Origin of the sequence: Vibrio sp. 1557 (assembly GCF_033340175.1) — a bacterium.
Classification (GTDB): Bacteria; Pseudomonadota; Gammaproteobacteria; order Enterobacterales; family Vibrionaceae; genus Vibrio; species Vibrio alginolyticus.
In genome coordinates this window covers 1-57,671 of the sequence record NZ_JAWOVZ010000023.1, presented here as the reverse complement: position 1 = coordinate 57,671, position 57,671 = coordinate 1, and the positions used below count along the sequence as shown (strand labels likewise).

50 protein-coding genes and 1 tRNA gene are annotated in these 57,671 nt (G+C 45.6%); 32 read left to right on the top strand and 19 right to left on the bottom strand.

Annotated features, from left to right (window positions below; translation table 11 throughout):
* Positions 1-80 precede the first annotated feature (80 nt).
* The 3 genes from R7070_RS20280 to epmA are packed head-to-tail and all read right to left on the bottom strand — an operon-like array spanning position 81 to position 2,093.
* Positions 81-716, bottom strand: a complete 636-nt coding sequence (locus tag R7070_RS20280) for a TetR/AcrR family transcriptional regulator (protein ID WP_005381480.1) — start codon at positions 714-716, stop codon at positions 81-83.
* A 21-nt stretch (positions 717-737) separates the two neighbouring features.
* Positions 738-1,112, bottom strand: coding sequence for a VanZ family protein (locus tag R7070_RS20275; protein WP_104975658.1), 375 nt, complete (start codon positions 1,110-1,112; stop codon positions 738-740).
* A 9-nt stretch (positions 1,113-1,121) separates the two neighbouring features.
* Positions 1,122-2,093, bottom strand: a complete 972-nt coding sequence (epmA, locus tag R7070_RS20270) for an elongation factor P--(R)-beta-lysine ligase (RefSeq protein WP_005381485.1) — start codon at positions 2,091-2,093, stop codon at positions 1,122-1,124.
* Positions 2,094-2,528: 435 nt separating this feature from the next.
* Between epmA and frdA the strand changes: the two genes are divergently transcribed.
* The 4 genes from frdA to frdD are packed head-to-tail and all read left to right on the top strand — an operon-like array spanning position 2,529 to position 5,861.
* Positions 2,529-4,328, top strand: coding sequence for a fumarate reductase (quinol) flavoprotein subunit (gene frdA, locus R7070_RS20265; RefSeq protein ID WP_005381487.1), 1,800 nt, complete (start codon positions 2,529-2,531; stop codon positions 4,326-4,328).
* The gene (locus R7070_RS20260) at positions 4,328-5,086 is read left to right on the top strand and encodes a succinate dehydrogenase/fumarate reductase iron-sulfur subunit (protein ID WP_005381489.1); all 759 of its coding nucleotides are present in this window, start codon (positions 4,328-4,330) and stop codon (positions 5,084-5,086) included. Before frdA ends, R7070_RS20260 begins: the two co-directional genes overlap by 1 nt.
* Before the next feature lie 2 nt (positions 5,087-5,088).
* On the top strand, positions 5,089-5,472 hold the full coding sequence (frdC, locus tag R7070_RS20255; RefSeq protein WP_005381491.1) for a fumarate reductase subunit FrdC: 384 nt from the start codon (positions 5,089-5,091) through the stop codon (positions 5,470-5,472).
* A gap of 11 nt (positions 5,473-5,483) precedes the next feature.
* Complete coding sequence (gene frdD, locus R7070_RS20250; protein WP_005381493.1) at positions 5,484-5,861, top strand: fumarate reductase subunit FrdD; 378 nt, start codon at positions 5,484-5,486, stop codon at positions 5,859-5,861.
* Between the two features lie 101 nt (positions 5,862-5,962).
* Here frdD and R7070_RS20245 read toward each other — a convergent pair whose 3' ends face one another.
* The gene (locus tag R7070_RS20245) at positions 5,963-7,366 is read right to left on the bottom strand and encodes an SPFH domain-containing protein (RefSeq protein ID WP_005386397.1); all 1,404 of its coding nucleotides are present in this window, start codon (positions 7,364-7,366) and stop codon (positions 5,963-5,965) included.
* Positions 7,367-7,632: 266 nt separating this feature from the next.
* Positions 7,633-8,199: an elongation factor P gene (gene efp, locus R7070_RS20240; RefSeq protein ID WP_005381500.1), complete on the bottom strand. Its 567-nt coding sequence runs from the start codon at positions 8,197-8,199 to the stop codon at positions 7,633-7,635.
* Positions 8,200-8,231: 32 nt separating this feature from the next.
* Between efp and epmB the strand changes: the two genes are divergently transcribed.
* Positions 8,232-9,254 carry an EF-P beta-lysylation protein EpmB gene (gene epmB / locus R7070_RS20235; protein WP_005381502.1) on the top strand — a complete coding sequence of 341 codons (1,023 nt, stop codon included), beginning with the start codon at positions 8,232-8,234 and terminating at the stop codon, positions 9,252-9,254.
* A gap of 95 nt (positions 9,255-9,349) precedes the next feature.
* Positions 9,350-9,847 (top strand): MgtC/SapB family protein, encoded by a 498-nt coding sequence (locus R7070_RS20230; protein WP_005381504.1) that lies wholly within the window; start codon positions 9,350-9,352, stop codon positions 9,845-9,847.
* Positions 9,848-9,947: 100 nt separating this feature from the next.
* On the opposite strand, the gene R7070_RS20225 is transcribed toward R7070_RS20230, so the two are convergent.
* The 3 genes from R7070_RS20225 to R7070_RS20215 form a co-directional block, all read right to left on the bottom strand.
* Complete coding sequence (locus tag R7070_RS20225; RefSeq protein WP_005381507.1) at positions 9,948-10,511, bottom strand: VC2662 family protein; 564 nt, start codon at positions 10,509-10,511, stop codon at positions 9,948-9,950.
* A 313-nt stretch (positions 10,512-10,824) separates the two neighbouring features.
* The gene (groL, locus tag R7070_RS20220; protein WP_005381509.1) at positions 10,825-12,471 is read right to left on the bottom strand and encodes a chaperonin GroEL; all 1,647 of its coding nucleotides are present in this window, start codon (positions 12,469-12,471) and stop codon (positions 10,825-10,827) included.
* A gap of 77 nt (positions 12,472-12,548) precedes the next feature.
* A complete protein-coding gene (locus tag R7070_RS20215) occupies positions 12,549-12,839 on the bottom strand; it encodes a co-chaperone GroES (protein ID WP_005381516.1) in 291 nt (96 codons plus the stop codon).
* Between the two features lie 240 nt (positions 12,840-13,079).
* On the opposite strand from R7070_RS20215, the gene R7070_RS20210 reads away from it, so the two are divergent.
* Complete coding sequence (locus R7070_RS20210; protein WP_017635565.1) at positions 13,080-14,462, top strand: MATE family efflux transporter; 1,383 nt, start codon at positions 13,080-13,082, stop codon at positions 14,460-14,462.
* Between the two features lie 90 nt (positions 14,463-14,552).
* Here the strand turns inward: R7070_RS20210 and pfkA are convergent, their stop codons facing one another.
* The 3 genes from pfkA to R7070_RS20195 all read right to left on the bottom strand — a co-directional run bounded on the left by pfkA (position 14,553) and on the right by R7070_RS20195 (position 17,331).
* Entirely contained in the window at positions 14,553-15,515 is a 963-nt protein-coding gene (pfkA, locus tag R7070_RS20205) for a 6-phosphofructokinase (RefSeq protein ID WP_005381521.1), read from the bottom strand.
* Between the two features lie 283 nt (positions 15,516-15,798).
* Complete coding sequence (fieF, locus tag R7070_RS20200) at positions 15,799-16,707, bottom strand: CDF family cation-efflux transporter FieF (RefSeq protein ID WP_256900680.1); 909 nt, start codon at positions 16,705-16,707, stop codon at positions 15,799-15,801.
* 111 nt (positions 16,708-16,818) lie between these two features.
* Positions 16,819-17,331, bottom strand: a complete 513-nt coding sequence (locus R7070_RS20195; protein ID WP_256900673.1) for a CpxP family protein — start codon at positions 17,329-17,331, stop codon at positions 16,819-16,821.
* Positions 17,332-17,521: 190 nt separating this feature from the next.
* Here R7070_RS20195 and R7070_RS20190 point away from each other — a divergent pair, with 190 nt between their 5' ends.
* The 4 genes from R7070_RS20190 to trmL all read left to right on the top strand — a co-directional run bounded on the left by R7070_RS20190 (position 17,522) and on the right by trmL (position 21,004).
* Positions 17,522-18,211, top strand: a complete 690-nt coding sequence (locus tag R7070_RS20190) for a response regulator (RefSeq protein WP_005382384.1) — start codon at positions 17,522-17,524, stop codon at positions 18,209-18,211.
* Positions 18,211-19,605, top strand: a complete 1,395-nt coding sequence (gene cpxA / locus R7070_RS20185; protein ID WP_256900674.1) for an envelope stress sensor histidine kinase CpxA — start codon at positions 18,211-18,213, stop codon at positions 19,603-19,605. Before R7070_RS20190 ends, cpxA begins: the two co-directional genes overlap by 1 nt.
* A 174-nt stretch (positions 19,606-19,779) precedes the next feature.
* Positions 19,780-20,388 carry a superoxide dismutase gene (locus R7070_RS20180; RefSeq protein ID WP_005382382.1) on the top strand — a complete coding sequence of 203 codons (609 nt, stop codon included), beginning with the start codon at positions 19,780-19,782 and terminating at the stop codon, positions 20,386-20,388.
* A gap of 136 nt (positions 20,389-20,524) precedes the next feature.
* Complete coding sequence (gene trmL / locus R7070_RS20175; RefSeq protein WP_005386384.1) at positions 20,525-21,004, top strand: tRNA (uridine(34)/cytosine(34)/5-carboxymethylaminomethyluridine(34)-2'-O)-methyltransferase TrmL; 480 nt, start codon at positions 20,525-20,527, stop codon at positions 21,002-21,004.
* 70 nt (positions 21,005-21,074) lie between these two features.
* Here trmL and R7070_RS20170 read toward each other — a convergent pair whose 3' ends face one another.
* The gene (locus tag R7070_RS20170) at positions 21,075-21,593 is read right to left on the bottom strand and encodes an FxsA family protein (RefSeq protein ID WP_005386383.1); all 519 of its coding nucleotides are present in this window, start codon (positions 21,591-21,593) and stop codon (positions 21,075-21,077) included.
* Positions 21,594-22,024: 431 nt separating this feature from the next.
* On the opposite strand from R7070_RS20170, the gene aspA reads away from it, so the two are divergent.
* From aspA to R7070_RS20150, 4 genes are all read left to right on the top strand, one after another.
* Positions 22,025-23,476: an aspartate ammonia-lyase gene (gene aspA / locus R7070_RS20165; protein ID WP_005382379.1), complete on the top strand. Its 1,452-nt coding sequence runs from the start codon at positions 22,025-22,027 to the stop codon at positions 23,474-23,476.
* A gap of 176 nt (positions 23,477-23,652) precedes the next feature.
* A complete protein-coding gene (locus tag R7070_RS20160; protein WP_005382378.1) occupies positions 23,653-24,960 on the top strand; it encodes an anaerobic C4-dicarboxylate transporter in 1,308 nt (435 codons plus the stop codon).
* 161 nt (positions 24,961-25,121) lie between these two features.
* A complete protein-coding gene (locus R7070_RS20155) occupies positions 25,122-26,954 on the top strand; it encodes a protein-disulfide reductase DsbD (protein WP_256900675.1) in 1,833 nt (610 codons plus the stop codon).
* 194 nt (positions 26,955-27,148) lie between these two features.
* Positions 27,149-27,778, top strand: coding sequence for a response regulator (locus tag R7070_RS20150; RefSeq protein WP_005382375.1), 630 nt, complete (start codon positions 27,149-27,151; stop codon positions 27,776-27,778).
* Here R7070_RS20150 and R7070_RS20145 read toward each other — a convergent pair.
* Complete coding sequence (locus R7070_RS20145) at positions 27,775-29,526, bottom strand: potassium/proton antiporter (RefSeq protein WP_017821771.1); 1,752 nt, start codon at positions 29,524-29,526, stop codon at positions 27,775-27,777. The two genes, R7070_RS20150 and R7070_RS20145, sit on opposite strands and share 4 nt — an antisense overlap.
* A gap of 519 nt (positions 29,527-30,045) precedes the next feature.
* Here R7070_RS20145 and R7070_RS20140 point away from each other — a divergent pair.
* From R7070_RS20140 to R7070_RS20120, 5 genes are all read left to right on the top strand, one after another.
* Positions 30,046-30,309, top strand: a complete 264-nt coding sequence (locus R7070_RS20140; RefSeq protein ID WP_005382373.1) for a DUF4212 domain-containing protein — start codon at positions 30,046-30,048, stop codon at positions 30,307-30,309.
* A 12-nt stretch (positions 30,310-30,321) separates the two neighbouring features.
* Entirely contained in the window at positions 30,322-32,049 is a 1,728-nt protein-coding gene (locus R7070_RS20135; RefSeq protein ID WP_005382372.1) for a sodium:solute symporter family protein, read from the top strand.
* Between the two features lie 108 nt (positions 32,050-32,157).
* Positions 32,158-32,640 (top strand): hypothetical protein, encoded by a 483-nt coding sequence (locus tag R7070_RS20130; protein ID WP_005382371.1) that lies wholly within the window; start codon positions 32,158-32,160, stop codon positions 32,638-32,640.
* A 199-nt stretch (positions 32,641-32,839) separates the two neighbouring features.
* Positions 32,840-33,217: a hypothetical protein gene (locus R7070_RS20125; protein ID WP_005382370.1), complete on the top strand. Its 378-nt coding sequence runs from the start codon at positions 32,840-32,842 to the stop codon at positions 33,215-33,217.
* A 17-nt stretch (positions 33,218-33,234) separates the two neighbouring features.
* Positions 33,235-34,620, top strand: a complete 1,386-nt coding sequence (locus R7070_RS20120) for a class II fumarate hydratase (RefSeq protein WP_025768815.1) — start codon at positions 33,235-33,237, stop codon at positions 34,618-34,620.
* 91 nt (positions 34,621-34,711) lie between these two features.
* Here the strand turns inward: R7070_RS20120 and R7070_RS20115 are convergent, their stop codons facing one another.
* Complete coding sequence (locus tag R7070_RS20115) at positions 34,712-38,143, bottom strand: PAS-domain containing protein (protein WP_085570088.1); 3,432 nt, start codon at positions 38,141-38,143, stop codon at positions 34,712-34,714.
* 135 nt (positions 38,144-38,278) lie between these two features.
* A complete protein-coding gene (locus R7070_RS20110) occupies positions 38,279-39,466 on the bottom strand; it encodes a 3-phenylpropionate MFS transporter (RefSeq protein WP_053307400.1) in 1,188 nt (395 codons plus the stop codon).
* A 233-nt stretch (positions 39,467-39,699) separates the two neighbouring features.
* On the opposite strand from R7070_RS20110, the gene R7070_RS20105 reads away from it, so the two are divergent.
* The 12 genes from R7070_RS20105 to R7070_RS20050 all read left to right on the top strand — a co-directional run bounded on the left by R7070_RS20105 (position 39,700) and on the right by R7070_RS20050 (position 52,172).
* On the top strand, positions 39,700-41,526 hold the full coding sequence (locus tag R7070_RS20105; protein WP_025768817.1) for a DUF294 nucleotidyltransferase-like domain-containing protein: 1,827 nt from the start codon (positions 39,700-39,702) through the stop codon (positions 41,524-41,526).
* 33 nt (positions 41,527-41,559) lie between these two features.
* The gene (locus R7070_RS20100) at positions 41,560-42,189 is read left to right on the top strand and encodes a 3'-5' exonuclease (RefSeq protein WP_025768818.1); all 630 of its coding nucleotides are present in this window, start codon (positions 41,560-41,562) and stop codon (positions 42,187-42,189) included.
* Between the two features lie 237 nt (positions 42,190-42,426).
* Positions 42,427-44,379, top strand: a complete 1,953-nt coding sequence (gene acs / locus R7070_RS20095) for an acetate--CoA ligase (protein ID WP_005386359.1) — start codon at positions 42,427-42,429, stop codon at positions 44,377-44,379.
* A 303-nt stretch (positions 44,380-44,682) separates the two neighbouring features.
* A complete protein-coding gene (gene aroQ, locus R7070_RS20090; RefSeq protein WP_005382360.1) occupies positions 44,683-45,132 on the top strand; it encodes a type II 3-dehydroquinate dehydratase in 450 nt (149 codons plus the stop codon).
* 61 nt (positions 45,133-45,193) lie between these two features.
* Positions 45,194-45,655, top strand: coding sequence for an acetyl-CoA carboxylase biotin carboxyl carrier protein (gene accB, locus R7070_RS20085; protein ID WP_025768820.1), 462 nt, complete (start codon positions 45,194-45,196; stop codon positions 45,653-45,655).
* Between the two features lie 14 nt (positions 45,656-45,669).
* Complete coding sequence (gene accC / locus R7070_RS20080) at positions 45,670-47,013, top strand: acetyl-CoA carboxylase biotin carboxylase subunit (protein ID WP_005382509.1); 1,344 nt, start codon at positions 45,670-45,672, stop codon at positions 47,011-47,013.
* A 165-nt stretch (positions 47,014-47,178) separates the two neighbouring features.
* A complete protein-coding gene (gene prmA, locus R7070_RS20075; protein ID WP_005382507.1) occupies positions 47,179-48,066 on the top strand; it encodes a 50S ribosomal protein L11 methyltransferase in 888 nt (295 codons plus the stop codon).
* 139 nt (positions 48,067-48,205) lie between these two features.
* The gene (dusB, locus tag R7070_RS20070) at positions 48,206-49,174 is read left to right on the top strand and encodes a tRNA dihydrouridine synthase DusB (protein ID WP_005382505.1); all 969 of its coding nucleotides are present in this window, start codon (positions 48,206-48,208) and stop codon (positions 49,172-49,174) included.
* A 23-nt stretch (positions 49,175-49,197) separates the two neighbouring features.
* A complete protein-coding gene (fis, locus tag R7070_RS20065) occupies positions 49,198-49,494 on the top strand; it encodes a DNA-binding transcriptional regulator Fis (RefSeq protein ID WP_000462885.1) in 297 nt (98 codons plus the stop codon).
* Between the two features lie 249 nt (positions 49,495-49,743).
* Positions 49,744-49,947: a helix-turn-helix transcriptional regulator gene (locus R7070_RS20060; RefSeq protein ID WP_074534750.1), complete on the top strand. Its 204-nt coding sequence runs from the start codon at positions 49,744-49,746 to the stop codon at positions 49,945-49,947.
* A gap of 201 nt (positions 49,948-50,148) precedes the next feature.
* Positions 50,149-50,721: an inovirus-type Gp2 protein gene (locus R7070_RS20055; protein ID WP_140064842.1), complete on the top strand. Its 573-nt coding sequence runs from the start codon at positions 50,149-50,151 to the stop codon at positions 50,719-50,721.
* A gap of 236 nt (positions 50,722-50,957) precedes the next feature.
* Positions 50,958-52,172, top strand: a complete 1,215-nt coding sequence (locus R7070_RS20050; RefSeq protein ID WP_140064841.1) for a hypothetical protein — start codon at positions 50,958-50,960, stop codon at positions 52,170-52,172.
* Between the two features lie 116 nt (positions 52,173-52,288).
* On the opposite strand, the gene R7070_RS20045 is transcribed toward R7070_RS20050, so the two are convergent.
* The 4 genes from R7070_RS20045 to R7070_RS20030 form a co-directional block, all read right to left on the bottom strand.
* Entirely contained in the window at positions 52,289-53,494 is a 1,206-nt protein-coding gene (locus R7070_RS20045) for a tyrosine-type recombinase/integrase (RefSeq protein ID WP_140064840.1), read from the bottom strand.
* 285 nt (positions 53,495-53,779) lie between these two features.
* Positions 53,780-54,937, bottom strand: coding sequence for an MFS transporter (locus R7070_RS20040; protein ID WP_017635555.1), 1,158 nt, complete (start codon positions 54,935-54,937; stop codon positions 53,780-53,782).
* Entirely contained in the window at positions 54,934-56,505 is a 1,572-nt protein-coding gene (locus R7070_RS20035) for an ABC-F family ATP-binding cassette domain-containing protein (protein WP_256900679.1), read from the bottom strand. The genes R7070_RS20040 and R7070_RS20035 overlap by 4 nt, the downstream gene beginning before the upstream one ends.
* Before the next feature lie 939 nt (positions 56,506-57,444).
* Positions 57,445-57,521, bottom strand: a tRNA-Asp gene (locus R7070_RS20030).
* Positions 57,522-57,671 lie beyond the last annotated feature (150 nt).

The following is a 57,671-nucleotide window of genomic DNA, read 5'->3' as shown; positions in this document are numbered from 1 at the left end:
TGCGTGGCATATTTGACAAGTCAACTCGAGCCACGACTCGAAAATGAGAGTGACTCTCGAAATATTAAGCAGTTTGACGTTTAACTGTGTAGATTGCTAACCGCATCTTCTAATAACAGTAGCTGCTCTAAGCCCTGCTCAGTTGCTAATGGCTTAACGACATTAAGCATCTGCAACATCCCTTGCTTCACCATTTGCTCGGTAATGTTGGTTTTTGAAGCCATCGCGGATTGATACGCCAACCAACTACACGCAATCAAGTGCAATGTACATACCAATGACTTCAACTGTTGTTGATCGACATTCAACAGCTTCATCGTTACGAACTCTTGCATAATAGCAATGAGGTTCGCTTGCAGCTTCTCTTGCACATCGATGTACTGTTCGTGTAGCTGTTCATCTCGTGACAAGATTTCTGGTAAGTTTGCGTAGAAAAAGCGGTATTTCCACATCAAGGTAAAAATAGAGTCTAGGTAGCTCTTCAGCATAGTCAGGCTCTCTTGCGAACCTTGAATAGGGGTAAATCTTTCTAAAAGTTCTGCTGAATAAAGCGCAAAGATCTCACGAACGATTTCTTGCTTATTGCGGAAGTGGTAATACAGATTACCAGGGCTAATTTCGATGTGATCGGCAATGTGATTGGTGGTGATGTTGCGCTCACCATGTTGGTTGAACAACTCCAGTGCCGCGTAGACGATTTTGTCGCGCGTTTTCATTGTTATCGTGTTCCCTCTTCATTAACGAATCGAGTATAGCGACTTCACCAACCTAGGTCGATAGAGGCTCCAAATCCGGTAACATAACAGACCAGTTAAGATACCAGTTGAGTTGGCGACAAGGTCTAACCAAGAAGTTTGTCGCCCTACATACCCTTGCAACCACTCAATAACGGCGCTGAATAGCAAAATACTAATCGCCACCGCCCAACGTTGACGCCAACACCACACGCAAAAACAACCTAAAAACGCAAAGCCGCTGTACGCCATAGCGTGCTGCATTTTGTCGAGATACGCGATATTGCCCCAGTCTTGCAGTTCACCTGAACTCAGAGATAAAAAAGCGATCAGTATGGCGTAGCTAAAGATGACGAAACGTGCAGCCGTCAGGTTCATTGGACGTCCTTATGCAATTGGAAATGGAAAGGCCGTCACTTGATCAATGTGGTCACAGCCTAGCGCCAGCATGATCAAACGATCGATACCCAACGCGACCCCTGCACAATCTGGCAACCCTGCTTCCAGTGCAGAGATCAGATGATAATCGATCGGCTGTGGTTTTAAACCCATTTCGATACGCTTTGCGTTATCTTGTTCAAAGCGCGCTAATTGCTCTTTCGGGTTATCCAGTTCATGAAATCCGTTCGCCAGCTCTATCCCCTTAAAGTACACTTCAAAACGATCCGCGACGCGATGATCTTGAGGATTGATTTTCGCAAGCGCCGCCTGTGATGCAGGGAAGTCGTACACAAAAGCCGGCACGTCCTGACCAATTTTGTTTTCTACTCCCACGCTAAATAGCAGTTGCAGCAACGTATCGCGATCTTCCTCTGGCTCAGCAATGTCACTCAAACCCAGCTTGCTTGCCGCCGCTTTCAGCTCAGTCATCGAGCCTTCTAGTGGACACACACCCAACACATCAATGAAGGCTTGTTGATACGTCATGCGCTGCGCTGCGCCACACTTCAATACCAGTTGCAACAGGTCATCCATTTCATCCATCAATTTATGGTGGTCAAAGCCAACGCGATACCACTCCAACATCGTAAACTCGGGGTTGTGGTAGCGACCATTCTCTTCATTACGAAATGCTTTGTTGATTTGATAAATACAACCGCTGCCTGCAGCCAAAAGGCGCTTCATATGGAACTCTGGGCTGGTCATAAAAAACAGCTTACTGCCATCGGCATAGCCTGGGCCAACAAACTCGGTTTGGAAAGTATGCAAATGAATGTCAGTCACGGTTGCGTGACTCATGGCTGGCGTATCGACTTCCATCACCTGTCGGTCAGCGAAGAATTGTCGAATCGACGCGATTAACGTCGCACGTTGACGAAGTTGGTCAATGGAAGCAGTAGGTTGCCAGTTGGTTTGCATAACAAATCTCTCAAACTTTAATTCAGCGAGGAAAGTCTCATTCTACATGCTTTTTACTCTTCAAGAAGAGAGGAATATCCCTTCTTCTTTTTACTAATGTGCTCGCCAATTTGAGGCAAGCATTACTCGTGCCGCAGAACAAAAAACACTCAGTTAAAATCCTATTATCCATGCGGTTAATGTCGCGCAACACAGGTTTAACATCCCTAATGTTAATGCTTGAGGGCCAAAACCTCGATGCCGTGATAGCAGTCACATAACCTATAAATTCTATGCCCTTAAGTGCATTACCGAAGCAAAAACCCAATTACATCAATTTTTCTGCCATGTGGCTCATCTACACTAACCCTACTACTTTTGGGGAGTTCTTTTTAAGGAGCGCCTCGTAATGACAATAACAAGCGGATTTCCGCAATCACACACTGGAGGATAACTGTGCAAATTATCACCACAGATATCGCAGTCATCGGCGCAGGCGGCGCTGGTCTTCGTACTGCTATTGCAGCGGCTGAAGCAAACCCAGACTTAGAAGTCGCTCTGATTTCTAAAGTTTATCCAATGCGCTCCCACACGGTCGCTGCAGAGGGTGGCTCAGCAGCAGTTATCAAGGATGAAGATAGCTTAGACAACCACTTCAACGACACTGTTGGCGGTGGTGACTGGCTATGTGAACAGGATGTTGTTGAATACTTTGTAGAGAACGCGACTCGCGAAATGATCCAAATGGAGCAATGGGGTTGCCCATGGAGTCGTAAAGAGAACGGTGAAGTCAACGTACGCCGCTTTGGTGGTATGAAGGTTGAACGTACTTGGTTCGCTGCAGACAAAACTGGCTTCCACATGCTTCATACGCTATTCCAGACATCAATGAAGTACAGCAACATCAAACGTTTTGATGAGTACTTTGTGGTGGATCTGCTTGTTGATGAAGGCGAAGTTCAAGGTCTGATTGCTATTCACATGTCTGAAGGCGAGCTTGTTACTATCAAAGCAAAATCGGTTGTTCTAGCAACAGGTGGCGCGGGCCGTGTTTACCACTGTAACACCAACGGCGGTATCGTAACGGGCGATGGTATGGCAATGGCTTACCGTCACGGCGTTCCTCTACGTGATATGGAATTCGTTCAATACCACCCAACCGGTCTTCCTGGTACAGGTATCCTGATGACGGAAGGTTGTCGTGGTGAAGGCGGTATCATCGTTAACAAGAATGGCTACCGTTACCTACAAGATTACGGCATGGGTCCTGAAACTCCAGTTGGCCAACCGAAGAACAAATACATGGAACTGGGTCCTCGTGACAAAGTTTCTCAAGCTTTCTGGCACGAACAACAGAAAGGCAACACCATCAAACACCCACTGGGTGACGTGGTGCACCTAGACCTTCGCCATCTTGGTGAAGAGTACCTACAAGAGCGTCTACCGTTCATCTGTGAGCTAGCAAAAGCTTACGTAAACGTGGACCCTGCAAAAGAGCCAATTCCAATTCGTCCAACCGTTCACTACACCATGGGTGGTATTGAAACGGACGGCGGTTGTGAAACTCGCATTAAAGGCCTATTCGCGGTGGGTGAATGTGCGTCTGTTGGTCTTCACGGTGCAAACCGTCTAGGTTCTAACTCACTGGCTGAGTTCGTGGTATTTGGCCGCGTAGCGGGTGAAAATGCAGTGAAACGCGCAGCAGAATTCAAAGGCTGGAACGACGCGGCAATTGACGCGCAAGTCAAAGCCGTTGAAGAGCGCATCGCGAAACTGATGAACCAAGAAGGCGACGAAAACTGGGCAGAAATACGCACAGAAATGGGCCACACCATGGAAGCGGGCTGTGGTATATACCGCCAAGAAGATTTGATGCAAGCGACTATCGACAAAATCACTGAGTTGAAAGAACGCTACAAACGCATCAGCATCAAAGACAAAGGTAAAGTGTTCAACACAGACCTTCTATACGCAATCGAAGTGGGTTACGGCCTAGAAGTCGCAGAAGCGATGGTTCACTCTGCGATTCTACGTAAAGAGTCGCGCGGCGCGCACCAACGTCTAGACGATGGTTGTACAGAGCGTGATGACGTGAACTTCCTAAAACACTCACTTGCTTTCTACAAGCCAGAGTCAGCACCAAGTATCGATTACAGCAATGTGACCATCACTAAGTCACAACCAAAAGCTCGTCTATACGGTGAAGCAGCAGAAAAAGCAGCGGCTGAAGAGAAGAACGCAGAGGAGCAAGCATAATGTCAGCAAATCGCATTCAAAAAGTAGACATCCTGCGTTACGACCCAGAAAAAGATGCAGAACCATACAAGCAAACATTCGAAGTACCATTCGATGAAACCATGTCTGTGCTTGACGCACTTGGCTACATCAAAGATCACCTAGACAAAGATCTGTCTTACCGTTGGTCTTGCCGTATGGCGATCTGTGGTTCTTGCGGCATCATGGTGAACAACGTACCGAAACTTGCTTGTAAGAGCTTCCTACGTGACTACCCTGACGGCGTGACTATCGAGCCTCTAGCAAACTTCCCAATCGAGAAAGACTTGATTGTTGATATGACACCGTTTATCGAACGTCTTGAAGCAATCAAACCATACATCATTGGTAACGACCGTAAACCAGAAGACGGTACGAACTTGCAAACGCCAGAACAGATGGCGAAATACAAGCAGTTCGCTGGCTGTATCAACTGTGGTCTGTGCTATGCCGCATGTCCTCAGTTTGGTCTTAACCCAGAGTTCATCGGTCCTGCTGCACTAACGCTAGCCCACCGCTACAACCTAGACAGCCGTGACAACGGTAAAGATGAGCGCATGAAGCTTATCAACGGTGAAAACGGTGCTTGGGGTTGTACGTTTGTTGGTTACTGTTCTGAAGTTTGTCCGAAGAACGTTGACCCAGCAGCGGCAGTAAACCAAGGCAAAGTGGAGTCTTCTATGGACTTCGTGATTGCTATGTTGAAACCTGATGGTTCACCAAAGAAAGTGGAGGCATAAGGATGAGCAATCGTAAACCTTACGTTCGTGAAGTAAAACGCACTTGGTGGAAGAACCATCCTTTCTACCGCTTCTACATGCTACGTGAAGCTACGGTGCTTCCGTTAATCCTATTCACTCTGTTCCTAACTTTCGGTTTAGGTTGCTTGGTGAAAGGTCCTGAAGCATGGCAAGGTTGGTTAGCGTTCATGGCGAACCCAATCGTAGTCGCAATCAACATCGTTGCACTACTCGGTAGCTTATTTCACGCTCAAACTTTCTTCAGCATGATGCCACAAGTAATGCCAATTCGTTTGAAAGGCAAACCCGTAGACAAGAAGATCATCGTATTGACTCAGTGGGCCGCGGTTGCGTTCATCTCACTGATCGTTCTCATCGTGGTGTAAGGAGCTGAGCAATGAAACCGAATTATAGTGTAAACACATCACCAAAACGTTCTGATGAGCCAATCTGGTGGGGTCTGTTTGGCGCAGGTGGTACTTGGTTCGCGATGATCACGCCAATCACGGTATTGGTGCTGGGCATCTTGGTACCACTAGGCGTGATTGACGCAGAAGCGATGAGCTACGAGCGTGTCTCTGCATTCGCAACCAGCATCATCGGTGCGCTATTCATCATTGGCACGCTAGCATTGCCAATGTGGCATGCAATGCACCGTGTACATCACGGCATGCACGACCTTAAATTCCACACTGGTGTGATTGGTAAAATTGCATGCTATGCATTTGCAGGCCTCATCACTGCACTAGCAGTTATCTTTATCTTCATGATTTAAGCGACTGACCAAAAAAGAAAAAGCTGGCTAAATGCCAGCTTTTTATTGCTTTGGGTTACCTATGATCTTTTTGCTTTTTAAGCTCTTGACCACCCATGATCTTATTGCTGTGCGACCTTCTTTGTCTGGTCCATAAGACCCAGAGCACCAAAGCCAGTAATCACATCTAGGTTTGTTTTCAAGCCCGTTTCGTCACTTCCACCAATGTAATTTTGTGGCATCTGAACTTGGAAGTTTTGCAAATTGTTGTACAGCGAGTTCGCTACGTCTCGATTCAATTCTGCCAAGTAAACTTCACGGTTTGCTCCTAACGCCGCATACTTACCTTTTAGGACTTCAGATTCTGCGCGACCTTTCGCTAATATCGCTTTCGCTTCAAACTCAGCAGAAAGTGCGTTCGCTTTTTGAATCGCTAAGTTAGCCTCTGCGATAGCTAGCTCTTTCTCCTTCTCAACTTCAGCAAGTCGTTTGGTTTTTTCCACTTCAACGATTTCACGCTCTGCAATCTGACGTGCAACTTCCACTTCTTTTTGCTGAGCAATAATTGCGAGTTCTTTACCACGCTGAGCGTCTTGCACCTCACGTGTTCGTTGAATCTCTTTGCGTAACTGCTCGGTCTCTGCCTGTGCTTTCGACGTTTCTTGTTCCTGAATCGCGCGAATACGATCCGCCACTAAACGCTTTTTATCTGCCAATAGCTGATCTAATTGCTTTTCGGGCTGTGGGTCACCAATGGTCACCTGCGTCACTTGAATACCGTATTGTTGTAACGGATTGTCTTGACGAATCGGTTGCCCGGTTTTGTCTACGACAGGTACGGTTTTCCAAACCAGTTGATTGGTGCGCTGTAATTGGTTCGGATTAGCTTGATTCGCCCCAACAGGCGCAAGATCCAACTCTTCCACTTCAACCTGACGTCGCTCTGTTAGATAAATCCCCTCTCGTAACTGATCGCCAAGTTTCGATTTGAACTGGTTCAAACCACCTTGGAAAAACTCTTCACCCGTGTATTGGGTTGCGGTAATCACCGTTACGTTACGTGCGTTCTTTACAAGCAGCGCATCGATCAAGTTACTGTTGTTGCGGAACTCTTTATGCATCTTCTTCACCGCTTCAGGGTCATTACTGAGCTTAAAGCGGAATGTTACGGGGATCTGACCAATATAGGTGTCGGCAAATCGAACCTGAATCGCATCAAGGCGTTGATAAAAATCTTCGCCCTTGCTGTTACCGAATGACACGGTGATCACTTGGTCATACTTGGTGATTTTGGACAGAAATGGCATGCGAAAATGAATGCCAGGTTCAGTAAACACATCCAACTCACCAGTAATATTATTCTGATGCACGTAGCTGTAACCCGCATCGGTCATCAGCACCGAGCTATTAATCGTTAAGCCTATTGCCAACAGCGGTACGCCAAATACGGCTGCTTTTAATCCTTTATGTAGTAACTGACGTCTTTCTTCCACCTTTAAACCCCTTCCTAAACCTCTGCTTTCCATTTTGTTCTCCTTTTTGGATTGTTACTGAGTTAAATCGATAAAAATCAGATTGCTATGCAACTCAGCGACAAGTACTAATGTATCAAAATGTTACATTAAGGAATAATCGACAGATTCATGGAATAAATAAGATTTTTACGAATAATACAAAATCATCAAAAATTTGCGGAGGATATCGATGTTTTACGCAGAGGGATTAAAAGAGAAGAATCACAGGCAATAAAAAAGGCCGCCGAAGCGACCTTTCTAACAATCATATAAAGTGCTTACTTCACACGACCTACGTATTCAGCAGTACGAGTATCTACACGAATCACTTCACCAATTGAGATGAACAGAGGAACACGAACAACAGCGCCAGTTGATAGCGTCGCTGGTTTACCGCCAGTACCTTGAGTATCACCTTTCAGGCCTGGATCTGTGTCTACAACTTCTAGCTCAACGAAGTTTGGTGGAGTAACAGTAATTGGGTTACCGTTCCAAAGAGTGATCATACAAGTGTTGTTTTCTACCAACCACTTAGCGTTTTCACCTACCGCTTTTGCATCCGCTGCGATCTGTTCAAACGTTTCACTGTTCATAAAGTGGTAGAATTCGCCGTCTGAATATAGATAATCTAGGTCGATATCCATTACGTCTGCCACTTCACAAGTGTCACCAGACTTGAATGTTTTCTCTAGCACTTTACCAGAAAGAAGTTTACGAATTTTAACACGGTTGAACGCTTGGCCTTTACCTGGTTTAACGTATTCGTTTTCCAGAATTACACAAGGCTCATTATCAAGCATTAACTTAAGACCGCCTTTAAATTCATTGGTGCTAACTGTAGCCATTTTTTCCTCTTACATTCTTAGAGCTAAATTCAATGCCGCACATAATAACCCGAAAAGTCGAATCTGTTGAGCAAAACTGGCTCAAACAGTTGGCGAATGGGATCTCTGATCCTGCAAAATTGCTCGAAATACTGGAAATTGATCCTTCACCGTGGCAAGACGGGTTTGCCGCGCGCAAGCTATTTGCACAGCGTGTACCGCAAAGTTTTGTCGATAGGATGGAGAAAGGCAACCCTAAAGACCCTCTTTTACGTCAGGTTTTACCACTGAGCGACGAATTTGAGGTGCATCCGGGTTACTCCAATGATCCATTGGAAGAGCAGGACAATGAAGTCCCTGGCCTGCTACACAAGTATCGCAACCGCGCCCTGATGATTGTCAAAGGTGGCTGCGCGGTAAATTGCCGTTACTGTTTTCGTCGTCACTTCCCTTATCAAGAGAACAAAAGCGGGAAACAAGCCTGGACCAAGTGCTTAGAGTACATGGCACAACAACCAGAGTTGAACGAAGTCATCTTCTCAGGTGGTGATCCATTAATGGCAAAAGACGATGAGATTCATTGGCTTTTAGAGCACATTGCTCATATTCCTCACATCAAACGTCTGCGTATTCATAGCCGTTTACCTGTGGTGATTCCTGCTCGAGTCACTGATGAACTATGCCAACTGCTGCAAGCATCAAGGTTACAAATCATCCTCGTCACTCACATCAACCATGCCAACGAAATCAATGACGAATTTGCTGAACAGATGTTCAAGCTCAAAAGAGCGGGCGTTACGCTTCTAAACCAAGGCGTTCTGCTGAAAGGCGTGAATGATTCGGTAGAAGCTCAAGTGGCGTTAAGTGAGGCCTTATTTGACGCGGGCATCTTGCCTTATTACCTCCACGTTCTTGATAAGGTGCAAGGCGCAGCGCACTACTTTATTTCGGACGAAGAAGCGAAAGCTATTATGCGCGGACTCATCACGCGTGTATCGGGTTATCTGGTACCAAAACTCACACGAGAAATTGGTGGCAGGCCAAGTAAAACGCCGTTGGATTTGCATTTAGAATAAGCTCTGACGCTCAATTAAATTTGTCGTCTAGATTGATTATTTTTGTTCGCTTTGCACGGTAAGTCTATGCATACTCCGCACTTTTGGAGGTCAAGATGCATACAGCATTCGAACAAATTTTCGATCTTGGCCCATTCAGTTGGCCTGCCCTACTATGCTGCGCCATTAATGGGCTCATGATCGGTATAGAGCGCCAAACTCGTGGTAAACCGGTTGGCATTCGCACAGCAATATTAATTATTTCAGGCACCTACCTGTTTATGTCGATGGCAGTGTCGTTATCGCCAAATACACTTGATCAAGCACGAGTGCTTGGTCAGATCATTACTGGCGTCGGCTTCTTAGGCGCTGGCGTTATGATGACACTTGATGGAAAAATCCATGGCGTAACATCCGCGGCTGTAATATGGGTGCTAGCAGGTTTAGGTTTGATGATAGGTTTGGGTTATTTAACGCAGTCGGTGGTTATTACTCTCCTGACATTAACCGTGTTGTTAGGTGTGGATAAAGCAGAAAACCACATCAAAGCATTACGCCGCGGTGTTCATCAAAGAATTCAACAACGCAAAACTTCATCACGATTAATTAAATAGTTAACGCTCCGAGAAACTCGCTTCATCTCATCAGCAATTAAAGAGCCCTCGACGAACATCGAGGGCTTTCTGTATATAAAGATTCTGACTTTCTCAGGGATTACTTAGCAAAGTTGATGAGTGGGAAACACTTGAAGAAACCGTTATCCGCACAGTTCAAAAGACCAATTTGCACACCATCGATTTGATCGGTCATGTTGAAGAAACCAAACTGGAAATTAGACTTCTTAGAGATACTCGCTAAGCCCACATCCGCCATGGTGTAGCCTTCAGAATAGTTCACCGCGCTCCAGTTCAAGCCTTTTACGTTGTTCGTAATGTTAACAGCACCCAAGTTAACACCCGTCGTCTGACCTTGGTTCCAGTTAACTAAGCCTAAAGACGCGCCTTTCATTTCTTGATTTACTTTTGCTGCGCCAAAAAACAGACCGAAGTTCACACCTGTCGTACGATCCGTTTCTGACATACCAAGCAGTGAAAAGTCGACACCTTTAACCTCATTTACCTGCCCATGCAACACAGCTAAACGAACGCCACCTACTGAAGAATTAGAGGGTGCGTTTGTGTTATCGATAGTAGAGAACATCACAGGTGTACTGTCGGCAAAAGCAACAGGTGATGCGATAGCGGCTGCAACCGCCAATGACGTCATAAGCTTTTTCATTTTCATCTCCATGATGGGAAGCAACAATTTACAACATAGTGTAATGTTCAGATTTTGCTCTGTCCCCGTTCAAAAAGTGTTAGCAATAGGTCAGATTTAACCATCTGACTCAAAAGAAAAAATATTTCTCTTCGATTTTTTGCTTCTGAAATGGCGCTTTTTACGCTCAAAAATTTCATGATAAGCCACACCAGAACGTCATGTTTCTCAGGTGACACGCATAAAAAAGTCGAGGCATCTGCCTCGACTTTTAAGGGTTTGGTCGGTTATCTTTCCGCTATAAGGTTTCCCTAGAGCGATGAGATAAGCTGGCTTACATCATGCCGCCCATACCGCCCATGCCACCCATGCCGCCCATGTCAGGCATCGCTGGCGCGTCTTTTTGCGGTAGGTCAGTAACCATCGCTTCAGTTGTGATCATCAGACCTGCAACCGATGCTGCGAATTGTAGTGCAGAACGAGTAACTTTAGTTGGATCTAGGATACCCATTTCTAGCATGTCGCCGTATTCGCCTGTTGCCGCGTTGTAGCCGTAGCTACCTTCACCCGCTTTCACGTTGTTCGCAACAACTGAGTCTTCCTCACCTGCGTTCTTCGTGATTTGACGGATTGGCGCTTCCATTGCACGTAGTGCAACGCGGATACCAACGTTTTGTTCTTCGTTGTCACCCGTTAGGTGAGCAATCTTAGATGCCGCGCGGATAAGTGCAACACCACCACCAGCAACAACACCTTCTTCAACCGCTGCGCGAGTTGCTGCTAGCGCATCTTCTACACGGTCTTTCTTCTCTTTCATTTCAACTTCAGTCGCTGCACCGACTTTGATTACTGCAACACCGCCAGCCAGTTTAGCTACGCGCTCTTGTAGTTTCTCTTTGTCGTAGTCTGAAGTTGCGTCTTCGATTTGTTGACGAATCTGAGCAACACGGCCTGAGATCATCTCTTCTTCACCGATACCATCGATGATAGTCGTGTTTTCCTTCGTGATAGAAACACGCTTCGCTTGACCTAGATCTTCTAGTGCAACTTTTTCTAGCTCTAGACCGATCTCTTCAGAAATCACAGTACCGCCAGTTAGGATAGCGATGTCTTGTAGCATTGCTTTACGGCGGTCACCGAAGCCAGGTGCTTTCACAGCTGCAACTTTTACGATGCCACGCATGTTGTTCACAACCAATGTTGCTAGCGCTTCGCCTTCTACATCTTCTGCAATGATAAGCAGTGGACGAGATGCTTTCGCGACAGCTTCTAGCGTTGGAAGAAGCTCACGAATGTTTGAGATCTTCTTGTCTACTAGAAGAATGAATGGGTTTTCTAGATCAACACTGCCTGATTCTTGGTTGTTGATGAAGTAAGGAGACAGGTAACCGCGGTCGAACTGCATACCTTCTACTACGTCTAACTCGTCTTGTAGCGCCTGACCTTCTTCAACCGTGATAACGCCATCACGACCCACACGCTCCATTGCTTCTGCAATGATATTACCTACGCTTGCGTCTGAGTTTGCAGAGATAGTACCAACCTGCGCGATCGCTTTTGTGTCGTTACATTCAACAGAAAGCTCTTTTAGTTGCTCAACTGCCGCAGCAACAGCTTTGTCGATACCACGCTTAAGATCCATTGGGTTCATGCCCGCTGCGACTGCTTTTAGACCTTCGTTAACGATAGATTGTGCTAGTACCGTTGCTGTTGTTGTACCGTCACCCGCTGCGTCGTTTGCTTTAGACGCAACTTCTTTAACCATTTGTGCGCCCATGTTCTGGAATTTATCTTCCAGCTCGATTTCACGCGCTACTGATACACCATCTTTAGTGATAGTCGGTGCACCAAAAGATTTGTCTAGAACGACATTACGTCCTTTAGGACCCAGTGTTACTTTTACTGCGTCAGCCAGAACGTTTACACCTTCCAGCATTTTAACTCGTGCGTCATTACCAAATTTAACGTCTTTAGCAGCCATCTTTGATTTCCTTTCTAAAATTCTTTGTGTGTAATTTCGTAATTGAATCTGAGCAAAAAATTACTCAATGATTGCTATTATTCAACGATCGCCATGATGTCGTTTTCAGACATGACAAGCACTTCTTTACCGTCGATTTTTTCAGTTTTTGTACCGTAACCTTCAGCAAAGATAACGGTATCACCGACTTTAACGTCTAGTGGCAGTACGGTGCCGTTTTCTAGGATGCGGCCTTTACCCACAGCTAGAACAACACCGCGAGTCGATTTTTCTGCAGCAGAACCAGTCAGAACGATGCCACCAGCAGACTTAGATTCAACTTCTTTACGTTCAACGATAACTCGGTCATGTAATGGACGAATGTTCATCGGTCGTCTCTCCTGAAAATTTCCATGTTTATTTGATAATTGTCCTTAGGGACTGTAGCCCCAGACACGTGATCCCTATATAAGGGGTCGAAGCAGCGATCCCAAGGGGGTGGCACAAAATTTTTGTGACTTAGTTAAAATAACGAACAACTAGGCAACGGTTTGCGTTAGAAATGCTCACTCGCTCGGCATCTCGCTTTCTTGTATCCTTGCAGTTTGCTCACCAGATAGTTGTCACACATGCAGGAAAATAACAAGCTGGAACCCCAAGCGACCGATAAGCATGGTTTGTTGACCGCACCCATTCCTGAAACGCTGCGGAAAATGACCGTACCCATGACCATGGGCATGATCGCAATTTTGATGTTTAACTTGGTGGACACGTTTTTTATCTCGTTGCTTGGCACTCAAGCGCTAGCGGCTATCAGCTATACCTTTCCTGTCACCTTTGCGGTTAATTGCATTACGATGGGGATTGGGATGGGACTATCGACCAATATTGGTCGCTTGCTTGGGCAAGGTCATGCACCACAAGCTGCTCGGTTCACCACCCACGGTTTGTTGTTAGCCGTGTTACTTGTGGCTATCGCGTCTTCTATTGGCTTTACCACCATTGCGCCATTGTTTCGTTTTCTTGGTGCGTCTGATGATCTCATCCCTCTTATTGAGCAATATATGCAGGTCTGGTATCTCACCATTCCTCTGCTAGTGATCCCAATGGCGGGCAACAGTGCTATCCGAGCTACTGGCGACACAAAAACACCAGCAAAAGTCATGATGTTGGCTGGTTTGATTAATGGCATGCTCGATCCATTGTTGATTTTCGGTTATGGCCCTTTTCCGGAACTTGGCATTCAAGGCGCAGCCATAGCAAGTGCCTTTAGCTGGTTAGGTGCTTTGTGTGGCTCATTCTATGTGCTAATTAAACGGGAAAAATTGCTTGCTCAACCCCAATGGGCTTTGCTGAAACAAGACTGGCAACAGACACTAAAAATTGGTACCCCTGCTGCGCTATCAAACGCGATGAATCCGTTGTCCGGTGCCATTCTGATGATGCTGTTATCCAACCACGGTACAGCGGCGGTTGCTGCTTACGGCGCAGCGCAGCGTATTGAGTCCATATTGATTCTAGTATTGATGTCGCTGACCTCTGCCCTCACACCGTTTATGGCACAAAATTTAGGAGCCAAACAACCGCAACGAGCCTTTTCCGGTTTATTTATTAGCATGCGTTTTGCAGTGGTATTCCAAGGGTTTATCTTCTTGATGATGGTACCGCTGAGCATTCCTCTGGCTGCGCTGTTTTCTCAGGAAGATGCGGTGAAAAACCTGCTTTGGCATTATTTACTGGTGGTGCCATTTAGTTATGGCTTCCAAGGCATCGTAATGATGTTAGTCAGTGGTTTGAATGCGATGCACAAGCCATTGCGTGCATTCCAGTGGAGCTTTATGCGGCTGTTCATTTTTACCTTGCCATCGGCGTGGGTCGGGAGCCAAATCTACAGCATTGAAGGCTTGTTTATCGGTATCGCGGTTGGGAATACGTTGGGTGGGCTACTGGGCTACTTGTTTGCGCTGCGCGAGCGAAAATTAACGCTCATAGAGCAGAGCAGCGTGTCTTAACACTCGTCTATCGCTAGTTTCTTTTTGTTGATTCTCAAATACAAAAAAACCGCGGAAAGCCGCGGTTTTGTTTATCTATTTCAAGCTTGCTTAGAACAACTCTTCAGCAACTTTGTATAGATCGTTGCGTACTGGACGCTTCATGTTTTCGATTGCGTCGATGATATCGTGGTGAACAAGTTGCTCTTTCACGATACCTACACAACGACCACCATGACCTTCGATCAATAGGTGAACAGCGTAGTTACCCATACGAGATGCTAGTACGCGGTCAAATGCAGTTGGACGACCACCACGTTGGATGTGACCAAGTACTGTTGCACGAGTTTCACGACCTGTCGCGGCTTCGATGTCACGAGCTAGTTCATTAGCATCCATCATTAGCTCAGTAAGCGCGATGATCGCGTGTTTCTTACCTTTAGCGATACCATCTTGGATGTTGCTGATCAGCTTGTCTTTGTCTAGACCAGTTTCCGGAGTGATGATGTATTCACAACCGCCCGCAATTGCAGACATCAGAGTCAAATCACCACAGTGACGGCCCATGATTTCTACAATTGAAATGCGTTGGTGAGATGAAGAAGTATCACGTAAACGGTCGATTGCATCGATAACGGTGTTTAGTGCACTTAGGTAGCCCACAGTGTAATCCGTACCTGCGATATCGTTGTCGATTGTGCCCGGAAGACCGATACATGGGTAACCCATTTCAGTCAGTTTCTTCGCACCCATGTACGAACCATCACCACCGATTACCACTAGTGCATCGATACCATGTTTTTTCAGGTTCTCAATCGCTTTTTCACGAACTTCCACTTGTTTAAATTCAGGGAAACGTGCAGAACCTAGGAACGTACCACCTTTGTTGATCACATCTGAAACGCTAGAACGATCTAGCTTCTCGATGCGGCCTTCGTATAGGCCTAGGTAGCCGTCGTACACACCGAATACTTCCAATCCTTCGGATAGTGCTGTACGTACTACGCCGCGTATCGCAGCGTTCATACCAGGTGCGTCACCGCCACTTGTTAAAACACCGATCTTCTTAATCATGCTCACCCTCGATCTTTGGCAATCAATTATTTAATTTTCTTTTAGGCCCCTTGTTACCAAGCAACCTGCATAATCCAGAACTGTGCGTTATGTTACATTTCCTCTACAGGATTACCAATGAAAACGCACTTTTTTATGTAACTTTTCTACTTATGTAAGAGTATTACAGTTTCTCTATGAAACTTTGTTGATTCATATCAGGATCACGAATCTTAATAAGTATTGATGGAAAGATAGTCAATAAGTACCTGTTTGTCGTCGGGCACTGATGGATTTTTCAAGCCTACCAATCTTGCGCTTTCTGCTCTTTCTCAGGTCCGAAAACGACAGACAATGGATCTTGATGGATCAGTACGTCCGCATCAGGAAACAGAGCCAATAAATTATCTTCCACTTTATCAGCAATGTAATGCGCCTCAATTAATCGTAAGTTATCGTCTAGCTCTAAATGCAACTGTATAAAGCGCGTCGGTCCGGACATTCGCGTGCGTAACTGATGCACACCCAATACCCCTTTTACGCTCAAACAAGCTTGGTTAATTTGCTCAAGCTCTTCATCGGGCAACTTTCTATCAAGTAAGGCTTGAATCGCTTCGCTGACCATTTTGAAAGCGCTATAAAGAATGAAGACACCAATACCAACCGCAAACACAGCGTCCGCTTGAGTCACTCCAAAGTAACTGAGCCCCAGAGCAACCATGATCGCAGCATTCATATACAAGTCAGTCTGATAATGCAGAGAATCCGCCGCTATTGCTTGGCTCCCCGTCACGCGAACCACATGTTTTTGGAACATCACCAAGCCAAGTGTGACCACAATCGCAAACAGCGATACATACACACCTAACTCCGGTGCGTGTAAAGCATGTGGGCGGAAAAATCGGTCAATCCCGTTAAGAATCAAAAATACTGCCGAGCCCGAAATAAACATTGCTTGGGCTAGGGCCGCTAAGGACTCAGCTTTACCATGTCCAAACGTATGTTCGCGGTCTGCCGGTTGTAAGGCGTAACGAACCACCACAAGATTCACAACCGAAGCCGCGATATCTAACATGGAGTCAATCAATGACGCCAATAAGCTCACTGAGCCGGTTACCCACCACGTGATGACTTTTACGATCAGAAGAAGCGTCGCCACAATGGTTGCAGTCCAAGCGGCGGTCGTAACTAAACGTGCGTATTGCTGTTTCATAATCAAAGAGTTAACTAAAACCATACGTTGAGTATATTGAATGACCATGAAATAACCAGATCAAAAAGAGGCAACCAATGGCTGCCTCTTTATATAACATCAATTCATGACTTAATTATTGCGCGACTTTTCCATGCGCTTGTGCATTCTGTCGCCACACTCTTGCATACGTTCATTTTGTAGCTCAACAAATTTCGCTTTCTGCTCAGGTGTTAATACGCTAAGCATTTGGTGCTTTCTTTCTAGCATTTGCACGCGACGTTCCGTTTGGCGCTCAACCATCTCTTTTGCTAATTCGCTAGCTTGAGCTTCATCAAAGTTATCCGCCAGCAAAAGCGATTGTACTTTTGCGTGATGCGCTTGACGCTCAGCCATACGTGCTTCTTTGCCATCAGCGAATTTTGCTTTCATTTCTGCTTTGTTTGCATCACGCATTTCTTTTAGCTGATCTTTTTGTGCATCAGTCAGGTCTAGTTGACGCATGACACCTCGGTCCATACCCATGCCGCATTCGTCACGAGGGCCTTTATGATGGTTTTTACCACCGTAAGCGAATGCGCTTGCGGCGCCAAGAGTAAGAGGTAGAACAACAGCAGCTAACACAAGTTTTTTTGCAGACTTCATAATACGATTCCTTACACAGGTGAGTGGTTCTTCTGAGCTGTTCTCACAGCGCTTGAGTATAGAATACGACCCGCTAGGTAAAGCGACGTATAGGGAGCGTAAAGAATCGTAAAGAGTGATTTTTCTCCTCTTCGTTGCGCATCATTCCAATGTAATATTAGGCTATCGGTAACTTACTATAGGTGCCCCCATGGCAAACATTCTTTTAATCGATGACGATATCGAGCTAACTAGCTTATTAAAAGAAGTACTCAGTTTCGAAGGGTTTGACGTCAGCGAAGCAAATGACGGTGAAGCCGGCTTAGCCGCGATCAATGATAAGATTGATTTGATTTTGTTGGATGTCATGATGCCAAAACTCAATGGCATGGAAACGCTGAAACGCTTACGTGAAAATTGGGAAACTCCCGTCTTGATGCTGACCGCTAAAGGGGAAGAAATTGATCGCGTGATCGGCTTGGAACTGGGCGCGGATGATTATTTACCAAAACCTTTTAGTGACCGAGAGCTGCTAGCGCGAATCCGCGCGATTTTACGCCGCACTAGCAGCACACAAAAAAATACCAAAAACAGCGATTGCATTGAGTATCAAGAAATCCGCCTCTATCCCGGTAAGCAAGAAGCGTATTGTGAGCAACAGTTACTCGATCTCACAGCAACCGAGTTTGCGCTACTCACCCACTTCGTACAAAACCCAGGACAAGTGCTGACCAAAGAGACACTGAGCTTAGATGTGCTTGGTAAACGACTCGCTGCTTTTGATCGCGCTATCGATATGCATGTCTCGAACTTACGTAAAAAATTACCAGATCAAAGCAATGGCAAGCCGCGAATTAAAACCCTGCGTGGTCGTGGCTACATGCTGCTTGAGGAGGATTAATGCACCTATCACGCATCAAACTGCCAAACATCAATAGCCTGTATGGACGCATCTTTGCCATTTTTTGGTTCACCATGTTATTAGTATTGATAGCCGTGCTATCACTGCCACATTTGGACCCACGCAAAGCTCGCGATATTCCAGAAGAACACTACAAACGTATGGTAGAAACGCGTGACTCAATCCAACAAAAATACAGCCAGCAAACTGATTTAGGCCGCATACTTTTTCGTATCGAGGGCAACCGCCACGGCAAGCACGACCCTCGCCCACGAGTCTTTTTTTCTGACTACAGCGGTAATGTTCTTACGACAGAAAAACGCAGCAATTTTCAATTGCGTGCCATGCAAAACTTTGTCACCAGTATCGAAGATTACAATAATCCAAAGCAGAAGCTGTATGGTCGATACATGATTGCGGGCCCAATTCCTATCACTTTGGCAGGTTCCGATATCTTGATGTACGTGGGCTTCAAGTGGAATGAGCCACCACCTCTACTCCTGCGTCTGTTTGATCACCCATTCCAGCTCTTGCTTGCGGTCATGCTGGTTAGTACACCATTGCTGTTATGGCTTGCTTGGGCTTTGAGTCAGCCTGCACGTCGTCTTGAAGCCGCTGCTCAACGTGTGGCGAAAGGTGAATTTGTCACAGACCCAAATTTAGAAAAAGGTACGGCGGAATTTCGTCAAGCAGGCAGCAGCTTCAACCAGATGGTCGAAGCGGTTAATCAAATAATTTCAGGACAACAACGTTTGCTATCCGATATCTCTCACGAGCTGCGCTCACCTTTAACTCGTCTGCGCATGGCAAGCGCATTAGCGACGCGTAAACAAGGCGAAAGCCCAGAACTGACTCGTATCGATACCGAAGCGCAGCGCTTGGAACAGATGATCAGCGAACTATTAGAGCTTTCTCGCATGCAGGCGAACAGTCATATGACTCGCGAAACACAGCCACTAGAAAGTTTATGGGAAGAAATCATTAAAGATGCGCAGTTTGAAGCAGAGCAAATGGGCAAACAGCTACACTATTCAGAATTACCTAAGCGCAATATTTCCGGTAACCCTAAACTGCTGATGAGTGCGGTGGAAAATATCGTTCGTAACGCCATTTACTACGGAAAAGATGAGGTACAAATCGACATCAAAGCCGATGACGATACGCTTCGTATCACGGTTGACGATAATGGAGAAGGTGTACCAGAAGAGGAACTGGCCGCGATTTTTCGCCCGTTCTATCGCGTTTCCACGGCACGCGATCGCCACTCTGGCGGCACAGGTCTCGGCCTAACCATTACCGAAAGTGCCATTCGCCAGCACAGTGGCACGATCGCAGCCAGCCGAAGTCCTTTAGGCGGATTGCGTATGAGTATCACCTTACCGATCAATTGTTAGTCTCAATTTGATGAACTAACAATAATTCGCACCATATTTCTAGAGTGAGTGATTCACAGCCCCACCCTCACTTTAGAAATTGGTGAGGCTTCTTAGAATACCCTTACAAAGATCAAAGTTGATAATAATTATCGTTAGCATTAAAGTGAATTTTCCAATTAAGGAGGATTTACTATGTCACATACATTTCCCGCTCTGCCTTACCCGTACGATTCACTAGAGCCGTACATCGACGCGAAAACCATGGAAGTGCATTACAGCAAACACCACAAGACGTACTTTGATAAGTTTGTAAATGCCGTTGAAGGGAGTGAGCTCGAAACTCAGTCATTAGACGAGATCTTTGACAATATCTCTAAGCTCAGTCCAGCAGTACGTAATAATGGTGGCGGCTATTACAACCACATCATTTATTGGAATTGCATGTCACCAAACGGTGGCGGAGAGCCTCAAGGCGCGCTTGCTCAAGCAATTAACGATAAATTTGGTAGCTTTGCGCAATTTAAAGAGGCGTTTGCCCAAGCTGCCATCAATACCTTTGGGTCTGGCTTTGCATGGCTGATCGTAAAAGATGGTGAGATTCACATTACGTCCACCAGTAATCAAGACAACCCTCTGATGGATGTAGTGGATGTGCGCGGTGAACCAATCCTCGCATTAGACGTGTGGGAGCACGCGTATTACATCAGCTACCAAAACCGTCGCCCAGAATATATTGATGCGTGGTGGAACGTCGTCAACTGGCGAGCAGTTGAAGAAAACTATGCTCACGCTCTCTTATAAAGAGCATCGCTACTTACGGTATTAACATCCGCGCTAATGCCTGCTTTCATACCCAGGTCAATCTTGCTGAATCTCGCATATCTCGGTGACTTGGGTATATACTGCCCCTCTCTTTGACCAACTCTATTTCAATACCATGTTTGATATCGCTTTATACGAACCAGAAATCGCGCCGAACACCGGCAACATCATTCGACTATGCGCCAACTGCGGTGCAAACCTTCACTTAATTGAACCTCTGGGTTTCGATCTTGAAGAGAAAAAAGTCCGCCGCGCTGGTTTGGATTACCATGATTTAGCTCGCGTAACGCGTCATAAAAACTATCAAGCGTTCTTAGAATATTTAGAGAAAGAGAGGCAAGGTAACTACCGATTGTTTGCCTGCACCACCAAAACCACAGGTCACCACGTTGATGCACAATACCAAACGGGTGATGTTTTGATGTTTGGTCCAGAAACTCGTGGTTTGCCTGCTGAAATCATCGATAGCTTGCCAATGGAGCAGCGTATTCGCATTCCAATGATGCCGGACGCACGCAGCCTAAACCTTTCGAATGCCGTTGCGATCATTGCTTTTGAAGCATGGCGTCAAATGGGCTTTGAAGGCGCATTGTAAGCAGCACGAATTCCAAATACAGAAAAGGGCGCTTGGTGCGCCCTTTTGTTTTCTTTACTGACTAACTCAATCAGTTGAGCTTGTTGCGATCATCATCGTCTTTACGCTCGTATTCCCCTTCGAAGGTCTTGCCATTATCTGACTGGGAATCAAATGGGTCACGACGGAACGGGTCTTGCTCAAATGGCCCCTGGTTAGAGAAACCACCTTGGAAGCCACCGCCATGCATGGTTTTCACCACCATTTTGCTCATCAAGTATTTAGCTATCGCGGCGCGTGGCGCAGGAAGCAACACCAACATACCAAGGGCATCGGTCATAAAGCCCGGGGTTAACAGTAGCACGCCAGCCACCGCTAGCATTACGCCTTCAAAAATTTGCTGGGCTGGAATTTCACCTTGTTCAAGACGCCCCTGTACTGACATCAGTGTTTGTATACCTTGGCTACGAACCAACGATGCACCAACAAATGCCGTGATTAAGACTAGTGCAATGGTCGGCCATAAACCTAAAAAACCGCCCACCTGAATAAATAAGCCGATTTCAATGATCGGAACAAAAATAAACGCTAATAATAAGATAGGAAACACACGCCCTCCTTTGTTTAATTCAGTGTAATGGTAAAAGCAGACTAAGCTCAAACGAATCGTTGTAAAAAAGCGTGTTCATACTGGTCTCCTTCTTTTTTAGACAAAGTAGCGGGAGCGCGTTTCATTCAATTGCATACCGATTTTTTCGTGCTTTTAAAGTGCTAATTTCGAACTCTAAAAACTCATGTTTGTCGAGGAAAATCGAGTACCCATAAAGGGTTATTAATAACCCGTTCATACTTTGCAAATTATTGACTCATGAAAAACGAAAAAGGTGATCTAGTTACTATTTTTATGCGCTAGGTGCAGTATCATGTGCCACATAAGTCAGGACGGATTTTCCAGCCAAAAATTCTGATGAATGGATTCTAGATTGCAGAAATGGCTAATAAATAACTTTATTATCAGAATTATCATCTAAGGATCCTGCTATGGCTACCCTATCTGATGCTCCAAAAACAGCAAACCCAGCCACTCGTATTGAAGAAGATCTATTAGGTCAACGTCATGTCCCTGCAGATGCGTACTACGGTATTCATACGCTACGTGCGATCGAGAACTTCAATATCTCTAATATGACCATTTCTGACGTACCAGAATTTGTACGCGGCATGGTAATGACCAAAAAAGCAGCAGCGTTAGCAAACAAAGAACTTGGCGCTATTCCAAAAGACGTTGCAAACTACATCATCGAAGCGTGTGATTTGATCCTAGAAACTGGCAAGTGTATGGATCAGTTCCCATCAGACGTATTCCAAGGCGGTGCAGGCACTTCAGTTAACATGAACACGAACGAAGTGATCGCAAACGTTGCGCTTGAGTTGATGGGTAAAGAGAAAGGCCAATACGAATTTGTTAACCCAAATGACCATGTAAACAAGAGCCAATCAACCAACTGTGCGTACCCAACAGGTTTCCGTATTGCGGTATACAACAGCGTACACAAGCTAATGGAAGCAATTGAGTACCTAAAAGGCGCATTCGAACTTAAAGCCGTTGAGTTTAAAGATGTACTGAAAATGGGCCGTACTCAGCTTCAAGACGCAGTACCAATGACAGTAGGTCAAGAGTTCCATGCATGGGCGGTAACACTAAACGAAGAGATTCGTGCTCTAGATTACACATCTAAACTCCTCCTAGAAATCAACCTAGGCGCAACCGCAATCGGTACTGGTCTAAATACACCAACTGGCTACCAAGCGCTTGCAGTAAAACACCTAGCGGAAGTAACAGGCCTTGACGTTGTTGCAGCAGAAGACCTTATCGAAGCAACGTCTGACTGTGGTGCATACGTAATGACTCACGGCGCGCTAAAACGCCTAGCAGTGAAACTATCGAAGATCTGTAACGACCTTCGTCTACTTTCTTCTGGTCCTCGTGCGGGTCTAAATGAATTGAACCTACCTGAAATGCAAGCAGGCTCTTCAATCATGCCAGCTAAAGTAAACCCAGTTATCCCAGAAGTAGTAAACCAAGTTTGCTTCAAAGTTCTCGGTAACGACAACACGGTTTCTTTCGCAGCAGAAGGCGGTCAGCTACAGCTAAACGTAATGGAACCAGTTATCGCACAAAGTGTGTTTGAGTCTATCTCTCTACTACACAACGCGTGTGTGAACCTACGTGATAAATGTATCGACGGCATCACAGTGAACAAAGAAGTTTGCGAAAACTACGTTTACAACTCTATCGGTATCGTCACTTACCTAAACCCATACATCGGCCACCACGAAGGTGACATCGTAGGTAAGATTTGTGCAGAAACTGGTAAGAGTGTTCGTGAAGTCGTGCTAGAGCGCGGTCTGCTTACAGCAGAGGAGCTTGATGAAATCTTGTCAGTAGAAAACTTCATGCATCCTACTTACAAAGCAAAACGTTACGAGTAATAACGAATCCGAAGGGGGCCACTCAGGCCCCTTTTTTAGGCTCTCATACGGTTAACCACATTTTTTATATGCTTTTATTGCCGCTAAACCACTAGGTTCTCATTCTCTGAGCATTTACTCCTGTTCCTGAGTGTTCAAAAAATCAGAATCAAATAAAAAACTAAAGAGGTATCAATATGGTCATGGTCGAACTCTTCGTGGTTCTGCTCTTCATCTATTTGGGGGCAAGAATCGGTGGTATCGGCATTGGTTTTGCCGGTGGTGCTGGGGTCATTGCGTTGTCTTTGATCTTGGGCGTACCAACAAGCCAAGCTTACATTCCCGTTGACGTAATTTTGATCATCATGTCTGTAATCACCGCTATCGCAGCAATGCAAGTCGCTGGTGGTTTAGACTGGATGGTGCAAGTTGCTGAAAACTTTTTGCGCAAGCATCCTGAGCGCATCACCTTTTATGCGCCTATCGTAACTTACCTAATGACATTAATGGCGGGTACTGGCCACACGGCATTCTCTACTTTGCCAGTGATTGCAGAAGTAGCGAAAGGCCAAGGCGTGCGCCCTTCTCGTCCACTGTCTATCGCGGTCGTAGCATCGCAAATCGCTATCACCGCATCACCAATCTCAGCGGCTGTTGTAGCGTTCGCGGCAATGCTGCACCCATTTGGCGTTGACTACCTAACACTACTAGCAATCTGTATCCCAACGACGTTCATCGCGTGCATGATCGGTGCGTTCGTGGCGAACTTCATGGGCTGTGAGCTAAAAGACGATGCTGAATACCAAGAGCGTCTAGAAAAAGGCTTAATCAAGCTAAATACAGAAGCAAAACGCGAAATCCTACCAACAGCGAAGAAAGCAACATTCATCTTCCTAGGCGCAATCGCATTTGTCGTGTGTTACGCAGCAGCAATTTCTGGCTCTGTTGGCCTTATCGAGAACCCTGCTCTAGGTCGTAACGAAGCTATCATGACGGTAATGCTAGCAGCTGCGGCAGCTATCGTAATGAGCTGTAAAATCGATGCTGGCAAAATCCCAGCCGCAGCAACATTCCGCTCTGGTATGACAGCGTGTGTGTGTGTTCTTGGTGTGGCATGGCTAGGTTCTACGTTCGTTAACGCGCACGTTGACGGCATCAAAGAAGTGGCTGGTGCGCTACTAGCAGACTACCCATGGATGCTAGCACTTGTTCTATTCTTCGCTTCAATGCTGCTTTACTCACAAGGTGCAACCACTGTTGCGCTGATGCCAGCAGCACTAGCAATCGGTGTCGCACCACTTACCGCAGTTGCATCTTTCGCAGCAGTAAGTGCGCTATTCGTGCTGCCAACTTACCCAACGCTACTTGCCGCGGTTGAGATGGACGACACGGGTTCAACTCGTATCGGTAAGTACGTATTCAACCACCCATTCTTTGTACCTGGTGTGGTAACCATCGCTTCTGCGGTAGCACTTGGCTTCGCATTCGGTGGTCTACTGATCTAGTAGAAACAGAGTCTTACTCGGGGAGCTTCGGCTCCCTTTTTTATTCCCTGTTGTCTTGATTTATGCTCAATAAATCTTCATTTTCATGAAACTTATTGACTCGCCTCCGGGTCTGATTGAGTTACACTAACGGCAATTATCTAAGATGAATTGACTCTTTTATGCGCGCATTACTTTCCGTTTTACTCTTAGGGCTCATTACCTTTTCCACTCCGTCTTTAGCTTTATTTGGCAAAGACCAGTTTAACAGTAGCCAGAACAACAGTTTTGGTAGCAGCAGCGACAGCTTTGTTCCGGTTGATCAGGCGTTTCCATTTAACTTCTACCAGCAAGATGACAAATTGATGCTCGATTGGCAGGTACGTGACGGGTACTACCTATATCAAGAGCGCTTGTCTGTAGCTGGTGAGAAAGTATCGCTAGGCGAACTGCAAATGGAAGACGGCACACCGCATAAAGATGAATTCTTTGGTGACGTGCATATCTATACTCAACCTCTCTTCGTTAATGTACCAATGCATGATTGGCAAGACGGTGCGCGCGTGGTGGTGCAATATCAAGGTTGTGCGAAAGCAGGCTTCTGTTACCCGCCAGAAACTCGCGTGATTCCTATCAGCGCGTTTACTTCGTCGAACTCAGATTCAATAACGGCGACAACTGCATCAAAAGCAGAACAGGCACCAACAGCAACGCCACCAGCGGCGCAATCATCTACGTCTGGTGACACATCATCAGCGCCAGTAACACAGCAAGATAGCCTTGCAGCCAACCTTGCTGATAACTGGTGGACACCACTTCTGTTCTTGGCGCTTGGTGTGGGCTTGGCGTTTACACCTTGTGTGCTGCCGATGTACCCAATTCTGACCAGCATAGTGCTTGGCAGTGGCAAACTAAGCCAACGCCGCGCGCTAGGCTTGTCATTCGTCTACGTGCAAGGCATGGCGCTGACTTACACCCTACTCGGCCTTGTGGTGGCATCTGCAGGTATGCAGTTCCAAGCGGCAATGCAACACCCTTATGTGCTGACTGGCTTGAGCGTACTGTTCATCGCACTCGCTTTGTCTATGTTTGGTCTGTACTCATTACAGCTACCAAGCAACGTTCAAACGTGGTTAAACAACCTCAGCAACAAACAGCAAGGCGGCAGCAGTGCAGGCGTATTCGCCATGGGGGCGATTTCTGGACTGGTGTGCTCACCATGTACCACGGCACCTCTGTCTGGTGCGCTGCTTTACGTAGCACAAAGTGGCGACTTACTCACCGGTGGGGTCGCCCTTTACGCGCTAGCGATGGGCATGGGTATTCCGCTGATCCTTGTAGCGGTATTTGGCAACAAGTTGCTACCAAAAGCCGGCGGTTGGATGGACCGAGTGAAAACACTCTTCGGCTTTATTCTGCTTGCCGCACCTATCTTCTTACTAGAACGCATCATGCCAGAAATGTGGTCAACGATTCTGTGGTCAGCACTGGGTATTGCTGCTTTTGGTTGGCTATACCACATCAAAAACAGTCTAGAGTTTGGTGGCTGGAAACAAAGTGCCGTGGGCATAATCGCCGTCTTAGGTTTGCTAGCCTCAGCACAACCTATCTTAAATTACTGGTTTGGCAACAGCAAAACACAAACTCAGCAAGCCACTGTTAGCTTTACTCGCATTGCTAACGTGGCGGAGCTTGAAGAACAACTGGCACTTGCGAAAGCGGCAGGTAAACCCGTCATGCTCGATTTCTACGCCGATTGGTGTGTAGCATGTAAAGAGTTTGAAAAGTACACCTTCCATGACCCAAGCGTCGAAGCCAAACTGCAAGACTTCGTTCTTCTGCAAGCAGACGTGACCAAAAACCAAGTGCAAGACATCGAACTACTGAAGCACATGAGTGTGCTTGGTTTACCAACAATTGAGTTTTGGGATGCCAGTGGTGAACACGTTTCAAACGCTCGTTTGACGGGCTTTATGCAAGCCGAGCCTTTCTTAGAGCATATCAAGCAGTTCTGATAACCAGATATTCAAACGCCAGTGATGTCCACTGGCTTTTTTTGTTGCTCAGATTTGAATAAGAACATTGCGTTTATATGCAATTTTCCTAATAAAAGTCGATTTGGTTCAGACTTTTAGCGAATAAATATTGTCCACTCTCTCAAAGCTGGACAATAATAAATTTAACGAAATAGTCAAAAGTGTTTAACGTCATGGATTCGACCTACACCATCATTATTGCAGATGATCACCCACTCTTCCGGAATGCCTTGTTTCAATCTATCCACATGGCTATTAGTGGTGCAAATTTGCTGGAAGCGGACTCACTCGACGCACTTCTGGCTTTGTTGGAGCGAGAGGAAGAGCCAGATTTAGTGCTATTGGATCTCAAAATGCCAGGAGCAAATGGTATGTCTGGCTTGATTCATTTGCGAGCAGAGCATCCAGATTTACCTATCGTCGTCGTTTCAGCGAGTGAAGAGCCGGCGATCGTGACGCAAGTGAAAAGCCATGGTGCATTTGGTTTTATTCCCAAGTCCAGCGACATGCGCGAATTAGTGAACGCGCTCAATCAAGTGCTGAATGGCGACCCATACTTCCCTGAAGGGTTGATCACCAATAACGCGGCATGTAATGACTTAGCGGAAAAGATTGCTGCGCTAACACCGCAGCAATATAAAGTGTTGGGAATGTTGTCCGATGGCTTGCTGAACAAGCAAATCGCTTACGAATTGAATGTTTCAGAAGCCACCATAAAAGCGCACATGACAGCGATTTTCCGTAAGCTCGGTGTAAAGAACCGCACGCAAGCCGTGATTATGCTGACGGAAATGAGCGACTAGATTGACGTCTTATCGTCAGACTTACTTTTTTCGTTTGGCAATCGGATACCGACTTTAGTGACCTGCTGATCAACAACATCAGCGACGATCCAATGCAAACCTTGCCACTCGAAATGGTCTCCCAATACTGGCGTGCTACCTAATTGCTCTTCGACAAGGTTTCTCAAACTTTTATCCAGCGGTTCATCCCCCAGATTCAAACCATACATCACGGCAATATCGGCAAGCTTCACTTCAATATCGAGGAAGAAGTCACCGAAGAATCGCGCTAGCGACGCTTTCTCTGGGGCTTCACTAAACAGTAAGCTCAGTGCATCTAAATCCTTTTCTTGTGCTAATACACACAAGGTATCATCTTCCTCAAGACGCGTACTGCCGGATGGGTGCAATAGCTCTTTACTGCGAAATACAGCGGCGATACGCGTTCCTTCCGGCATCGAAAGACTACGTAATGGCTCACCAATGCACCATTTATCTGCTTTAAGTCTATAGATAAACAGCTCCCACTCACTGGTCGGGTAAATCTCTACACCCGTACGCGAAATTGGCTCAGGCTTAGAAGGTAGCTCGACCTTTGCAAGAGACATCGCCTTAGTCAACGTGCCCCCTTGTACTATCAAAGACACCATTACTACAAAGAATGCCAAATTGAAGTACAGTTGAGCATCTGGCAACCCTGCCATCATCGGAAATACCGCGAGGATGATAGGTACAGCGCCACGCAATCCTACCCAAGAGACAAACCACTTTTCACGTGGCGTGAAACTCTTGAATGGCAGTAAACCAATCCAAACTGAGATTGGTCGGGCAAACAAAATCATCCCGAAAGCAAGCGCAAGACCTGGCAACGCAATAGAGAGTAAATTGGATGGCGTAACCAACAAACCAAGCACCAAGAACATACCAATTTGAGCTAGCCACGTCATACCATCTAAAACATGAAGAATAGAGTGGCGGCTGCGTGTTGGACGGTTACCTAATAAAAGACCAACAAGGTAAATCGACAAAATACCACTGCCACCCAAAGTGTTAGATAAAGCGAAAATAAGCAAGCCACCACTGACCGTTAAAATAGAATACAGCCCATCTGGTAATTGATTGCGATTGATAACTTTCCATAAGAGCCAGCCACCAGCGAAGCCAAGTAACGCGCCAATACCAAACTGCTTAAGAAAACTGAACGCCAAAAAGCCCGCACTTAAATCTGCGCCAGGGTTCGCTAAAATAGCAATCAGAGTTACGGTCAGAAACACCGCCATTGGGTCATTGGTGCCGGATTCAATTTCCAGCGTTGAACCAACACGTTCGTTCAGGCTACGACCTTTGAGTAGAGAGAAGACCGCGGCAGCATCGGTGGAACCAACAATCGCACCAACCAATATGCCTTGCAATAAATCTAAGTCGAATAACCACGTTGCCATCAGCCCGGTTAAAATGGTGGTGATCGCAACGCCAAATGTCGCCAAAGAGACCGAGGGCCATAACGCAACCCTAAAGCTGGCGACCCGCGTTCTCATCCCACCATCAAGCAAAATGATGGCTAATGCGAGGTTACTAACCAAATAAGCGATCGAAAAGTTATCGAATAAAATGCCGCCTAAGCCGTCTTCCCCCGCTAGCATTCCAACGGCTAAAAATACCAAAAGAATTGGGATTCCCAACTTAGAAGACACTGGGCTTAAAAGAACGCTAAGTGCGATTAACAACGCACCTATTAGAAAAAAACTGTTAATGGTGTCTGCGTCCATTCTCACCCTCCCTTAATGAAAAACGATAATAATTGTGATGAGCAGGCTACTTCGTTAATGAGGTAATGCCCTAATCTGCCTCCCCTTTACACCGTCTCAAAATGCGAGGTTGTACGAGAATGACTCAGTTATATTACTTTATTGTGCGTTAAAACGGTGATTTGATGCGAAAACTTTATGTAAATAAATTACTTGTGAGCTTTCTTATCTACGCCTTCTCTCTTTAAGAGCCACAAGATCACCACCAATACTTACACAGCATCTCCAAGTTCAATGAAGAAAAGATTAATGGCCCGTCTTAATCATGCCTGTTTATCCAATCAACCTTTAGACCTTTGGCTAACTTAACAGTTTATTAACATAACGTTTTACCCCTTTGTTCGCTGCAAAAGCCCATAATATGGGGGTTCTTCATTTTTAACACCCCGACTAAAGTTGAAAAGAGTTATTGCCAACACCTTGCTAATGTACATATTGAAACATTTCATTAACAACAATACCAATCGTAAGGAGACGGCAATGGCATTTGAAAGCGAAGAAAGAGCCAAAGCCTATTGGGACAAAAACGTGAAGCTCATGATCGGCCTAATGGTCATCTGGTTCGTCGTGTCTTTCGGCTGCGGCATTTTATTTGTCGACGTACTAAATCAATTTCAACTAGGCGGTTACAAACTCGGTTTCTGGTTTGCTCAACAAGGCTCCATCTATGCCTTCCTAGGAATTATTTTCTATTACGCATGGAAGATGCGCCAAATTGACCGTGAATTCGGCGTGGACGAATAAGGAGTCACTCAGATGGATTTGAAAACTATTACCTACCTGGTCGTTGGCGCCACGTTCATCCTGTACATCGGGATTGCTATTTGGGCTCGCGCCGGATCAACCAAAGAGTTTTATGTTGCTGGTGGCGGTGTAAACCCGATTGCAAACGGTATGGCAACCGCAGCCGATTGGATGTCCGCAGCGTCGTTTATCTCAATGGCAGGCTTAATTGCCTTCATGGGCTATGGCGGCTCAGTATTTCTAATGGGTTGGACTGGTGGCTACGTTCTGCTTGCGCTGTTGCTAGCACCTTACCTACGCAAATTTGGGAAGTTTACGGTGCCAGAGTTTGTTGGTGAACGCTTTTACTCCAATACCGCACGTATCGTAGCGGTTGTTTGTCTTATCATCGCATCAGTGACTTATGTTATCGGTCAGATGAAAGGCGTGGGTGTTGCGTTTGGTCGCTTCTTAGAAGTGGACTACTCCACAGGCCTATTAATTGGTATGTGTATCGTTTTCATGTACGCGGTTCTTGGCGGCATGAAAGGCATCACTTACACGCAGATTGCTCAATATTGCGTACTCATTCTTGCTTACACTATCCCTGCAATCTTTATCTCTCTGCAACTCACTGGTAACCCAATCCCACAAATTGGTCTGGGGAGTACCATGGCTGGTACCGATGTCTATCTACTCGATCGGCTTGACCAAGTTGTGACCGAACTCGGATTCAGTGAATACACGACCCAAGTACGTGGCGACACACTTAATATGTTTGTCTACACCATGTCACTGATGATTGGTACAGCCGGTCTACCACACGTAATTATCCGTTTCTTTACCGTGCCGAAGGTTCGCGACGCACGTACATCAGCAGGCTGGGCTCTGATCTTCATCGCAATCCTTTACACTACAGCACCAGCGGTATCAGCGATGGCTCGTCTCAACCTAATGAATACGGTAAATCCAGCTCCGGGTCAGCACCTAGCGTATGACGAGCGTCCTGCGTGGTTCAAAAACTGGGAAACAACTGGACTACTCGGTTTTGACGATAAAAATGGCGATGGCAATATCCAATACACTTCAGATGCGTCCACCAACGAACTGCGCGTTGATAACGACATCATGGTATTGGCTAACCCAGAGATCGCTAAACTACCAAACTGGGTGATTGCACTTGTGGCAGCAGGTGGTCTTGCAGCTGCACTATCTACCGCAGCAGGTTTACTACTCGCCATTTCTTCAGCTATTTCCCATGACTTAATCAAAGGGGTTATCAATCCGAACATATCCGAGAAAAAAGAGCTACTTGCTAGTCGAATATCAATGGCAGTAGCGATAGCAGCCGCAGGCTATCTCGGTTTAAATCCGCCTGGATTTGCCGCAGGTACGGTAGCACTCGCCTTTGGTCTTGCCGCTTCATCCATCTTCCCTGCATTGATGATGGGCATCTTCAGCAAGAGCATCAACAAAGAAGGCGCAATCGCCGGTATGATTGCGGGTATCAGTATTACGCTGTTCTACGTATTCCAACACAAAGGCATCCTTTTCGTTGCTGATTGGAAATATCTAGAAAGCTGGGGAACAAACTGGTTCCTGGGTATTGAGCCAAACGCGTTTGGTGCTATTGGCGCACTATTTAACTTCATCGTCGCATTCGCTGTCTCCAAAGTAACAGCAGAAACGCCACAAGAAGTAAAAGACCTAGTCGAACACGTTCGCGTGCCAGTAGGTGCTGGTAGTGCAGTGGATCACTAAAAACTAATCAAAACCACAAAAGCCCCGTTTGGAACCAGCCGTCCGGGGCTTTTTTATTCTCACTTTTCAGTTACCATATTCGCAGTATGTCGTTGCAAGGAAGCCAAGATGTTCAAAAACAAGCACTTTATTCTCGCTCTACTGATTGCGCCAGTTCTCTCTTTGATCGCTTACTTCGGTACCGATATGGCCCTCAGCGAGAAGCCCCACGCGGCGCAAGAAGGGGAAACTTACAAACTCGCGAGTAAGTCTAATTGTCGTTACACCAGTGGTCTGTGTGATATGGAAAATGGCGATTTTAAAGTGAAATTTCGCTCGGAAAAACTCACTAAAAATAACTTAGAATTATCACTCAACGCCGCTTACCCACTCGAAGGTGTTAAAGTTTCTATTGTGAGTGACAAAGAGAAAAACGCTCAACCGATTGATATGAAGCCCGCCGATCAAGCAGGCCAAAGCTGGTACATCACCTTACCAAAGCCTGCATCTGCAGAAAGCTGGTTAAGAGTCGTCATTCAATCAGGCGGTACACTGTATTATGGTGAAACACAAACCGCATTTGTGAAGTACGAAACCTTATTTACTGAATAACGGTGACAAGCTAATTCACCGGTATTCAAACGACAGTGACTTAGTTTCACTCAGCATAAATGAATTCCTACTCAGCCGACGCCTTTGCGTCGGCTTTTGTTTCAGTAAGTCTTTCTTCAACAACCTCTTACTCTAAAAAGGGTTGCCAACTCACAAGTTAATTGATAATAATTATCATTACATTTAATGAGAGGTGGTTATGGACAACAAACGGGACATCTTTAACGCATTTTTTAAAGCCCAAGATAGATTCCTTCTCGCCGCACCACATGGCTTTGAGCCAGACGTGATTCATGACTATATTCATTGGGGAATGGTGTTGTCTTCTTGTTATGAACACGATGCCGATGAAGAAAATCTATTGTTGTGTGAGCTGTTTTTACGTCAGGTTTATTTCCATTTACTAGACGCAATTCAAGACTCAACTCGCAGTCGTATCTTCCGTCGTGTCTGTCTCGATTCTATCCATACGCCATTATTCTGCCTCAAACGCTATTACTACCAGTTTGAACAAGGCGACGTGAAATTTCTCGCACTACAACAACAATTACGCCTGATTCAAATCTCACTCGATTAACCAAAAGGATCCCTACCATGAGCACCGAATTCCGCATAGAAACTGACAGTATGGGCGAAGTAACTGTCCCTGCAGATGCTCTCTACCAAGCCCAGACTCAACGCGCCGTCGATAACTTCTCATTCAGTCAACATAAAATGCCATCTGGTTTTATCAAAGCGTTAGCACACATCAAGCAGACTGCGGCACTCACCAACGCACAGCTAGGGCTGCTTGAAGGAGATATTGCCAACGCGATTGCTGACGCAGCTCAAGCAATTATCGAAGGCAATCATATTGAGCAATTCCCAATTGACGTATTTCAAACCGGATCAGGTACTAGCTCAAATATGAATGCGAATGAAGTAATTGCAACACTGGCCTCCCAGCATCTAGGCGGCACTGTCAGCCCTAATGATCACGTCAATATGGGACAAAGCAGCAACGATGTGGTACCAACGGCCATTCAAGTTAGCGCAGCATTAGCCATTGAAAAACAGCTCTTCCCGGCCCTGTCACACCTCAGCCAAACACTAGAGTCTAAACAGCAAGCATTGAAAGATGTTGTAAAAACCGGTCGCACCCACTTAATGGACGCGATGCCAATTACCTTTGCTCAAGAACTTGGCGGTTGGCAGTTCCAAATCGAGCACGCAAAACAAGCGATTGAACAAGCACTTCCTGCTGTAAAAGCCTTAGCCCAAGGTGGTACGGCGGTTGGAACGGGGATCAATGCCGATCCACGCTTTGCAGACTTATTCGCTAGCAACCTAACCCAGTCAACTCGTATTCAGTTCACGGCCAGTGATAACTTCTTTTTCAATTTAAGCAGTCAAGATGCGATCGTCGCTCTGTCGGGACAGCTCAAAACAGCAGCAGTTGCGATCATGAAGATCGCAAACGATCTTCGTTGGATGAATTCAGGCCCATTGGCTGGTTTAGGTGAAATTGAATTACAAGGCTTGCAACCGGGTTCTTCCATCATGCCTGGCAAAGTAAATCCTGTGATCCCAGAAGCCGCAGCTATGGCATCAGCGCAAGTCATTGGTAATGACACCACCATTACCGTCGCAGGCCAAGCGGGCAACTTCCAGCTTAACGTCATGCTGCCAGTTATTGCTCATAACGTATTGGAGAGCATCGAGTTACTCTCTAACAGCGCAACCGCTTTAGCTGACAAAGCCATTGCGACGTTTGAAGTTCGCCAAGATAACTTGGATATAGCACTCGCCAAAAACCCTATTTTGGTCACGGCTCTCAACCCGGTCATTGGTTACCTAAAAGCGGCAGAAGTCGCGAAAAAAGCCTACAAACAGGGACGCGCGATTATTGATGTCGCGGAAGAAGAAACTGATTTGGATAGAGCCACACTAGAGCGATTGCTTAATCCAGCCAAACTGACTCAAGGCGGCGTCGCAGAATAAGCGGCAAACTCAGCCTATCAACTAAGATTACAAACATCGAGACCTCCATTCGGAGGTCTCTTTTTATAGCGATTTTTCAAACACTCCAATCCTAAGCGACTCGATTGAGCACCGAACGCAGCTTAAGCGGCTTAACTGGCTTAGCAATAAAGCTGAACCCATTTGCTTTGATGCCATCAAGCATATCATCGGTACGATCTGCACTGATGATGACGCCTTCAAAGCTGTGGCCTAATCTCAGGCGGCATTGCTGTAGCACTTCTAAACCAGTACGACCATCATCAAGTCGGTAATCGGAGAAAATTACATCCGGAATCCAACCATCCTCAAGCGCTTGTAGACTTTCAACTAAATCAATCGCAACTCGTGTATCGCAACCCCATCGGGAAAGTAAGTTTTCCATGCCGACTAGAATGTCAGGCTCATTATCGACACAAAGGATTCTCAGATGACCAAGTTCAGATTGCTTATTCATCGCCACGTGAACTGGATGAGGCTGAACATGATCAGCTTTATCTAGGGTGATGGAAAAAACACTGCCTTTTCCAACCCAAGAGCGCATCGAAATTTCATGCCCAAGTACCTGAGCAATTCCTTTCGAAATCGCCAAACCAAGTCCGAGACCTTGGTCGGAACGAACTTGAGTTCCGCGATTAAACTCTTCAAAAATCTCTTGCTGCTTCTCTTCTTCAATCCCCACTCCATTATCCCATACATCAATACGCACTCGCCCTTTCACGCGGCGAACACCGAGTGCGACTTTGCCATTCGGGTTATAACGAAACGCATTGGTCAGGAAGTTTTGCACCACACGGCGCAGCAGTTTGGGATCCGACTTAACCATGAGTGAGGACGGAATCATGGTGAACTCTATACCTTGCTGTTTGGCTAACGCACTAAACTCAGCATTCAAATTCGATAACACATCATTTAACGCAAAGCCATGCACGTTGACTTCCAACTTGCCCGATTCCAAACGCGAGATATCCAGCAAATCTCCAATTAAGTCTTCGGCAGCCTCTAAAGCACTTTCAATGTGTGCTGACAGCTTTTTGGCTTCGCTGTCTTTGGCGACTTCCGATAGTGAAGATGCGAATAGACGCGCCGCGTTGAGCGGTTGCATCAAGTCATGGCTTACTGCCGCCAAGAACCGTGATTTGGACTTCGATTCCAAATCCGAGCGCTGCGTCGCTTCCACCAGCTGCTTGTTAAGTTGTTCTAATTCTCGAGTCCGCAGACGTACCCTTTCTTCCAATGTCTCGTTGGCGTCTTTCAGTGCTTGCTCTGCATCACGGAATACGGTGATGTCGGTAAAGCTCATCACAAAGCCACCACCTGGCATTGGGTTACCTTGCACCTCTATCACGCGACCATCGGGACGAACCCGAGAAGAGGTGTGCCGAGTCCCTTGCTCAAGGTGATAAACACGGCGACGAACGTGGTCATCAGGGTCACCAGGGCCACACAACCCCTGCTCTGCATTGTGCCGAATCACATCCGCAATCGGTCGACCTACTTGAATCAGGCCTGGCGGAAATTCAAAGAGTTCTAAATAGCGTTGGTTCCACGCTACCAAGCGTAGTTGCTTATCGACGACCGCAATACCTTGTCCAATATGCTCAATCGCGCCTTGGAGTAAACCCCGACTAAAATCGTACAGTTCAGAGGCTTCATCGACGATAGTCGCCACCTCTTCAAGCTGCATGTTTCTTCCTTGCAGAGCAGAAGTAAGCACTAACTTAGCAGAAGATGCTCCAAATACCCCTGCTAGCACACGCTCCGTATGCCGAATCAGAGAAGATGGCGCTTGCTGATTCGGCATCAACTCTTCTCGTTGCTGGCTCCAGTAGGCTTGAAACGCCGCTTTAACTCGCGTTCGTCCTACAAATCTGGATGCTAGCATTTCCAGTTCTGCAACCGTAACGCGGCTCTGGTACAGACTCATATTTTCGCTTTCAGGTAACGGTGTACCAACGAATGATGCCGATTGTAAGCGCTCACTTAGGCTTGGTCGGGTAGCCATAGAAACCACAACAAAACACACTGCATTAGCGACCACACTGAGGATCATCCCCCAATCTGAAATCGCGATATCAAAGCTAGCCAATACCTCTGGTGGCGTAATCAACCAGATCAGGAAGTTATTACTGGCGTCTCCGGCAAGCATGTCTGTTTGGCTCATTAACGTAATCAACCAGGTAGCAAAACCCACCGCGAGGCCAACATACACGCCTTTCTTATTCCCTTGACGCCAATACATACCGCCAACCAGCGCAGGAGCGAATTGCGTGATAGCCGCGAACGAGAGAAAGCCGATAGCAGACAGTGAATGAATGGTGTCCAACGCTTGATAGAAACACCACGCGCCAATCAACAAAACTAAAATCAAACCACGGCGGATCCGCAGTAATAATTCAGAAAAATGGTGATGGTTACGCTGCGTCAGTCGCATGCGACGCAATAGCAATGGCATAACCAAGTCATTCGAGACCATGATCGCTAAGGCAATCGTCGATACGATAACCATGCCACTTGCCGCTGAAGTACCGCCTAGAAACGCAAGCAAGGCGATTTCACTCGCCCCGACCGACATCGGCACACTGATGACATAAGTATCAGGCGAAGCGCCACTCAAGAGACCTTGCCCTACCCACGCAATAGGTAAAACAAAAATCCCCATTAAGATCAGATAAATGGGGAACAACCAACGAGCCACATGCAAATCTTGAGCACGTTCATTTTCCACCACCATCGTATGGAATTGTCGCGGAAGGCAAACGATCGCCAGCATCGTGAGTACAGTATGAATCAATATAGTCGGGATATTTGGTGACTGATACGTCTGTGCGGCAACATCAATTAAGCTCAAATTCTCGGTGTTCATCGCCAACCAAACAATGAAGACACCAACCACTAAAAAAGCCAGCAGTTTGATAATGGATTCGAAGGCAATTGCCATCATCATCCCACGATGGTGTTCCGTGTTATCAATGTGGCGGGTACCGAATAGCATCGTAAAAATCGCCAATGCGACCACAACAAACCACGACACGCTATCGTTTTGATAACCAAAATCAGTAGCCAGCTCCGGAGCAATAATTTCAAGCCCCATAGTGATACCACGCAGCTGTAAAGCGATGTACGGCAAAATTCCCGCAACCGCTATGAGCGTAACAACCACGGCCAAACCTTGGGATTTACCGTAGCGTGCTCCGATAAAGTCAGCAATCGACGTGATGTGTTCCCGTTTAGCAATCAAAATAAGCCGAGCTAAAACGCGCCATCCGATGGTAAACACTAAAATGGGAGCAATATAGATGGGTAAGAAAGACCAAGGATTACTGCTGGCCTGCCCGACCGTGCCGTAGAAGGTCCACGATGTACAGTACACCGCAATGGAAAGGCTATAAATCCAAGGCCGCCAGCGCGCTAGCCACCTTTTCTGAATGTCGCCGTACCACGCGATGATAAATAAAGCTCCCAAATACGCTAAAGAAACGGGAACCACCAGCCATCCTTGCATCCGATATCCTTTCTTGCCTTTCTTGCTACTTTTAAAGCAAGAGAATAAAAAAACCTCTCCATGAGGGAGAGGTTTCATTTAACACTGCTTTGATAACGGAGACAAAGCTTAGTTTTTAACCTTTGTTACATAAGTCTAATTCTGTGTTTCAAGTGGCTTGTCTGATACATCAACCACCTGATGTGGGTCTTGCGAATCAAGCTTGATGAACAGAGCCAATAACCCCATCGCGGCCATGCCCCAGAACACAAGCGGTCCCCAGTGCTCATAACCCCAGCCACTCAATACGGTCATTAACGCGATAAATGCGCCCAACGGAATCGCGTTATACAACGCTTGCAACGCTACGATCTTATTTTCTTCGGAGTTTTGGATATATTGGATCGCGGCAATGTGTGCGGTAGCGAAAGTCACACCATGCAATAGTTGAACAACCACCAAAGCAATAATTGATGTTGTCGACGCCGTAATACCCCAACGCATCATTACACCAACGGCAGCAGCAATAAACAGCGCGCGTATTGACCAACCTACGAATAAGCGCTTACTCAATGCAAACACTGCCACTTCTGCGGCCACTCCTAAGCTCCACAAGTAGCCAATGACATCTTCCGAGTGACCAGCGGCCTTCCAGTGAATCGCACTAAAGCCGTAGTAAGCCGCATGACTGCCCTGAATTAGTGACACCAACACTAAGAATTTTAGTATCGGTTTGTCAGTCAAAAGAGCGGTCAGCTTTGGACGTTCTGCGCTTTGCCCACCATGCGTTACAGGCATTGGGTTAGTCGGTCGCATAGCAAACAGCAACGAGATAAACACGCCGAACATCGCAGTGTACAAGATCATATCGGAGCCAAATTCAGCCACCAGGTAGCCCACTGCCGTCGAGCCTGCGATAAAGGCGATCGAACCCCATAGCCGCGTGCGGCCATAATCGAGCATTTTCAGGCGAGCGTAGTAATTTGCCATCGCGTCCGACAACGGAATAATCGGTCCACAACAAAGATTGAACAACACTGTCGCTAGTGCCATTAACCAAAAGCTACCACCCGTAAAAAAGTGAAATCCAACAAAAAGGAGGGCAGCGAAACTCAACCAACGTAAAGCAGGCATAAGATGTTCGACTTTGTGTACTCGTGGGGTGATCACGATATTGGCAACACAACGTGTCGCAAGGCCTAACCCGACCAGCAAACCGATATCTGTCGAAGATACGCCCTGATCCTTAAACCAAAGTGACCAAAATGGCAGATACACGCCATACGCAAAGAAGAATCCGAGAAAGTACTGGGAAATCCAGCCATACGGAGAAGGTTTCAACATTACTAATATCCTAAAACGGGAACACCAACGTTCGAGCCGGGAATTATGGATCGCCATGCGTATTATAAAAAGGGAAGAATAAGAAACTTATCGTTTCCTCGATGGAATACTAACTTTGCGACATTTGGCATCTTCAAGCGAAAACATCGTAATTTAGACCAAAGTCGTCTGGCTTCCGGTAAGAAATTTGTCAGACTTAGAGAGTGTTCCTTCCATCATTATTGGGTGTTCTCATGCCTGACAAATTTAACATGCAATCTCCACCGTTCGATCGCTTAACTGAAGCACAACAAACGCGACTGCGATCGTCTCTGGACGTCGCCTACTATCGAGCTCGAGATGTTATTTTATCCTGCGGACAGAAGAACCCCCACTTACATATTCTGATCAAAGGCGCGGTAGAAGAGCGCTCCAACGATCAACAGGAAGTGTTCGCACATTATGCCAACGACGATATGTTCGATGTACGCTCGTTACTTGAAGACAAGGTACGTCATCACTACATCGCGCTTGAGGACACGCTCTCTTACCTACTGCCGAAAGAAATTTTCCTTGCCCTTTACAACGAAAATGGCCAGTTTGCAGCCTATTTCGATAACAATTTATCGAAACGGCAAGAGCTCATCGAAGCGGCCCATCAACAGCAAAACTTAGCGGAGTTTATTCTCACTAAAGTTGACCGCAGCATTTATCACCCACCGATGATCCTTGAACCAAATACACCAATTAACGAGGTAACACGTTCCTTAAAAGAAAATGGGATTGACGCTGCATTGGTTCAACTCCATGGCGATGATCCACGATTGGAAAAATGGCCATCAGCCCACCCGTACGCAATAGTGACTCGTACTAATATGCTGCATTCTGTGATGTTGGATGGTTGCGCGCTCGACACACCAGTGGGTGAGATCGCGAGCTTTCCTGTTTATCACGTTGATGATGGTGACTTTCTATTCAACGCCATGATCACAATGACCAGAAACAGAATGAAACGCCTCATGGTATGTGAAGGCAACAGAGCCGTCGGCATGCTGGATATGACCCAAATTCTTAGCGCGTTCTCAACCCACTCTCACGTGTTAACGCTCAGTATTGCTCGAGCAAGCAGCGTGGAAGAGCTCGCTTTGGCCTCAAACCGCCAACGTCAATTGGTCGAGAGCTTATTGAAAAACGGCATCCGCACTCGCTTCATCATGGAGCTGATCTCAGCCGTAAACGAGCAAATTATCGAGAAAGCGTTCGAGTTAGTAATACCACCAGCCTTGCACGACCATTGTTGCTTGATCGTACTCGGCTCTGAAGGCCGAGGAGAGCAAATTCTCAAAACCGATCAAGACAATGCCCTGATTATTCAAGATGGTCTGGAATGGCCTCATTGCGAACAAGTGATGCAATCCTTCACACACACCCTACAACAGCTCGGTTATCCACTTTGCCCTGGTAAAGTGATGGTTAACAACCCGAAATGGGTCAAAACACAGCAAGAATGGATAAGCACCCTAAACCACTGGATAGCTAAAGCCGAACCACAACAAATCATGGACTTAGCCATTTTCAGTGACGCCCATGCTGTTGCTGGGAATTGCGAGCTGCTGGCTCCAATTGCGGCGCATCTTCGTGACACAATGAAAGATCGCATGTTGATATTGTCTGACTTTACTCGCCCTGCCTTGCAGTTTTCTGTGCCCCTAACTCTGTTTGGCAACGTAAAAAGTGCTAAAGACGGATTGGACATTAAACGCGGCGGTATTTTCCCAATTGTACACGGCATTCGCACCTTGTCTTTGGAATATGCCATTGAAGAGAAGAACACGTTTGAGCGCATTGAAGCTCTGAGAAATAAGCGCATCTTAGAATCCGAAACGGCAGATAATCTCAACGAAGCACTGAAATTGTTTTTTAAACTTCGCCTTAATCAGCAACTCAAAAAGCAAGAAGCGTTGAATAACATTGATATTAAACAACTGGATAGAACTGAGCGTGATTTGCTTCGCCACAGCTTACATGTGGTGAAGAAATTTAAGCAATTTTTAGGCTTCCATTATCAAATTCGTGATTAACCCTGATTTTCATAAATCACAGAGGCGTAAGCAATGAACTGGTTACAACGCAAATACTGGTACTACAAATTGAAAGGCTCGCCTTATCAGTCGCTGTTTTGCACGCCAGATAAAACAGAATACGTCTCTCTTGACTGCGAAACCACCAGCCTTGACCCAAATCGTGCCGAGCTAGTGACTATTGCAGCCACCAAGATCATCGACAACCGCATCATCACCAGTCAACCATTTGAAGTCCGCTTACGCGCGCCACAATCGCTCGACTCTGGCTCGGTCAAGATCCATCGAATTCGCCACCAAGACTTAGTCGATGGCATCAGTGAAAAAGAGGCGCTGCTCGAGCTGCTCGACTTTATCGGCAACCGACCACTTGTGGGCTATCACATTCGTTACGATAAAAAGATCTTAGACCTTGCTTGTCTGCGGCAACTTGGCTTCCCACTTCCTAACCCACTGATCGAAGTCAGTCAGATTTACCACGATAAGTTGGAACGACATTTGCCGAATGCCTATTTCGACTTAAGTCTGGATGCCATTTGTAAACACCTCGAACTTCCTATCCAAGACAAACACGACGCCTTGCAAGACGCGATTTCTGCCGCTTTGGTCTTTGTCCGCTTAACGAAAGGCGATTTACCCAACCTAACCGCGCCGTATACATAAAAATCAGTTGACTTAGCTCCCAGAAATGCTTTTGTTTCAGCGATTTCCCGGCGCTTCCATCACTCTCATCCTAAAGTCTAATTGTGGAAATACGCGCGGTGACTGACAGTTATAAGCACAACGTCGTCATTACCACGACCAAGTTATTTAGAACCAAAAAACAGCCCTACAAAAATATATTCAAAATCTTATCTAGATTGGTGTAAGGCCGAGAAATAAGGCACAAGGAGAGAAGCCATGAGCGAAGCCCACGTTTATCCGGTAAAAGAAAATATTAAAACTCATACACACGCGGATAATGATACTTACTTAGCCATGTATCAGCAGTCGGTAACCGATCCAGAGGGCTTCTGGAACGAACACGGCAAAATCGTTGATTGGATCAAACCTTTCACCAAAGTAAAAAGCACTTCTTTCGACACTGGCCATGTTGATATTCGCTGGTTTGAAGATGGCACACTGAACGTCTCGGCTAACTGTATTGACCGTCATCTCGCAGAACACGGGGACGACGTCGCCATCATTTGGGAAGGCGATGATCCAGCCGACGACAAAACACTCACTTTCAACGAACTACACAAAGAAGTGTGTAAATTCTCCAACGCATTGAAAGAGCAAGGCGTACGCAAGGGCGACGTGGTGTGTCTATACATGCCAATGGTGCCAGAAGCTGCAGTGGCTATGCTCGCTTGTACCCGTATTGGTGCGGTTCACACCGTAGTATTTGGCGGTTTCTCACCAGAAGCGCTATCCGGCCGTATCATCGACTCTGACGCTAAAGTCGTGATCACCGCAGACGAAGGCGTACGTGGCGGACGCGCTGTTCCACTGAAAAAGAACGTGGATGAAGCACTAACCAACCCAGACGTAAAAACCATCAATAAAGTCGTCGTGCTTAAACGTACAGGTGGTGATGTTGAATGGCATGAACACCGTGATGTTTGGTGGCACGAAGCAACAGCCAACGTTTCTGACGTTTGCCCACCAGAAGAGATGAAAGCCGAAGACCCGCTGTTCATCCTCTACACATCTGGCTCGACAGGTAAACCTAAAGGCGTACTACATACTACAGGCGGTTACCTCGTCTACGCGGCAATGACCTTTAAATATGTCTTCGATTATCAACCAGGTGAAACCTTCTGGTGTACCGCGGATGTGGGCTGGATTACAGGCCATACTTACCTAATTTATGGTCCACTAGCGAACGGGGCCAAAACCATTCTGTTTGAAGGTGTTCCAAACTACCCAAGCACGGCTCGTATGAGTGAAGTGGTTGATAAGCACCAAGTGAACATTCTCTACACTGCGCCAACCGCTATTCGTGCACTAATGGCAAAAGGTAACGAAGCGGTAGCAGGGACATCTCGTTCAAGCTTACGTGTGATGGGTTCAGTAGGTGAGCCTATCAACCCTGAAGCGTGGGAGTGGTACTACAAAACGATTGGTAACGAGAGCTCGCCTATCGTTGATACTTGGTGGCAAACAGAGACCGGCGGTATCTTAATTGCACCACTACCAGGCGCAACAGACTTAAAACCAGGTTCAGCAACTCGACCATTCTTCGGAGTCCAACCTGCACTGGTTGATAACATGGGCAACATCATTGAAGAAACCGCAGCAGAAGGTAACTTGGTGATCCTTGATTCATGGCCAGGTCAGATGCGTACTGTTTATGGCGACCACGAGCGCTTTGAACAGACCTACTTCTCAACCTTCAAGGGAATGTACTTTACTAGTGATGGTGCTCGTCGTGACGAAGACGGTTACTACTGGATCACAGGCCGTGTTGATGACGTACTAAACGTGTCGGGTCACCGCATGGGTACCGCTGAAATAGAATCGGCTCTTGTCGCACATCATAAAATTGCTGAGGCCGCTATTGTGGGCATTCCGCATGATATCAAAGGCCAAGCTATCTACGCTTACATTACCTTGAACGATGGTGAATTCCCGTCAGCAGAGCTACACAAAGAAGTGAAAGATTGGGTGCGTAAAGAAATTGGTCCAATTGCAACACCAGATGTACTGCACTGGACGGATTCCTTACCGAAGACTCGTTCTGGTAAGATCATGCGTCGAATCCTGCGTAAAATTGCAACGGGTGATACCAGCAACCTCGGAGACACATCAACGCTTGCCGATCCGAGCGTTGTAGATAAACTTATCGCAGAGAAAGCAGAATTGGCATAAATTCAACCAACTGTTTTAAAAGCACTTTAAAAACCGCCATCACTCATGGCGGTTTTTTGCTTTAGTGCACAAATTGGCCACACAAAAAATATGGCAATTATGTTGTTTTTGTTAACTTGGTTACAGAAACGAGAGTGGCTATTAGGAGATTAGACCAGTAAATTGCTGCTAATTGCTATGAATTAGCTATAATCTTGGTCGATTTTTTAAAATTTGCTCGGTTTTAACAAAAAAATCGTGCTGAACTATCGTATATTTGGGAATATAAACGTTCCACTCACGATAAGGGAAGATAGCAACACAATGTCTGCAAAGTCACGGATTCTTGTTCTAAACGGACCAAATCTTAATCTATTGGGTCTGCGCGAACCGACACACTATGGTCACAGTACCTTAGCTCAAGTTGTGGATACTCTTACAGAGCAAGCCCATAACGCTGGGGTAGAACTGGAACACCTACAATCAAATCGTGAGTACGAACTGATTGAAGCCATTCACGCTGCCTATGGCAAGATTGACTTCATCATCATCAATCCAGCGGCTTTCACTCATACTAGTGTGGCGCTGCGAGATGCATTACTTGGCGTCGCCATCCCATTTATTGAGGTGCACTTATCAAATGTGCACGCACGTGAACCATTCCGTCATCACTCTTATCTGTCAGATAAAGCAGAGGGTGTGATTTGCGGTTTAGGCGCACAAGGTTATGAATTTGCTCTGTCTGCAGCGATCAATAAGCTACAGGCAAAGTAACCCTAACACTCTGCAACCCTACGAGGGTTGTCTTAATCACAAGATAAAAGAGAAAGAAAAGATGGATATTCGTAAAATCAAGAAGCTAATTGAGTTAGTTGAAGAGTCTGGCATTGCTGAGCTAGAGATCTCTGAAGGTGAAGAGTCAGTGCGCATCAGCCGTCATGGCACTGCAGCCCCTCAAGCACCAATTCACTACGCAGCAGCTCCAGCAGCGGCACCTGCTCCAGTAGCAGCGGCACCAGTAGCGGAAGCACCAGCAGCAGAAGCTCCAGCAGCAACACCTGTAGGTCACCAAGTTCTTTCTCCAATGGTTGGTACTTTCTACCGCTCTCCAAGCCCAGACTCTAAAGCATTCGTAGAAGTGGGTCAGAAAGTAAATGCTGGCGATACTCTATGTATTGTTGAAGCAATGAAAATGATGAACCAAATCGAAGCGGACAAATCTGGCGTTGTTACAGCAATCCTAGCTGAAGACGGCCAACCAGTTGAATTCGACCAACCTCTTGTTGTAATCGAATAAGCGGGGCTTGCCTTATGCTAGACAAAGTAGTCATCGCGAACCGAGGTGAAATTGCACTTCGTATTCTTCGCGCTTGTAAAGAATTAGGTATTAAGACCGTCGCTGTTCACTCAACAGCGGACCGCGATCTTAAGCACGTACTACTCGCAGACGAAACCGTATGTATCGGCCCTGCTCGTGGTATCGACAGCTACCTAAACATTCCACGCATCATTTCTGCAGCAGAAGTGACTGGTGCTGTGGCTATCCACCCAGGTTACGGCTTCCTGTCTGAGAACGCAGACTTCGCAGAGCAAGTTGAGCGCAGTGGTTTCATCTTCGTTGGTCCAAAGGCAGACACTATCCGCCTAATGGGCGATAAAGTATCTGCTATCAATGCAATGAAGAAAGCAGGCGTTCCTTGTGTACCGGGTTCTGACGGCCCTCTAGACAATGACGAAGAGAAAAACAAAGCATTTGCTAAGCGCATTGGTTACCCAGTAATCATCAAAGCATCTGGCGGCGGCGGCGGTCGTGGTATGCGTGTTGTTCGCGCAGAGAAAGACCTTATCCAAGCCATTGCAATGACACGTGCTGAAGCAAAAGCGGCGTTCAACAATGACATGGTTTACATGGAGAAATTCCTAGAAAACCCTCGTCACGTTGAAGTTCAGGTTATTGCTGACGGTCAAGGCGGCGCAATCCACCTTGGTGAGCGTGACTGTTCAATGCAACGTCGTCACCAAAAAGTAGTGGAAGAAGCTCCAGCACCTGGTATCACCGAAGAAATGCGTAAGTACATCGGTGAACGCTGTACTCGTGCATGTATCGAGATCGGTTACCGCGGCGCAGGTACGTTTGAATTCCTATACGAGAACGGTGAGTTCTACTTCATCGAAATGAACACTCGTATTCAGGTAGAGCACCCAGTAACAGAGATGGTTACTGGCATCGACCTAATCAAAGAACAGCTTCGTGTTGCAGCGGGTCAGCCTCTGTCATTCACTCAAGATGATATTAAGATCCGTGGCCATGCGATTGAGTGTCGTATCAACGCAGAAGACCCTGAGCGCTTCCTACCATCTCCGGGTAAGATCGAGCGTTTCCACGCTCCTGGCGGTATGGGTGTACGTTGGGAATCTCATATCTACACAGGCTACACAGTACCACCTCATTACGATTCAATGATTGGTAAACTGATCACTTACGGTGAGAACCGTGATGTAGCGATTGCACGTATGAAAAACGCACTGGGTGAGATGATCATCGAAGGCATCAAAACTAACGTGCCACTGCAATTCTCCATTATGAATGACGAAAACTTCCAACACGGTGGTGCAAACATCCACTACCTAGAGAAGAAGCTTGGCTTACAATAAGCCTAAGCAAACGTCTTAAAAAATGCCCACTCCCGTGGGCATTTTTGTTTTATATGTACGCAAAGGGCTCAACATATAAATCGGCTTATTTGGGTATATACTCAAACAAATCGTAGAGTTCTGGTAAACTCTGCGCCACTTCATTCACTTTAAGAGCAAAAACCAATGCCTTGGATTCAAATCAAACTCAACGCGACCAATGAAAACGCTGAGCAAATCGGCGATATGCTAATGGAAGAGACTGGCGCGCTGTCTGTTACATTCTTAGACGCGCAGGATACACCTGTATTCGAACCTCTACCTGGCGAAACTCGCTTATGGGGCGATACTGATATTCTGGCACTGTATGATGCAGAAGCAGACACTAACTTCATCATCGACCAAATTAAAGCGAGCAATATGCTGGCTGACAATTTTGCTTACAAAGTAGAACAGCTTGAAGATAAAGACTGGGAACGCGAATGGATGGAAAACTTCCACCCAATGAAATTTGGTGAACGCCTATGGATTTGCCCAAGCTGGCGCGACATTCCAGATCCTGACGCTGTTAATGTTATGTTGGATCCAGGCCTTGCATTCGGTACGGGTACTCACCCTACAACAGCACTTTGTCTTGAGTGGCTAGAAAGCATGGACTTAAGCGGTAAGACCGTTATCGACTTCGGTTGTGGCTCAGGTATTCTTGCGATCGCAGCGATCAAACTGGGCGCTGAAAAAGTGATAGGGATCGACATTGATCCTCAAGCCCTGCTTGCTTCAAAAGACAATGCTGAGCGTAATGGCGTTGCAGACAAACTAGAAGTTTACTTACCGCAAAATCAACCAGAAGGTCTCGTCGCTGACGTCGTTGTGGCCAACATCCTTGCGGGACCTTTACGTGAACTTGCACCTATCATCAAAGGACTAGTTAAGCCAAATGGCGACCTCGCTATGTCCGGCGTATTAGACACTCAAGCTGAAGATGTTGCGAACTATTACCGTGACGAGCTTCACATTGACCCGATTGTTGAGCAAAGTGAATGGTGTCGCATCTCTGGTCGTAAGCAAGGCTAGACAAGGTTTTCAGAGCTAATTGTTTGAAATTCATACAATTTACAAAAACAATTTGTAAATGCTCAAATATTAGTCTTTTCACGCAGTGAAAAAATGCGTAAAATGCGCGCCCTTGCTGGTACAGAACTGTGATGACGTTTTGAAAATCGGAAACTATCAACTTAAGAACAATCTAATCGTAGCCCCTATGGCTGGTGTAACGGATAGACCGTTTCGCGAGTTGTGTCTTCGCTATGGTGCGGGAATGGCCGTCAGTGAAATGATGTCTGCTAACCCAAAACTATGGGGAACGTCAAAGTCGAAACAGCGCATGGTACACGAGGGCGAATCGGGCATTCGCTCTGTACAGATTGCGGGTTCCGATCCACAGCTTATGGCGGACGCAGCTCAATTCAGTGTTGAGAACGGTGCACAAATCATCGACATCAACATGGGCTGCCCGGCAAAAAAAGTGAATAAGAAGCTAGCGGGCTCTGCTCTGCTTCAATACCCAAACATTATCGAAGAGATTTTGAAAGCGGTCGTGAATGCAGTGGACGTTCCTGTAACGTTAAAGACTCGAACTGGCTGGGATACAGACAACAAGAACTGTGTCCAGATCGCTAAATTAGCCGAAAACTGCGGCATACAAGCTCTTGCTCTGCATGGCAGAACGAAAGCATGTATGTACAAAGGTGAGGCCGAATATGACAGCATTAAAGCGGTAAAAGAGGCGATTTCAATTCCGGTTATCGCGAACGGTGATATCGATAGCCCGGAGAAAGCCAAATTTGTACTGGAGTACACCGGTGCGGACGCTTTAATGATTGGACGCCCTGCCCAGGGTCGTCCTTGGATTTTCCAGGAAATCCATCACTATTTGGAAAACGGCACCACAATGGAGGAACTTCCAACTGAGGAAGTGAAAACCATTATGCTTGGTCATGTAAATGCTCTGCATGAGTTTTATGGGGAGTTCTTAGGTCCACGTATCGCGCGCAAGCACGTTGGGTGGTACCTGAAAGAGCATGAACAGGCAAGTGAGTTTCGCCGTACCTTCAACGCTATCGACGCAGCTCCGCTGCAAATTGAGGCGTTAGAAGGTTATTTTGATAACGTTGCATCATAATTAAGAGAAGAGCTAGACCGAATATGTTCGAACAAAATCTGACTTCAGAAGCATTAACAGTAACTACAGTAACGTCACAAGACCAGATTACTCAGAAGCCTTTACGTGACTCTGTTAAAGCGTCTCTTAAAAACTACCTTGCTCAACTAAACGGCCAGGAAGTAACAGAACTATACGAATTAGTTCTAGCTGAAGTTGAACAGCCACTACTAGATACTATCATGCAGTACACTCGCGGTAACCAAACTCGCGCAGCAACTATGATGGGTATCAACCGCGGTACTCTTCGCAAGAAACTTAAGAAATACGGCATGAACTAATCAAACTTCATATCTTATTGATATTAAAGCCAATGTTCGCAATGAATGTTGGCTTTTCTCTTTTAAAACCCACAAAAAAACCCAACTAAGTCAAACCACTTTCGTATAGCTTTTACTAAATCTAATCTCCTGCACAGCTATATGCTTAAAGTTTTCTCATGTGAGCTTTACTAAGATTAAATGAGAACTTCGCCAAACAATTCTCAATGGCAACGTATAGATCCTCAACACACACAAAGAGGAAAATATATGCACACCTTAGTAAACAAACCATTTGATAGATTACTAACCGTCAAAGAAGTATCAGCAATCATGGGACGCTCCCCTAAGACGCTCTGGCGCTGGTGGAAAGTAGAAAAACGATTCCCTGTACCAATCAAGTCAAGAAATCGTGCTCTAGGCTGGAGAGAGAGCCAGATAGAGCACTTCTTGAGCCAACATAGCAGTGATTAACCGCAGGTTGCTGTTGCTGAAATTATGTCCGAAATTGAGAACATTAAGCTAGTTTTATCAATGACAAGTTAGTCATCAAAGCCTGAAAGCACATAACATTAAACCGAAATAGGTGTGGGGTATTTATTAATATCCCTACCTTATCCCTACCTTGCTTTTCACTTCCATTGGTGTAGAAGCAATCAAGAAACGTCAGCAGCCATGAGCCAATATACAAATAATCCTTATATTTTAATCGATGGTATGCATTGGGAAGTAAACGTGGGAGCTAAGTGCCAATATTTTATAAACCAAACTCGATTAAAGGCTATGATCCACCAGCTAAACCTCATGCAAGAAGCCTATGCTCGAGTTATCTGTATTTCATTTCAACTACATCTACCTGAAGGGGCGTATTCTGATGATAACAAATGTATCAGTAAATTCCTCAGCACTAGCAAAACCTTACTAAAACGCACCTATCAACTAAAAAAACATGGCTATTGTTGGGCGAGAGAAAGAGGTTCATCGAATCAACAGCATTACCATGTATGGTTCTTTTTGGAAGGGCGAAAAGTTCAATCCTCACACAAAGTAGCTTCCATACTAAAAAGTCATTGGAAAGCAATAAGTAATGGCAGATTAAGCCTTCCTAAAAACCCTTACTATAGATTGCATAGAAAAGATCTTTTACTTAAAAGAGCCGTCATATATAGACTATCTTACTTAGCTAAGGAGCAATCTAAAGAGTCTCAATATCAATTGAAAAAATACGGCTGCAGTAGACTACGCTAGCCTTTTTATCATATGTCAGTAGATCGGCTTTTGCATGTAATTACTAAACCATTAAACCTCAAAAAGCACTATATGGGGGTACTCTAACAAAAAAGCCCCCCTAGGGGGGTAAGGCGCGATGCGCTTTAGTCTGAGCCTAGATTATAAGACCAATATTGCTCTTCATGCTGCGTTTGAGCTTGAATAGCCAACTCTGAACTGTATGATCAAAAAACAACTGACCTATTGAGAAACATATGTATATACCTTCATCATTTTTGTTCGATATGATCCGTTCGGAGCAAATAGGTATATTTTGTGAATCGAACACCCAAGGAGACAAAGCGATTGTCGCTAAGCTTCCTACATCGACTATCAAAGCAATTGCTTTGGGGGTCAAAGTGGAATTTTACGTATTCACAACCTCGAAAGCTCCGCACTATTTAGCCCTTTGTATGAAAATCTATGACAATCAAAGTTCTCCTATGCACGCGGTGCTTGCTCAAAGGTGGCAAAATCCCAATAACTTGCTTGATTTCTCCTTTTTTAACTCAGATTTAGACTTAACTCTATTTGATGAAACCGATGCTGCAGTGCAGGAGGGAAAAATAAGAATTAAAACCAATTTCAAAAACAAACGCATTAGTAATGTTCTGCAAAATACACCTTTTACTTCATCTAACGATTATATTGCAGTTAACAATTTTACAGATTCTGTCTGTGCAGATTTAGGCTTGGGTTTTGATGCACATCCGCAGCATCCAATATTGAGCTTCAAGTTTTCAGTAAAAATTACGGGCATACACTCTGTCAAAGCCATCCATGTGAATGAACAAGCATCTACCCACTATAATGTTATGGAAGATATTGATGGTACGCGCCAAGAGCGTCAGGTTTATCAATCTCTTTGTTTGATGAGTAACTCTGCAACAGCCATATCCCCTCTAGTAACAATAGGTAAGAAAGAGCGAGAACTAACTGATATTTTAACTATCACTCAGAATCACCAATTGATCGCTATTGAATCGAAATGCCTTCAAGTAGACAAAGACGCAGCAAACAAAGACCAAGAACGGACAGCAGCAAGTATTATCAAGCACTGTAAAAAAGCTCTTGGTCAGCTAGAAGGAGCATTCAAAACAGTTCAGAAAGGCGAAAGAGTTTATGATGATCATGGTAAAGCACTATTGAGCGACGATGAGTATTCATTTTATGGAGTTGTGTTGATCGATGAATACCGACCATCGAAGGACTGGGATGAAGTAATTAGCTTAATGCTATCTTTAAGCAACACTCATAAGATTTGCCTAAACATAGTCAGTATCTCTGAGTTGATTTATACCATGAAATTGTGTAACTCGAACACAAGCCTGTTTGTAGAAGCTCTTGAGAATCGACATAGAGTTTGCAAAGAAACTAACAGTATAGATATCCACTTTATAAACTCCTCACTACCTACAATGGTCGATTAAGCTGAGATTTGCTCCTTTACTAAAAAGTGCCTGAGCGGCACTTTTATCGGCACTAGGAAAAATGTCCCCCGTCATAAATAAAACATGCTTTGAAAAATGGTCATATTGCACATCTTTTAACCTGTTAAATTTAGTACATTCATCGGGATATCAAGCTGAGTAAGTTTTCGAACCCAGCGCTCTAAAGCCCTTCTCTTTTTCTCTAGGTGCTGAGAACGATTGTAGATCCCCATCGTTCCTCCTAAAGCATGACCTAACATTTGCTCTACGATATAGGGTTCTACCCCCAAGTCATTTAGCATTGTCGCGAAAGTCCTGCGAATATCATGGAGAGTCCAACTGCGTTCATGATTTAGCTTTTTCCAAAGCTTGCCCCCGAAACTAGAAACAGCTTCGGGATGCTTTATGTCTCCCAGAAGGTAATCATTAGAACCACTATCTATTAGTAATTTAATGTAGCCAGCTATCTGTTCAGGGATTGGGCGCTGAATGACGTTGCCTGTTTTGCTTTTATGCTTGGGAACTGTCCAAATTAAATTTTCCAAATCCCACTCATCAACCGTAGATAATCTAATTTCCTGCGTCCTACATCCAAAAAGAATCAGTAGGTAAAACAGGTGTCTGTAATAAGGAGGATTATTTTCGTTAGAGGTCCACTTCCATACATCATGAAGTTCTTCCCACTCTAAAACTCTATCTCGCTTCTCTTGCTTCTCACCTACATCTACCACGTTTAGATCATCGAGTGCGTGAGATACGGCAAAGTGCCTTACTCGACAGAATTTCAATGCTTGCTTGGCATTCTGAAGGATATAGCCTGATGCTTTGGGGGCGGCACGATGATAAGTACCATTAGTAATCGCATCAAAAACTTCAACCCAGTGCCTTGTCTCACATAGCTCTAATGGCAAGTGTCCTATTAATGGGTATACGTGCCTTTCAAATTGCGATCGGTGCTTATGGTAATTCTTACGACGCTTTTCTGCATAGTTCACCAACCAATACTCCAGAGCACCTTTGACTGTTACAACATCAATAGATTTTCGTTTTTCTAAATCTTTGTGCAACTTAGGGTCTGTCCCCTTGGCAAGAATCTCATTGTACTTCCTAACCTTAGAGCGCGCTTCCAGTAGGCTCAAATTAGGATATTTCCCTAAAGCCAAATCTCTCGGTTTTCCGTTATAGCGATAACGGTACACAAAAGACAAGACACCAGTTTTACGATGATAAACATACAAACCATCACGATCTGACAACTTAATCGGTGACCTCGTATGCTCCTTTCCAAGCATGGATTTGAGTTTTGAATCAGTTATAGCCATATCAAAATCGTATCGAAATAATTTACTAAACTATACACACACCAAACAAAACCCACAATACAACCCAAAAATCTTTGAGAAAAACCAACACCAATTGAGAGCAACCAAGAAAAATTAGAACAAAAACAACCAAAAAACAATCATTTAAAAACAAAATGAGAAAGAAAAAGATTGAATGAGATATAAAGATTGATAATACGGCATGAACTAAGACCGTTTTTCAAAAAGTATTTGGAACAAGCCGTTACCTTTTTAGGTAACGGCTTTTCTTTATCTACTAAAACACTACGAATAACGCTCACTTTGTTCAGTATTACCAACTGGCTTTAAGATAACTACTGCTGAGCCAAACAATAGCAAAGCCACGAAAGCGACCCATTCATTGCCTACAGAATACGCGAAGCCCGCCAAGGCAGACCAAATCGCGACACCAAAGTGCATCATACTCATTCCAAAAGACATTAACACACCTCGATATTCATCAGATAAGCTTGCGATATGTGCTTGTAATGCCGGAGAACCAACCCCTCCAGCAAGAGACCAGAGCACTAGAGCTGGAAGATAAGCGGTAACCGTACTCATCTCACTTGAGAACACCCATGCACTGCAAGGTATGCACACCATTAAAGCCACTCGCATAACAGCTCGAGAGCTACCAAGCCAACGGCAAGCTCTCCCCACGCACATATTTCCAACCACACTCACGATCCCTAGAGCAGCATAAATAGCACCCACCCAACCGAGCGCCAACTCGCTGGTATCTCGAATATGAAGGCCTATCAGGTTAAATACACCAATACCTCCCCCTAGGCCTAAACACATCGCTAGAATCGCCCTCAACGCGCATGGAAGATGAATGACGTCTGTGATAGGTGGCAGAGTATCTGACTTCTTGGACTCATTATGCTTGTTGTTCATGGACACTACGCTCATGGCACCGACAAAGAGAGCCGCCACGCCCAAAATAATAAAAGCGGCACGCCATGATAAAAGCTGGGTCAACAATGCTCCGATCGCCGGGCTAGTTATCATACCTAGCGTTAATCCCGCCTGAACCATCACAATTTGACGCATCGCTCTATTACCCTTCGCGTCTCCCGCTAACGCGAATGCAATTGGTAACATGCCTGCACTTGCAATACCAGTGATCACTCGAGTTGCAATAGCAAGTTCAAAATCATGAACTATGCCCGTCGTAATAGACGCAACCCCAAATACAAAGCAAGCAGGCACCATGATACGAATACGCCCAACTCGGTCTGATAAACGGCCCAAGTAAGGAGCGCAAATTGCTATGGCTAAACTATATGCCGTAATAAATAAGGTAACCTGACTCGGTTGAACACTTAAATCATTTCCGATGGGTTCAAGAATAGATCCAAGCATCAACTCATCAGCACCAACAAGAAAAGCAACGAGAAATAGGATCATGGACTGCATCATAGCTCCACCTCCTGTTCTGTTTTCGATTCAGCACAAGTGAGCAACGAAATATCTAAAACTCTATCAGGCCAAGATTGCAAAAATGCCTTCTCATGAGATACCACAATCACGCTACCGGAAAAGCGCTGGAGAGCCTCTTTAAGCGCATTTTTGCTGCTGCTATCCAAATGTGTTGTTGGTTCGTCCAACAGCAAAACATTGCATTTCTGAACCGATAAACAACACAGTTTCACCCGAGTTTGCTCACCACCGCTCAATGTATCTAAGTGGCGCTGCGTCTTATCCCCCGTGATCCCAAAGCGAGCTAATAGCTTGCGTGACTCTTTGCTTGAGATTGTTGGCGCACAAGAGCACAGCTCCTGTTCAGGCGTGTTCTGAGGATGGCGCCAAGACAAATCTTGAGAAAAATAACCAATCATTGCACCTTTTGCCAATACCACCTCACCAGAGAGTGGCTCGATCTTCCCCATCAGGGTTTTAAGTAAGGTCGACTTACCCACGCCGTTAAAGCCAGCAACAACCAACTTTTCCCCGCGCGCTAACGTGATATCAAATACTGGAAGCAGAGGCTGCTGATAACCGATCATCAACGCTTTTGCCTCAACCACATTCGGTTGCTCAATGGGCTGGTAAGCAAAGTCAAACGTCGATACTTTCTCTACATGATTCAGTTGAATACGTTCGATTCTATCCAGTCTCTTCTTACGCCCTTTAGCAAGACTGGCGTTAACTCCTGCACCATTTTGGGCAACAAATTTCTCTAACTTTCGAATTTCACTTTGCTGAGCCTTATATTGCTTTTCTAATAAAGCACCGTCGTGCTGCTTTTGCTGCATTGCTTTGACATAAGTACCGCTGTATTTTCGAACCGTTTGATAATCAATATCACAAACACTGGTCGCTACTTGATTAAGGAAATCAATATCATGAGAAACCAGTAAAACGGTGCCAATGTAATCATTGAGAAACGCGACTAGCCATTCAATGTGCGAAGCATCAAGATAGTTTGTCGGCTCATCAAGAATTAACACATCGGGGTTGCGAAGTAACAACTTGCCTAAAAGGACTTTGTGTCTTTGACCACCACTTAGCGAGACAAGCGGTGTATCTAAGCCAAATTGATAAATACCAAGACCTACAGCAACTCGTTCAATTTTGGTATTAATTGCATAGAAGTCTTCATCTTCTAAATATGCCTGTAGCCGAGCGACTTGGCTTAAAAGAGATGTAGAGTGAGACTCGGTCATCGCCTGATACAAAGTCCAAAGCTTCTGCTCGGCAGCGTATAAGTTCTCAAAAGCACTCTTTAAGCATTCATAAACCGTCAGCGCATTATCCATCTTAAAATGTTGCTCTAAATACCCCACCTCAAGGTTTGGTAACCAGTCAATGCAGCCCTTATCTGCAGATAATTCACCAATAAGCAATTTTAATAAGGTGCTTTTTCCAACGCCATTCGCTCCAGTGATACCTATTTTCTCTCCCACGTTAATACGAAAGGTCACGTTGTTGTATAATGTCTTATCGGCTATCTGATAAGACAAATTTTTAACTTGTAAAATACTCATGTTTTCAACCAAATAAAAAAGGGCCGGTGATCAATACCGGCCCTTATTTCAATACTGGGTAATGCTTTGTAGCTGCTTAACAGATACAAAAAGGCCGATGATGAAATATCACCGGCCATCTCTTCTCTTTTATCAGGTGTAGAGACGCCTGCGTATAACTTCAGCGAAGCTACCCACACATAAAACACCTGATGAAGATTAATTTAAGACTCCGAGCAACACTTCATCGCGTTTTTTGCACGGAGTTCAGCCTTCTTACAAAGCTTTTAAACAAGAGATATAACATGATTTACTGTCGAAAAACACTCGATGTGAAGCGTACACCTTTAGAATAAAAAGTACCAGATAATTATTAAAACTATCGTGACTTACACGAAGGTCCACTGAAAGAAGACTTTTCCTCAGTCAATGTGCTAGGTGAACGACTTACTCAGCAAACACAACTATGAGAGCACCTATACCGCTCACGTTATACGAATGTAGTGGTGGCTTTGTAGGTTGGAGAGGGTTAGAGGGAAGAAGTAGCGAATACACTTTAAGACACTAGCTTAAATAGATCGACAAAACAAAATCCATGTTTGGAAAGTTTTAAATGCGCTGAGTTTATATTAATAAGCGCCTATGGCTAAATCAAAACATCTAAAGCAGAGAAATCTCCCCCGAAAATAACATAACCTAGTGAATAAATTTTCCAGGTAATAATAAAGGAAGCTTTGGTAAGTAAGCATAAGGGCTGAGAACTAGCGCTCGATACTAGGACCCGGTTCAGTAGAAACCACACAAAACTGAGTTCCACTTCACTCATAACAGGGCTTAGAAAGCATCGCCAGAGGGAAGCCTGCCTCTAGATGCAAGGTTTCAATATGAAAGTGGGTTTAAGGTAAGTCAGGTAACCAAAACGAAAAAAGCCCCAGTCTTTCGACTGAGGCTTAATATAAGTGGCGGAGTGGACGGGACTCGAACCCGCGACCCCCGGCGTGACAGGCCGGTATTCTAACCAACTGAACTACCACTCCGCAGTGGTATCACTCGCTTTAATAAGCAAGCGTCCGCTTTTGTCTTCACTTTTCGAAAAAGTGAAAATAAAACTAAAGCCTGGCGATGTCCTACTCTCACATGGGGAAGCCCCACACTACCATCGGCGCTATTTCGTTTCACTTCTGAGT

Coding starts and splice junctions, on each gene's coding strand:
- R7070_RS20115 (WP_085570088.1), bottom strand. CDS start 38,143: ATGCAAGGATGGCTGGTGGTTCCCGTTTCTTTAGCGTATTTGGGAGCT.
- cpxA (WP_256900674.1), top strand. CDS start 18,211: ATGCACCTATCACGCATCAAACTGCCAAACATCAATAGCCTGTATGGA.
- epmA (WP_005381485.1), bottom strand. CDS start 2,093: ATGCAAACCAACTGGCAACCTACTGCTTCCATTGACCAACTTCGTCAA.
- R7070_RS20225 (WP_005381507.1), bottom strand. CDS start 10,511: ATGAAAAAGCTTATGACGTCATTGGCGGTTGCAGCCGCTATCGCATCA.
- R7070_RS20275 (WP_104975658.1), bottom strand. CDS start 1,112: ATGAACCTGACGGCTGCACGTTTCGTCATCTTTAGCTACGCCATACTG.
- aroQ (WP_005382360.1), top strand. CDS start 44,683: ATGTCTGCAAAGTCACGGATTCTTGTTCTAAACGGACCAAATCTTAAT.
- frdC (WP_005381491.1), top strand. CDS start 5,089: ATGAGCAATCGTAAACCTTACGTTCGTGAAGTAAAACGCACTTGGTGG.
- fieF (WP_256900680.1), bottom strand. CDS start 16,707: ATGAAACAGCAATACGCACGTTTAGTTACGACCGCCGCTTGGACTGCA.
- frdD (WP_005381493.1), top strand. CDS start 5,484: ATGAAACCGAATTATAGTGTAAACACATCACCAAAACGTTCTGATGAG.
- fis (WP_000462885.1), top strand. CDS start 49,198: ATGTTCGAACAAAATCTGACTTCAGAAGCATTAACAGTAACTACAGTA.
- R7070_RS20155 (WP_256900675.1), top strand. CDS start 25,122: ATGCGCGCATTACTTTCCGTTTTACTCTTAGGGCTCATTACCTTTTCC.
- R7070_RS20105 (WP_025768817.1), top strand. CDS start 39,700: ATGCCTGACAAATTTAACATGCAATCTCCACCGTTCGATCGCTTAACT.
- pfkA (WP_005381521.1), bottom strand. CDS start 15,515: ATGATTAAGAAGATCGGTGTTTTAACAAGTGGCGGTGACGCACCTGGT.
- R7070_RS20130 (WP_005382371.1), top strand. CDS start 32,158: ATGTTCAAAAACAAGCACTTTATTCTCGCTCTACTGATTGCGCCAGTT.
- R7070_RS20120 (WP_025768815.1), top strand. CDS start 33,235: ATGAGCACCGAATTCCGCATAGAAACTGACAGTATGGGCGAAGTAACT.
- accB (WP_025768820.1), top strand. CDS start 45,194: ATGGATATTCGTAAAATCAAGAAGCTAATTGAGTTAGTTGAAGAGTCT.
- R7070_RS20180 (WP_005382382.1), top strand. CDS start 19,780: ATGTCACATACATTTCCCGCTCTGCCTTACCCGTACGATTCACTAGAG.
- acs (WP_005386359.1), top strand. CDS start 42,427: ATGAGCGAAGCCCACGTTTATCCGGTAAAAGAAAATATTAAAACTCAT.
- R7070_RS20055 (WP_140064842.1), top strand. CDS start 50,149: ATGAGCCAATATACAAATAATCCTTATATTTTAATCGATGGTATGCAT.
- R7070_RS20160 (WP_005382378.1), top strand. CDS start 23,653: ATGGTCATGGTCGAACTCTTCGTGGTTCTGCTCTTCATCTATTTGGGG.
- R7070_RS20135 (WP_005382372.1), top strand. CDS start 30,322: ATGGATTTGAAAACTATTACCTACCTGGTCGTTGGCGCCACGTTCATC.
- R7070_RS20190 (WP_005382384.1), top strand. CDS start 17,522: ATGGCAAACATTCTTTTAATCGATGACGATATCGAGCTAACTAGCTTA.
- R7070_RS20280 (WP_005381480.1), bottom strand. CDS start 716: ATGAAAACGCGCGACAAAATCGTCTACGCGGCACTGGAGTTGTTCAAC.
- R7070_RS20195 (WP_256900673.1), bottom strand. CDS start 17,331: ATGAAGTCTGCAAAAAAACTTGTGTTAGCTGCTGTTGTTCTACCTCTT.
- R7070_RS20125 (WP_005382370.1), top strand. CDS start 32,840: ATGGACAACAAACGGGACATCTTTAACGCATTTTTTAAAGCCCAAGAT.
- aspA (WP_005382379.1), top strand. CDS start 22,025: ATGGCTACCCTATCTGATGCTCCAAAAACAGCAAACCCAGCCACTCGT.
- R7070_RS20245 (WP_005386397.1), bottom strand. CDS start 7,366: ATGGAAAGCAGAGGTTTAGGAAGGGGTTTAAAGGTGGAAGAAAGACGT.
- R7070_RS20215 (WP_005381516.1), bottom strand. CDS start 12,839: ATGAACATTCGTCCATTACATGACCGAGTTATCGTTGAACGTAAAGAA.
- epmB (WP_005381502.1), top strand. CDS start 8,232: ATGCCGCACATAATAACCCGAAAAGTCGAATCTGTTGAGCAAAACTGG.
- R7070_RS20100 (WP_025768818.1), top strand. CDS start 41,560: ATGAACTGGTTACAACGCAAATACTGGTACTACAAATTGAAAGGCTCG.
- accC (WP_005382509.1), top strand. CDS start 45,670: ATGCTAGACAAAGTAGTCATCGCGAACCGAGGTGAAATTGCACTTCGT.
- R7070_RS20050 (WP_140064841.1), top strand. CDS start 50,958: ATGTATATACCTTCATCATTTTTGTTCGATATGATCCGTTCGGAGCAA.
- R7070_RS20150 (WP_005382375.1), top strand. CDS start 27,149: ATGGATTCGACCTACACCATCATTATTGCAGATGATCACCCACTCTTC.
- R7070_RS20210 (WP_017635565.1), top strand. CDS start 13,080: ATGCAGGAAAATAACAAGCTGGAACCCCAAGCGACCGATAAGCATGGT.
- prmA (WP_005382507.1), top strand. CDS start 47,179: ATGCCTTGGATTCAAATCAAACTCAACGCGACCAATGAAAACGCTGAG.
- R7070_RS20035 (WP_256900679.1), bottom strand. CDS start 56,505: ATGAGTATTTTACAAGTTAAAAATTTGTCTTATCAGATAGCCGATAAG.
- R7070_RS20230 (WP_005381504.1), top strand. CDS start 9,350: ATGCATACAGCATTCGAACAAATTTTCGATCTTGGCCCATTCAGTTGG.
- efp (WP_005381500.1), bottom strand. CDS start 8,199: ATGGCTACAGTTAGCACCAATGAATTTAAAGGCGGTCTTAAGTTAATG.
- R7070_RS20060 (WP_074534750.1), top strand. CDS start 49,744: ATGCACACCTTAGTAAACAAACCATTTGATAGATTACTAACCGTCAAA.
- R7070_RS20040 (WP_017635555.1), bottom strand. CDS start 54,937: ATGATGCAGTCCATGATCCTATTTCTCGTTGCTTTTCTTGTTGGTGCT.
- R7070_RS20145 (WP_017821771.1), bottom strand. CDS start 29,526: ATGGACGCAGACACCATTAACAGTTTTTTTCTAATAGGTGCGTTGTTA.
- trmL (WP_005386384.1), top strand. CDS start 20,525: ATGTTTGATATCGCTTTATACGAACCAGAAATCGCGCCGAACACCGGC.
- R7070_RS20140 (WP_005382373.1), top strand. CDS start 30,046: ATGGCATTTGAAAGCGAAGAAAGAGCCAAAGCCTATTGGGACAAAAAC.
- R7070_RS20260 (WP_005381489.1), top strand. CDS start 4,328: ATGTCAGCAAATCGCATTCAAAAAGTAGACATCCTGCGTTACGACCCA.
- R7070_RS20045 (WP_140064840.1), bottom strand. CDS start 53,494: ATGGCTATAACTGATTCAAAACTCAAATCCATGCTTGGAAAGGAGCAT.
- R7070_RS20110 (WP_053307400.1), bottom strand. CDS start 39,466: ATGTTGAAACCTTCTCCGTATGGCTGGATTTCCCAGTACTTTCTCGGA.
- groL (WP_005381509.1), bottom strand. CDS start 12,471: ATGGCTGCTAAAGACGTTAAATTTGGTAATGACGCACGAGTTAAAATG.